Origin of the sequence: Sphingomonas glacialis, assembly GCF_006439055.1 — a bacterium.
GTDB lineage: Bacteria > Pseudomonadota > Alphaproteobacteria > Sphingomonadales > Sphingomonadaceae > Sphingomonas > Sphingomonas glacialis_A.
Window position 1 is genome coordinate 113,558 of sequence record NZ_RCZC01000008.1, and the last position, 55,703, is coordinate 169,260.

General features: G+C 66.8%; 56 protein-coding genes, 1 tRNA gene and 1 other RNA gene (2 of these 58 running past the window's edge). 33 read left to right on the forward strand and 25 right to left on the reverse strand.

All coding sequences use genetic code 11. The features are described from left to right. Positions 1–398 carry the start of an alanine dehydrogenase gene (gene ald / locus EAH76_RS19870; protein ID WP_140852014.1) on the reverse strand. Its footprint begins 709 nt before the window's first position, so only the first 398 of its 1,107 coding nucleotides appear in the window; the start codon lies at positions 396–398; its stop codon lies beyond the left edge, outside the window. Between the two features lie 130 nt (positions 399–528). Between ald and EAH76_RS19875 the strand changes: the two genes are divergently transcribed. The 4 genes from EAH76_RS19875 (at position 529) to EAH76_RS19890 (ending at position 3,749) form a co-directional block, all read left to right on the forward strand. Further along, positions 529–969, forward strand: coding sequence for an Lrp/AsnC family transcriptional regulator (locus tag EAH76_RS19875; RefSeq protein ID WP_140852015.1), 441 nt, complete (start codon positions 529–531; stop codon positions 967–969). 165 nt (positions 970–1,134) lie between these two features. Next, positions 1,135–3,051 carry a potassium transporter Kup gene (locus EAH76_RS19880; protein WP_140852121.1) on the forward strand — a complete coding sequence of 639 codons (1,917 nt, stop codon included), beginning with the start codon at positions 1,135–1,137 and terminating at the stop codon, positions 3,049–3,051. After that, a complete protein-coding gene (locus EAH76_RS19885) occupies positions 3,048–3,575 on the forward strand; it encodes a 2'-5' RNA ligase family protein (protein WP_140852016.1) in 528 nt (175 codons plus the stop codon). The genes EAH76_RS19880 and EAH76_RS19885 overlap by 4 nt, the downstream gene beginning before the upstream one ends. A gap of 97 nt (positions 3,576–3,672) precedes the next feature. Then, positions 3,673–3,749 (forward strand) — tRNA-Met (locus EAH76_RS19890). A 189-nt stretch (positions 3,750–3,938) separates the two neighbouring features. On the opposite strand, the gene EAH76_RS19895 is transcribed toward EAH76_RS19890, so the two are convergent. The 5 genes from EAH76_RS19895 to EAH76_RS19915 form a co-directional block, all read right to left on the reverse strand. Next, on the reverse strand, positions 3,939–4,979 hold the full coding sequence (locus tag EAH76_RS19895; protein ID WP_140852017.1) for an aldo/keto reductase: 1,041 nt from the start codon (positions 4,977–4,979) through the stop codon (positions 3,939–3,941). Between the two features lie 117 nt (positions 4,980–5,096). Next, positions 5,097–5,777 carry a L,D-transpeptidase gene (locus EAH76_RS19900; protein ID WP_206667914.1) on the reverse strand — a complete coding sequence of 227 codons (681 nt, stop codon included), beginning with the start codon at positions 5,775–5,777 and terminating at the stop codon, positions 5,097–5,099. 2 nt (positions 5,778–5,779) lie between these two features. Next, complete coding sequence (locus EAH76_RS19905; RefSeq protein WP_140852018.1) at positions 5,780–8,710, reverse strand: filamentous hemagglutinin N-terminal domain-containing protein; 2,931 nt, start codon at positions 8,708–8,710, stop codon at positions 5,780–5,782. Positions 8,711–8,763: 53 nt separating this feature from the next. Further along, entirely contained in the window at positions 8,764–10,425 is a 1,662-nt protein-coding gene (locus EAH76_RS19910; protein WP_140852019.1) for a ShlB/FhaC/HecB family hemolysin secretion/activation protein, read from the reverse strand. A gap of 500 nt (positions 10,426–10,925) precedes the next feature. Next, positions 10,926–11,375 carry a hypothetical protein gene (locus EAH76_RS19915; RefSeq protein ID WP_140852020.1) on the reverse strand — a complete coding sequence of 150 codons (450 nt, stop codon included), beginning with the start codon at positions 11,373–11,375 and terminating at the stop codon, positions 10,926–10,928. Between the two features lie 175 nt (positions 11,376–11,550). On the opposite strand from EAH76_RS19915, the gene EAH76_RS19920 reads away from it, so the two are divergent. Next, on the forward strand, positions 11,551–11,931 hold the full coding sequence (locus tag EAH76_RS19920) for a VOC family protein (protein ID WP_140852021.1): 381 nt from the start codon (positions 11,551–11,553) through the stop codon (positions 11,929–11,931). Between the two features lie 100 nt (positions 11,932–12,031). Next, on the forward strand, positions 12,032–12,997 hold the full coding sequence (trxB, locus tag EAH76_RS19925; protein WP_140852022.1) for a thioredoxin-disulfide reductase: 966 nt from the start codon (positions 12,032–12,034) through the stop codon (positions 12,995–12,997). A 109-nt stretch (positions 12,998–13,106) separates the two neighbouring features. On the opposite strand, the gene EAH76_RS19930 is transcribed toward trxB, so the two are convergent. Genes EAH76_RS19930 through EAH76_RS19940 form a run of 3 tightly spaced genes read right to left on the reverse strand, consistent with a single transcriptional unit; the run spans position 13,107 to position 14,855 of the window. After that, positions 13,107–13,874 carry a hydrolase 1, exosortase A system-associated gene (locus EAH76_RS19930; protein ID WP_140852023.1) on the reverse strand — a complete coding sequence of 256 codons (768 nt, stop codon included), beginning with the start codon at positions 13,872–13,874 and terminating at the stop codon, positions 13,107–13,109. Next, positions 13,862–14,533 carry a hypothetical protein gene (locus EAH76_RS19935; RefSeq protein ID WP_140852123.1) on the reverse strand — a complete coding sequence of 224 codons (672 nt, stop codon included), beginning with the start codon at positions 14,531–14,533 and terminating at the stop codon, positions 13,862–13,864. Before EAH76_RS19935 ends, EAH76_RS19930 begins: the two co-directional genes overlap by 13 nt. 49 nt (positions 14,534–14,582) lie before the next feature. Continuing rightward, on the reverse strand, positions 14,583–14,855 hold the full coding sequence (locus EAH76_RS19940) for an acyl carrier protein (RefSeq protein WP_140852024.1): 273 nt from the start codon (positions 14,853–14,855) through the stop codon (positions 14,583–14,585). A 127-nt stretch (positions 14,856–14,982) separates the two neighbouring features. Between EAH76_RS19940 and EAH76_RS19945 the strand changes: the two genes are divergently transcribed. The 12 genes from EAH76_RS19945 to EAH76_RS20000 all read left to right on the forward strand — a co-directional run bounded on the left by EAH76_RS19945 (position 14,983) and on the right by EAH76_RS20000 (position 30,578). Further along, positions 14,983–16,482 carry an AMP-binding protein gene (locus tag EAH76_RS19945; protein WP_140852025.1) on the forward strand — a complete coding sequence of 500 codons (1,500 nt, stop codon included), beginning with the start codon at positions 14,983–14,985 and terminating at the stop codon, positions 16,480–16,482. After that, complete coding sequence (locus EAH76_RS19950) at positions 16,479–17,705, forward strand: pyridoxal-dependent decarboxylase, exosortase A system-associated (protein ID WP_140852026.1); 1,227 nt, start codon at positions 16,479–16,481, stop codon at positions 17,703–17,705. The genes EAH76_RS19945 and EAH76_RS19950 overlap by 4 nt, the downstream gene beginning before the upstream one ends. 104 nt (positions 17,706–17,809) lie before the next feature. Beyond that, positions 17,810–18,454 (forward strand): XrtA/PEP-CTERM system exopolysaccharide export protein, encoded by a 645-nt coding sequence (locus EAH76_RS19955; protein ID WP_140852027.1) that lies wholly within the window; start codon positions 17,810–17,812, stop codon positions 18,452–18,454. A gap of 13 nt (positions 18,455–18,467) precedes the next feature. Further along, a complete protein-coding gene (locus EAH76_RS19960) occupies positions 18,468–19,991 on the forward strand; it encodes an XrtA system polysaccharide chain length determinant (protein WP_140852028.1) in 1,524 nt (507 codons plus the stop codon). Continuing rightward, positions 19,988–20,923: an AAA family ATPase gene (locus EAH76_RS19965; protein WP_140852029.1), complete on the forward strand. Its 936-nt coding sequence runs from the start codon at positions 19,988–19,990 to the stop codon at positions 20,921–20,923. Before EAH76_RS19960 ends, EAH76_RS19965 begins: the two co-directional genes overlap by 4 nt. Then, positions 20,920–22,548, forward strand: a complete 1,629-nt coding sequence (locus EAH76_RS19970; protein ID WP_140852030.1) for a hypothetical protein — start codon at positions 20,920–20,922, stop codon at positions 22,546–22,548. Before EAH76_RS19965 ends, EAH76_RS19970 begins: the two co-directional genes overlap by 4 nt. A 39-nt stretch (positions 22,549–22,587) precedes the next feature. Further along, the gene (locus EAH76_RS19975) at positions 22,588–24,000 is read left to right on the forward strand and encodes an XrtA/PEP-CTERM system-associated ATPase (protein ID WP_140852031.1); all 1,413 of its coding nucleotides are present in this window, start codon (positions 22,588–22,590) and stop codon (positions 23,998–24,000) included. A gap of 4 nt (positions 24,001–24,004) precedes the next feature. After that, positions 24,005–24,862 (forward strand): XrtA system polysaccharide deacetylase, encoded by an 858-nt coding sequence (locus EAH76_RS19980; RefSeq protein WP_140852124.1) that lies wholly within the window; start codon positions 24,005–24,007, stop codon positions 24,860–24,862. Beyond that, positions 24,859–25,932, forward strand: a complete 1,074-nt coding sequence (locus EAH76_RS19985) for a FemAB family XrtA/PEP-CTERM system-associated protein (protein WP_140852032.1) — start codon at positions 24,859–24,861, stop codon at positions 25,930–25,932. The genes EAH76_RS19980 and EAH76_RS19985 overlap by 4 nt, the downstream gene beginning before the upstream one ends. After that, positions 25,932–27,140, forward strand: a complete 1,209-nt coding sequence (locus tag EAH76_RS19990) for a TIGR03087 family PEP-CTERM/XrtA system glycosyltransferase (protein WP_140852033.1) — start codon at positions 25,932–25,934, stop codon at positions 27,138–27,140. The genes EAH76_RS19985 and EAH76_RS19990 overlap by 1 nt, the downstream gene beginning before the upstream one ends. Before the next feature lie 58 nt (positions 27,141–27,198). Next, on the forward strand, positions 27,199–28,686 hold the full coding sequence (xrtA, locus tag EAH76_RS19995; protein ID WP_241659809.1) for an exosortase A: 1,488 nt from the start codon (positions 27,199–27,201) through the stop codon (positions 28,684–28,686). Continuing rightward, positions 28,686–30,578 (forward strand): XrtA/PEP-CTERM system amidotransferase, encoded by a 1,893-nt coding sequence (locus EAH76_RS20000; protein ID WP_140852035.1) that lies wholly within the window; start codon positions 28,686–28,688, stop codon positions 30,576–30,578. The genes xrtA and EAH76_RS20000 overlap by 1 nt, the downstream gene beginning before the upstream one ends. Before the next feature lies 1 nt (position 30,579). On the opposite strand, the gene EAH76_RS20005 is transcribed toward EAH76_RS20000, so the two are convergent. From EAH76_RS20005 to EAH76_RS20020, 3 genes are all read right to left on the reverse strand, one after another. After that, complete coding sequence (locus tag EAH76_RS20005; protein WP_140852036.1) at positions 30,580–31,008, reverse strand: MAPEG family protein; 429 nt, start codon at positions 31,006–31,008, stop codon at positions 30,580–30,582. Between the two features lie 62 nt (positions 31,009–31,070). Further along, positions 31,071–32,114: a 1,9-bis(guanidino)-5-aza-nonane synthase gene (locus EAH76_RS20010; RefSeq protein WP_140852037.1), complete on the reverse strand. Its 1,044-nt coding sequence runs from the start codon at positions 32,112–32,114 to the stop codon at positions 31,071–31,073. A gap of 137 nt (positions 32,115–32,251) precedes the next feature. Beyond that, positions 32,252–33,487, reverse strand: coding sequence for a type III PLP-dependent enzyme (locus EAH76_RS20020; protein WP_140852039.1), 1,236 nt, complete (start codon positions 33,485–33,487; stop codon positions 32,252–32,254). A 138-nt stretch (positions 33,488–33,625) separates the two neighbouring features. On the opposite strand from EAH76_RS20020, the gene EAH76_RS20025 reads away from it, so the two are divergent. The 13 genes from EAH76_RS20025 to EAH76_RS20080 all read left to right on the forward strand — a co-directional run bounded on the left by EAH76_RS20025 (position 33,626) and on the right by EAH76_RS20080 (position 45,525). Continuing rightward, positions 33,626–34,594 carry a threonine ammonia-lyase gene (locus EAH76_RS20025; RefSeq protein ID WP_194151051.1) on the forward strand — a complete coding sequence of 323 codons (969 nt, stop codon included), beginning with the start codon at positions 33,626–33,628 and terminating at the stop codon, positions 34,592–34,594. 107 nt (positions 34,595–34,701) lie between these two features. Next, entirely contained in the window at positions 34,702–34,869 is a 168-nt protein-coding gene (locus EAH76_RS24195; protein WP_170208052.1) for a hypothetical protein, read from the forward strand. Between the two features lie 310 nt (positions 34,870–35,179). Continuing rightward, positions 35,180–37,063 (forward strand): putative bifunctional diguanylate cyclase/phosphodiesterase, encoded by a 1,884-nt coding sequence (locus EAH76_RS20030; protein ID WP_241659810.1) that lies wholly within the window; start codon positions 35,180–35,182, stop codon positions 37,061–37,063. A 444-nt stretch (positions 37,064–37,507) separates the two neighbouring features. Next, positions 37,508–38,152, forward strand: coding sequence for a histidine phosphotransferase family protein (locus EAH76_RS20035; RefSeq protein WP_140852040.1), 645 nt, complete (start codon positions 37,508–37,510; stop codon positions 38,150–38,152). Between the two features lie 106 nt (positions 38,153–38,258). Next, positions 38,259–40,553: a chemotaxis protein CheA gene (locus EAH76_RS20040; RefSeq protein ID WP_140852041.1), complete on the forward strand. Its 2,295-nt coding sequence runs from the start codon at positions 38,259–38,261 to the stop codon at positions 40,551–40,553. Further along, positions 40,553–40,981, forward strand: coding sequence for a chemotaxis protein CheW (locus tag EAH76_RS20045; protein WP_140852042.1), 429 nt, complete (start codon positions 40,553–40,555; stop codon positions 40,979–40,981). Before EAH76_RS20040 ends, EAH76_RS20045 begins: the two co-directional genes overlap by 1 nt. 65 nt (positions 40,982–41,046) lie before the next feature. Next, positions 41,047–41,412 carry a response regulator gene (locus tag EAH76_RS20050; RefSeq protein ID WP_140852043.1) on the forward strand — a complete coding sequence of 122 codons (366 nt, stop codon included), beginning with the start codon at positions 41,047–41,049 and terminating at the stop codon, positions 41,410–41,412. A gap of 10 nt (positions 41,413–41,422) precedes the next feature. After that, the gene (locus tag EAH76_RS20055; RefSeq protein ID WP_140852044.1) at positions 41,423–42,514 is read left to right on the forward strand and encodes a chemotaxis protein CheB; all 1,092 of its coding nucleotides are present in this window, start codon (positions 41,423–41,425) and stop codon (positions 42,512–42,514) included. Then, entirely contained in the window at positions 42,511–43,374 is an 864-nt protein-coding gene (locus EAH76_RS20060; RefSeq protein WP_140852045.1) for a CheR family methyltransferase, read from the forward strand. The genes EAH76_RS20055 and EAH76_RS20060 overlap by 4 nt, the downstream gene beginning before the upstream one ends. A 114-nt stretch (positions 43,375–43,488) precedes the next feature. Then, entirely contained in the window at positions 43,489–44,178 is a 690-nt protein-coding gene (locus EAH76_RS20065) for an N-acetylmuramoyl-L-alanine amidase (RefSeq protein ID WP_140852046.1), read from the forward strand. Between the two features lie 11 nt (positions 44,179–44,189). Continuing rightward, positions 44,190–44,582: RNase P RNA component class A (rnpB, locus tag EAH76_RS20070), an RNA gene on the forward strand. 80 nt (positions 44,583–44,662) lie between these two features. After that, positions 44,663–45,208, forward strand: coding sequence for a J domain-containing protein (locus EAH76_RS20075; protein WP_140852047.1), 546 nt, complete (start codon positions 44,663–44,665; stop codon positions 45,206–45,208). Next, positions 45,205–45,525, forward strand: coding sequence for a hypothetical protein (locus EAH76_RS20080; protein ID WP_140852048.1), 321 nt, complete (start codon positions 45,205–45,207; stop codon positions 45,523–45,525). The genes EAH76_RS20075 and EAH76_RS20080 overlap by 4 nt, the downstream gene beginning before the upstream one ends. Before the next feature lie 27 nt (positions 45,526–45,552). Here the strand turns inward: EAH76_RS20080 and EAH76_RS20085 are convergent, their stop codons facing one another. The 9 genes from EAH76_RS20085 to EAH76_RS24020 all read right to left on the reverse strand — a co-directional run bounded on the left by EAH76_RS20085 (position 45,553) and on the right by EAH76_RS24020 (position 49,000). Further along, entirely contained in the window at positions 45,553–45,963 is a 411-nt protein-coding gene (locus EAH76_RS20085; RefSeq protein ID WP_140852049.1) for a SufE family protein, read from the reverse strand. Between the two features lie 160 nt (positions 45,964–46,123). After that, complete coding sequence (locus EAH76_RS20090; RefSeq protein WP_140852050.1) at positions 46,124–46,366, reverse strand: hypothetical protein; 243 nt, start codon at positions 46,364–46,366, stop codon at positions 46,124–46,126. A 30-nt stretch (positions 46,367–46,396) separates the two neighbouring features. After that, on the reverse strand, positions 46,397–46,678 hold the full coding sequence (locus EAH76_RS20095; RefSeq protein WP_140852051.1) for a hypothetical protein: 282 nt from the start codon (positions 46,676–46,678) through the stop codon (positions 46,397–46,399). Between the two features lie 192 nt (positions 46,679–46,870). Then, the gene (locus tag EAH76_RS20100) at positions 46,871–47,143 is read right to left on the reverse strand and encodes a hypothetical protein (RefSeq protein WP_140852052.1); all 273 of its coding nucleotides are present in this window, start codon (positions 47,141–47,143) and stop codon (positions 46,871–46,873) included. Positions 47,144–47,165: 22 nt separating this feature from the next. Further along, a complete protein-coding gene (locus EAH76_RS20105) occupies positions 47,166–47,459 on the reverse strand; it encodes a hypothetical protein (RefSeq protein ID WP_140852053.1) in 294 nt (97 codons plus the stop codon). Between the two features lie 30 nt (positions 47,460–47,489). After that, entirely contained in the window at positions 47,490–47,867 is a 378-nt protein-coding gene (pspC, locus tag EAH76_RS20110; RefSeq protein ID WP_140852054.1) for an envelope stress response membrane protein PspC, read from the reverse strand. Position 47,868: 1 nt separating this feature from the next. Beyond that, on the reverse strand, positions 47,869–48,144 hold the full coding sequence (gene pspB, locus EAH76_RS20115; protein WP_140852055.1) for an envelope stress response membrane protein PspB: 276 nt from the start codon (positions 48,142–48,144) through the stop codon (positions 47,869–47,871). A 1-nt stretch (position 48,145) separates the two neighbouring features. Then, on the reverse strand, positions 48,146–48,814 hold the full coding sequence (gene pspA / locus EAH76_RS20120) for a phage shock protein PspA (RefSeq protein ID WP_140852056.1): 669 nt from the start codon (positions 48,812–48,814) through the stop codon (positions 48,146–48,148). Between the two features lie 42 nt (positions 48,815–48,856). Continuing rightward, positions 48,857–49,000 (reverse strand): hypothetical protein, encoded by a 144-nt coding sequence (locus tag EAH76_RS24020; RefSeq protein WP_161989102.1) that lies wholly within the window; start codon positions 48,998–49,000, stop codon positions 48,857–48,859. A gap of 159 nt (positions 49,001–49,159) precedes the next feature. On the opposite strand from EAH76_RS24020, the gene pspF reads away from it, so the two are divergent. Beyond that, the gene (pspF, locus tag EAH76_RS20125; RefSeq protein WP_140852057.1) at positions 49,160–50,206 is read left to right on the forward strand and encodes a phage shock protein operon transcriptional activator; all 1,047 of its coding nucleotides are present in this window, start codon (positions 49,160–49,162) and stop codon (positions 50,204–50,206) included. A 64-nt stretch (positions 50,207–50,270) separates the two neighbouring features. Then, positions 50,271–50,876, forward strand: coding sequence for a superoxide dismutase (locus tag EAH76_RS20130; RefSeq protein WP_140852058.1), 606 nt, complete (start codon positions 50,271–50,273; stop codon positions 50,874–50,876). A 484-nt stretch (positions 50,877–51,360) separates the two neighbouring features. Here EAH76_RS20130 and EAH76_RS20135 read toward each other — a convergent pair whose 3' ends face one another. The 4 genes from EAH76_RS20135 to EAH76_RS20150 all read right to left on the reverse strand — a co-directional run. Next, a complete protein-coding gene (locus tag EAH76_RS20135; RefSeq protein ID WP_140852059.1) occupies positions 51,361–51,981 on the reverse strand; it encodes an inner membrane-spanning protein YciB in 621 nt (206 codons plus the stop codon). Beyond that, positions 51,978–52,907 (reverse strand): signal recognition particle-docking protein FtsY, encoded by a 930-nt coding sequence (gene ftsY / locus EAH76_RS20140; RefSeq protein WP_133187457.1) that lies wholly within the window; start codon positions 52,905–52,907, stop codon positions 51,978–51,980. Before ftsY ends, EAH76_RS20135 begins: the two co-directional genes overlap by 4 nt. Next, the gene (gene mtaB, locus EAH76_RS20145; protein ID WP_140852060.1) at positions 52,904–54,268 is read right to left on the reverse strand and encodes a tRNA (N(6)-L-threonylcarbamoyladenosine(37)-C(2))-methylthiotransferase MtaB; all 1,365 of its coding nucleotides are present in this window, start codon (positions 54,266–54,268) and stop codon (positions 52,904–52,906) included. Before mtaB ends, ftsY begins: the two co-directional genes overlap by 4 nt. A gap of 156 nt (positions 54,269–54,424) precedes the next feature. Continuing rightward, positions 54,425–55,703: the 3' portion of a putative bifunctional diguanylate cyclase/phosphodiesterase gene (locus EAH76_RS20150; protein WP_140852061.1), read on the reverse strand. The gene runs 359 nt beyond the window's last position; 1,279 of the gene's 1,638 nt are visible here — the last part of the coding sequence; its start codon lies off the right edge, out of view; its stop codon occupies positions 54,425–54,427.

Consider the following 55,703-nt stretch of genomic DNA (forward strand, 5'->3'; position numbering starts at 1 on the left):
ATCGGCTTCAGCAGCGGGAGCGAGCGGTCGGCGGCGGTGACGGTCTCGTACGCGATGCAGGTCGCGCCCGACTTCATCAGCCCCTCGGCCTGCGGCTTGTCGGCGGCGAGGTGGAGATAGGTGAAGAGCAGGTGGCGCGGCTCGAGCAGCGCGATCTCGCTCGCCTGCGGCTCCTTGACCTTCACGATCATGTCGCTCTGGGCGAACACGCTCGCTGCGTCGGGCAGGATCGTCGCGCCCGCCGCGACATAATCCTGGTCCTCGAAGTCGATGCCGAGGCCAGCGCCCGTCTCGACCGCAACGCTGTGGCCCGCCGCGACGAGGTCGGAGACCGAGGGTGGGGTCAGGCCGACACGATATTCGTGATTCTTGATTTCCTTGGGAACACCGATGCGCATCGAAACTCTCCTATTGAGTGTGCGCCTTTTACAGCAGAGCGCGCGGGAAGTGCGTGCAAACTCGCCGACGAGGGTGTTCGGAACGGGATCGCATTGCAAATATGAGCACAAATGCGCAACAGCGTCCCGCATGGATACGATCGACAGCAAGATCATTGCGCAGCTCGGGCAGGAGTCGGGGCTGACCAGCGAGGCACTGGGCGAGCGGGTCGGGCTTTCCCCCTCGGCCGCGCATCGCCGCGTCAAGACGCTCGAACAACAGGGGCTGATCCTCGGCTACCGCGCCCGCCTGTCGCGCGCGGCACGCGGCAATCCCTCGACGGTGTTCGTCTCGGTGACGCTCACAGACCAGCGCCAGGCGACAATGCAGCAGTTCGAACAGGCGCTCGCGCGCACGCTGCAAGTGAGCGAGGCCCATCTGATGAGCGGCGAATCGGATTATCTGCTCAAAGTGCTGGTCCGCGAGGACGACAGCTACGAACGCATCCACCGCGAAGTGCTCTCCGCGCTTCCCGGCGTCCACCGGCTTGTGACCCAATTCACGATCCGCACGCTCGCGACCGAGGACTGAGCCTGTCTGAACCCTCGCTGTACGCGGCGTTGCGGGGGGCAATGCCGCGTGCTATTGCGCCGCACCATCGGGACCGAGGCCACCGCCGTCATCCATGACCTATCTGCATGAAATTCGGGCAAGAACACCCTTAGCGTGAGCAACACCCAGGCAAGTGCGGGCGGCCTGCCCGCCGATCGCGACTCGGCGCCCGATACGAGCGGCGACGACGCGCACCATCACGGCAAGGACGGCCTCGTAAAGCTCGCGCTCGGCGCGATCGGCATCGTCTTCGGCGATATCGGCACCAGCCCGATCTACGCGTTTCGCGAGACGTTCGCTGGGCATCACAAGCTCGCGCTCGATCCGATCCACATCATGGGCGTCGTCAGCCTGATGTTCTGGTCGATGATGATCGTCGTCAGCCTGAAATACGTCACGATCATCATGCGCGCCGACAATAAGGGCGAGGGCGGGAGCCTGGCGCTGCTCGCGCTCGTCAACGGGCGGACCAAGAACAAGCGCTGGTCGCGAGGGATTATCCTGCTTGGCGTGTTCGCGACCGCGCTGTTCTATGGTGATTCGATGATCACCCCGGCGGTGTCGGTGCTGTCGGCGGTCGAGGGCCTCGCGGTCGTCTCGCCCGGGCTCGGCAATCTCGTGATGCCGATCGCGATGACCATCATCATTGCCCTGTTCTGGATCCAGCGCAGCGGGACGGCACGCGTCGGGCTGTTCTTCGGCCCGATCATGCTCGTCTATTTCGCGGTGATCGCGACGCTCGGCGTGCTCAGCATCGTCAAGACGCCCGAGATCCTCTGGGCCTTCTCGCCGCATTATGCGGTCGAATTCTTCGCGCTCGATCCGCTGCGCGCGTTTCTCGCGCTCGGGTCGGTCGTGCTTGCCGTCACCGGCGCGGAGGCGCTCTACGCCGACATGGGGCATTTCGGACGCAACCCGATCCGCGTGTCGTGGCTGTTCGTCGTGCTGCCCGCACTGATGATGAACTACATGGGGCAGGGCGCATTGCTCTCGCGGATGGGGCAGCCGGCGCTCGAAAGCCCGTTCTACATGCTCGCCTCGGACAGCCTCCAGCTGCCGCTCGTCATCCTCGCGACGATGGCCGCGGTGATCGCGTCGCAGGCGGTGATCTCGGGCGCCTTCTCGGTGACGCAGCAGGCGATCCAATTGGGCTTCATGCCGCGGCTGCGGATCGAACATACCAGCGCGGCGACGGTCGGGCAGATCTACATCCCGCTGGTCAACTGGCTGCTGCTGACGATGGTCCTGCTGCTGGTGATCTTCTTCCGCACCTCGTCGAACCTGACCTCGGCCTACGGCATCGCGGTGACGGGGGCGATGTTCATCGACACCTGCCTGCTCAGCGTCGTGCTGTTCCGGTTGTGGAACTGGCCGGTCTATTACGCCGTGCCGCTGCTCGCGGTGTTCTTCCTTGTGGATGGCGCATACTTCTCGGCGAACCTGACCAAGGTGCCGGCGGGCGGCTGGTTCCCGCTGCTGGTCGGCTTCATCATCTTCACGATCCTGACGACCTGGTCGAAGGGGCGGCAGCTGATGATCGACCGGATGCGCGAGGGCGCGATGCCGATCAAGATCTTCATCCAGTCGGCCGCCACCTCGGCGACGCGCGTGCCCGGTACCGCGGTGTTCATGACCTCGTCGCCCGAGGGCGTGCCGCACGCGCTGCTGCACAACCTCAAGCACAACAAGGTGCTCCACGAGCGGATCATCCTGCTGACGATCAAGATCGCCGACGTGCCCTATGTGTCCGAGGGGCATCGCTGCATGATCGAGGATCTCGGCGCTGGCTTCCACCGCATGGTGCTGAAGTACGGCTTCATCGAGGAGCCCGACGTGCCGGTGGCGCTCGCCAACGTGCACCGCTGCGGCGCCGATTTCCGGATGATCGACACGAGCTTCTTCCTGTCGCGCCAGACGCTGCTGCCGTCGTCGCGGCCCGGGATGATGATCTGGCGCGAGAAGCTCTTCTCGTGGATGCTGCGCAACGCCGAGAGCGCGATGGAGTTCTTCCGCCTGCCGACCAACCGCGTGGTCGAACTCGGCAGCCAGCTCGAGATTTGAGCGACGTCGCGCCCGCGTCGGCCGCTGCGCCGATCATCGTCACCGCTCTGTTCGGCGCGGGCGATGCGGCGTGGTTCGATGAGTTGCGCGTCCGGCACTTTCCGCCCGAGCGCAACCAGCTCAAGGCGCATCTGACAATGTTCCACCACCTGGCGCCGAGCCTTGAGCGCGAGCTCAAGCAGCGGCTCGCGGCGGAGACGAGCCGCGTGCGCGCGCCCGAGGCGCGGATCGCCGGGCTGATGTCGCTCGGCCGCGGCGTGGCGTTCCGGATCGAATCGCCCGCGCTCGAGGATGTTCGCGATCGGCTCGCCGATGCGTTCGCCGCTGTGCTGACGCCGCAGGACCGCGCGGGCTGGCGCCCGCACGTCACCGTGCAGAACAAGGTCGAGCCCGCGGTCGCCAAGGCGCTGCAGGCCGAGCTAGCACGTGATTTCCAGGCCCGCACCGTCCGCCTCGCTGGGCTGGCGAGCTGGTGGTATCGCGGCGGTCCGTGGGAGCCGCTCTCGCGGCATATGTTCGCCTGAGACGAAACCGGTGCAAAGGTGGGTTGACCGCTCCGACCCGCCTACTTATAGCCCGCGCCTCGCACACAGCGGCACGCCCCGGTTTAGCCGGGGCCACGGCGAAGTAGCTCAGTTGGTTAGAGCACGGGAATCATAATCCTGGGGTCGGGGGTTCAAGTCCCTCCTTCGCTACCATTCCTTTTTATCTGTCAGTCGTTCGCTCGGCATCGAACGTCGTCACCCCGTGCTTGTCCCGGGGGGGGCTACCGTGATGCGCGTGATGGCCCTGGCAGCGTTCGCGGCACGGTGGGCCCCGGGACAAGCCCGGGGTGACGGCGGGGGGCAATGCCCGGTTCGCCCGCATGGGCGAACCGGGCGCATGCCTCAGCGCATCTTCTCGAGCAGCGTGCGGCGATATTCGCCCTGACGCTCGAACATCCAGCCAGGATATTCGGCAGGAAGCGCGCTCGTCTCTCCCAGCTTGGCGAGATCGTCCGCCGACAGCTCGACCTTGGTCGCGGCGAGATTGTCGGTCAGCTGGTCGGGCCGCTTGGCGCCGACGATCACGCTCGACACGGCCTTCTGGTGGAGCAGCCAGGCGAGCGCCACCTGCGCCACCGACACGCCGTGCGCCTCGGCGATCGGGCGCATCACGTCGATGATCGCATAGCCGCGGGCCTTGTCGATCGGCGGGAAGTCGAAGGTCGCGCGGCGGCCATCGGTCTTGCTCTCGTCGGCGCGGTCGTATTTGCCCGACAGGAAGCCGCCGGCGAGCGGGCTCCACACCATCAGTCCGACCTCTTCCGAGAGAAGCGCCGGCACGATCTCGCGCTCGAGATCGCGGCTGGCGATCGTGTAATAGGCCTGGAGCGAGGCGAAGCGGTGCAGCCCGAGCCGCGCCGATTCGCCGAGCGCCTTGACGATCTGCCACGCCGCCCAGTTCGACACGCCGATATACCGCACATGCCCGTGCTGGACGAGCGTATCGAGTGCGCGCAGCGTCTCCTCGATCGGTGTCGCGGGGTCGAAGCCGTGGATCTGGTAGAGATCGATATGGTCGAGCTGGAGCCGCTTGAGGCTCGCCTTGCACGCGTCGATCAGATGATAGCGCGAGGCGCCGCGGGCGTTCGGGCCACCGCCCATCTCGCCGAACGCCTTGGTCGCGACGACGATCTCCTCGCGCTTGAGGCCCAGATTGCGGATCGCCTGGCCGGTGATCTCTTCCGAGCGGCCGTTCGAATAGACGTTGGCGGTGTCGATGAAATTGATCCCGCCATCGATCGCGACGCGGACCAGCGCATCGGCTTCGTCCTGGCCGAGCTGGCCGATCTTGCCCCACATGTCGTCGCCGCCGCCGAAGGTCATCGTGCCGAGGCACAGTTCCGAGACGAACAGGCCGGTGCGGCCAAGCTTGTTGTAGCGCATGGAGATTCCTTCCGAAGCCGCCCGCGGGTCGTTGGGGGGAGGCGGTCAGCGCTTTAAAGCATGACGCGCCGAATGGCTCCAGCAGACCGCGCCGTAAGCGCTACGGCAGGGCACGGGTTACCGCGGGTGCGGGTGCGCCTCGATATGCGCGATCAGGCTGCCGAAGGCGGGCGTTTCGGGAAGGATATAGGCGATGCCGTTGGCGGGGCGGAACAGCGGCTGGATGACGCCTTCGTAAAAGCGCACCGGTACGTTGATGCAGCCGTAAGAGATGCGGTTGTCGGCGACGCTGGGGGTCGCCAGGCGCTGCAGACGATGCTCGGCGGCGTTGCTCGTGACGACGCGGTGGAGCGAGATCGCGGCGTCGTAGTCGATCCAAAGCACGTCGTGCGGCCCGAGGTCGGCGCCGAACCCAACTTCGAAACGCCCGGCAGGCGTGGTCCGCATCGCCGGGGTGATCTGCGCGAGCTTGAGCGTGCCGATACCGGGCGGCGAAAGATCGCCGCGCGCTGCACCGAGCAGCGCCGGTGTCGTCGCACGGACCGCGCCGTCGGCGGTAAAGGCGACGACCTGCGCATGGACCTTGTCGATGACGATGAACGGCAGGCCGTGCGCGTCGGCCTTGGCGACCACCCACGCGGCGAGAGCCAATGCCTCGGTCGAGGCGGGCAGCGCGGGTGCTTCGGCGGCGACGCGGGTCTCGGTCGCCGCAAGCGGTGCCGCCGCCGCAACGTGCGGCGGCAGGGCTGCGAGCGACAGCGCGATCAGCGCCGCGCGCGTGCGGCGCTGATCGAACATGCTCAGTTCCGATCCTGCTTGGCGGGATAGGTGCGCGGCTTGATGACATACGGGGCGGGTGCCGTCGGCGTGACCGTGACGGGGGCCCGCGGCGTCTCGAGTACCGGCTGCACCGGGGTCGGCTGCGGCGCAACCGGGGTGACCGACAGTTCCTCGGTCGGCACGAGGACGCCGGTCCCGACGACGACGAGATTGACCGGGATCAGCGGAACGTAATCCCGCGGCTTCTTGCCGAGGAACGTAACGCCTGCGGGGACGAGCGGCGTTGTGACGACGGGCGTTGTGACGACGGGCGTTGTGACGACGGGCGTTGTGACGACGGGCGTTGTGACGACGGGCGTTGTGACGACCGGTGTTGTGACGACTGGTGTCGTGACAACCGGCGTTGTGACGACTGGTATGGTGACGACGGGCGTTGTGACGACGGGCGTTGTGACGACCGGTGTTGTGACGACGGGCGTTGTGACGACCGGTGTTGTGACGACTGGTGTCGTGACGACGGGCGTTGTGACGACTGGTGTGGTGACGACCGGTGTGGTGACAACCGGCGTTGTGACGACTGGTGTGGTGACGACCGGTGTGGTGACAACCGGCGTTGTGACGACCGGTGTGGTGACAACCGGCGTTGTGACGACCGGTGTGGTGACAACCGGCGTCGTGACGACCGGCGTCGTGACGACCGGCGTTGTGACGACCGGTGTCGTGACGACTGGCGTTGTGACGACCGGCGTTGTGACGACCGGCGTTGTGACGACTGGCGTTGTGACGACCGGCGTTGTGACGACCGGCGTTGTGACGACCGGTGTCGTGACGACCGGTGTGGTGACGACCGGTGTGGTGACGACCGGTGTAGTGACGACTGGTGTCGTGACGACCGGCGTTGTGACCACCGGCGTCGTAACAACCGGCGTCGTCACCACCGCAGCGGGCGTGATCGTCCCGGTGGTCCGGAACCCGGTGACGCAGCACTGGCTCGCCAGCGCATATTGCCCGGCATTGGCACCCGCGAGCGAATAGCCGGTATAGCTGATGCCGATCCCCGTACCCGCCGTCGCGCTGTCGAAGGTCGCGCTGGCGCCCGCCCCGGCAACGAGCGTGACGCCGGTCGGCGTGCCCGAGACCGCCGTGGTATTGAAGCCCGTCAGCGTCGTTGCGGTGCTGCCATCGGCGACCTTGCTGCCATCGGGGAAGAGCAGCATGCGCTGGCTGATCGCCGCGCCCTCGGTCAGCACGAAGTTGGTCGAGAAGTCGGTCGGCGCGGCATAGGAGATCGGGTTGTAGGTGATCGACACCGGCGCGGCGGTGACGGTCGAGGGCGGTGCGGTCGCGCCGAACACGAGGGTTCCGCCGGTCACGCCGGGGCCGGTGCCGTCGAACCCTGCGATGATCGTCAGGCCCGGCGTCAAGCCGAGACTCTGCGCCGGAATCGTCGTGCCGCGCGTCAGTGTGACCTTCGACATGATCATCACGTCATGCCCCGCGCAGAAGGCGATGTTGCCGTCGGTCGTGGTGATCGAGAAGTTGACCGCGACGTTGCGCATCGCGTTGAGCAGGATGCTGCCGTTGGTCGTCGTCAGCGGTGCGTTGACCGTGATGTCGCGGCCGCAGCACGCGATGATGTTGCCGTTGGTCGCGGTGACCGCCGCGTTGAAGTTCATGTCGCGCACCGCGTCGAGTCGCAGCGTCGTGGCATTGCTGCTCGCGGTCCAGGCGATCGCGTCGTTGACGTTGATGTCGCCATTGCCCGGCGTCGTGGTGCCGAGCGTCGTCGTGGGCGGGGTGCCGGCGACCATCGCGTCGCCGGTCGGCAGCGTGCTGATCGTGACGTTGTTGGTGACGAGCAGCGCCGACAGCGTCGCGCCCGAGATGTTGCCGGCCGCGCCGATCGTGAAGTCCTGCGGATCGATCAGCCACGTGCCCGTCGTGCCCGTAGCGGCGACGGTGTTGATCTTCGACGTGTTGGCGATGTTCACCCGCGCCGCCGATGTTTCGATGAAACCGCCATTGCCGCCGTTGGGTGCGCTTGCATCGAGCGTGCCGTCCACATTGGCCGTGCCGGTCACCATGTCGCCGAGCAGCTTGATCGTGCCCGTGCTGGTGTCGAGCGTGCGCGCTTCGATCACGCCGGTGTTGTTGACGACGGTGTGGAGCAGCTGCCCTGCCGCCTGCGCGGTGAGCAGGACGTGCCCGCCATCGGCCTGGATCAGCCCGCCATTGGCGACCAGCGCGTTGACCGCGTCGGTGTCGACCGCGATGCTGAGCAGGCCGTCGCCCGCGACGTCGAGCGTGACGCCCTGGCCACCGACGAGCGCGACCGTGCCCATCCGCGCGCTGATCACGCCTTCATTGCCGACCTTCGCGCCGAGCAGCGCGACGAAGCCGCCATTGTTCGCGGTGATGCTGCCCTGGTTGAGCACCGCGGCTTCGCTCTTGCCCGCGAAGACGTAATGCCCCGCCATGAAATCGGCATCGGCGATGTTGAGCGTCGAGGCGACGAGCCCGCCGGTGCTGATTTGCGCGCCCTTGCCGAACAGCACGCCGTTGGGGTTGACGAGGAACACCTTGCCGTTCGCGGTGAGGTTGCCGAGGATCGTCGAGCCATCCGCGCCGGTCACGCGGTTGAGCGCGACTGCGGCGCTGTTGGGCTGGTTGAAGGTCACGCTGTTACCGGCGGCGATGTTGAAGCTCTCCCAGTTGAGCACGGTCGACTGGCTCGCCTGGGTCACCGTCACCGCATTGGCGCCGGTTGCGATCGTCGCGCTGCCCGCAGCGACGCTGCCGCCGGTCGGCAGGCTCTGCGCATAGGCCGAGGGCGTGAAGGCGAACGAGCCGACCACGCTGAACAGCACGAGCTGCGTAAAGCTGCCAAGCCCGGTCGAACTGAACAGGCGGCGGGTGGTGGTACTGGCGGATTTCGGACGGAAAGTGGTCATCGGGTTAATCCTCGAAGATGGGGAGCGCGCGCAGCCGGAATGGCGCGCGGCGTTCAGAATTGCTTGACGAGCTGGACCCAGGCGCGGCCGGGACGGTCTGGCGCCGAAGTGGCGCGCTGGCCGCCGAGCTTGTGCGCATAGCTGGCAGTGATGAAGATCCGTTCGGGGCCTGCCCATGTCAGCCCGCCCCCGATCCCGCTGCGGTGCGAGGTATTGGGTCCGGTGAACCACGGGTTCTTGGCGTATTGCACTTCGCCGACATCGACGAAGCCGATCGCCGTGAACTGGCCGGGCACCGAGCGCAGCCACTGGCTGAGTCCGAGCCGCGCCTCCGCAGTGGCGACATAGCCTTGGTCGCCGTACGACTCGCCCTCGGGATAGGCGCGCACGCCGTAGGCGCCACCCAATTCCATCTTTTCCGAGCTGTCGAGATTGTCGAACGCGAACTGGCCGCGGACCGTGCCATAGAGCGACAGCGGGCCAGCAATCGACTGCAGCCGCGCCGCGCTGAACGCGAGCTTGTTGAATTTGCCCTGCGTGCGCGCGGTCGTCGCGTCGAGCGCGCGGTCGAGCGGCGTCTCGATGTCGAGCGTGCCGTGGCTGTAGATCAACGACGCGCTGTTGCTGCCCCCGCCGCCGAAGCGATCGCGCGAGTCCATGGTGAAGCCGCCGGTCAGCACGCGGCTCTTGCGATCGGATTGCGAATTGGTGAGGCGCACGCGATCGCGGAACTTCTTCGCATCGAACCCGGCGAGCAGATACAGATTGGCGTCGCGCGAGCGGATCAGCGGGTAGCTGGCGTAGAGGCTCGCGATGTCGGCGGTGCCGTCGGCGTTGAGGCTCTTGAACTCCTTCCCGAGCTCGTAGCGGATATGCGAATAGGACGCGCCGAGCGTCAGATTGCCGAGCGGCACCTGATAGGCGGCGCGCCCGTAGGCGAGACCGCCGGTCGAGGCGAGCACGCGCAGGCTGACCATGTCGCCGAGCCCGGTCGGATTGTTGAGGTTGAGCGACCCGCCGAAGCGATACGCGCCGGTATAGCGGTTGCCGGCGTTGTCGGCCTCGACGCTGCCGGTGATCCGCGGGGCGGAGGTGAGATCGACGAGCAGGTCCGAGGTGCCGACCGCGGCGCCGGGCGAGAGCGTCGATTTGACGCGCACGCCAGGCACGTCGGACAGCAACAGCAGTCGGCGTTCGAGCCGGGCGCTGCGCACGATGTCGCCTTCGTCGAGCCCGTTCAGGATGCGATGCGCGACGCTGGGCGCTAGGTTGGTGTGATTCTCGAGCGCGATCTTGCCGTATTGGCCTTCGATGACCGCGAGCTGGACCTGACCGCCGGTGATATCCTGCGCGGGCAGATACGCCTTCGCGAGGAAGTAACCGTGGTCGTTGTAGAAGGCGGTGATCTTGCCTGCGATCGCGCGCAACTGCGCGAGCGTGAGCTGGCTGCCCGGGGTGAAGCCGGCGACCGCGATCAAGGCCTTTTCGCTATAGCGCGTCTGTCCGGTGATGCGCAGCGCGGCGACGGTGATGCTGGCCCCGACCGGGCCAGTGTCGGGCGCGACCGGTGGGGCGGCGAGCGTGATGGCGGGCTCGACCCGCGGTGCGACCGGAGCGGGCGGGATTTGCTGGAGCTGGCCCCCGGCTAGCGTGGATTGCGCAAGCGCACCTTGACTGGTGGCGACCAACAGGACGCCGACGAAACGTAATTTCACGTAAACCACCTCGAACAGCTGCGGAGGGGTCCACTTGCCGCCACTCGCAGCGAGCAGAGGGGGCAAATCAGCGCAAATATCGCCGTCGGCCGGTGCCCGTGATCGTCAAGTGAGCGATCTTAAATCGGGCAGGCTGATGTTACAAATGTAGGTGATCATCTCACTTATGATAGTAACAATTATGCATAACATATGTTAATTATAAATCGTAATATGCTTAATAATTTCGGACCGTGAAATTTACGAGCATTTTGAATGTGTTGCGGAACATGAGAAAGGCACCGAAACGGCACATATTTATTTGTCGTGTTTTCAAAGTGTTTGGTCGCGAAAACGGGAACCAATTTTATATTACGCGTTATTTTGTGGAATGCGATATTTACGCGCAAGGTCTCACGGAACTTCGGCTCATATGTCTTTTCATTCTATTGAGTGGGTTAGCCGCTGTTTCGTGATCGCGACCGAAGGGGCCTTGGGCCCCATCCCCCGCGCAGCGCTGGCTAATCACGCAAGTCGGGAAACAGCTTCTCGACTTCCGCCTGCAGATCGCTCGGTCCAGCGTTAAGGCCGAATTGGTCCAACACGGCCCGGATCAGCCCCATGCGAAACGGCCCGAGACCTGGCATCGACTCCAGTCCGGGCTGGTCCACATCGGCGACCCGGTCGGCGAGCGCCCCGAGTGTACGATAGCCTGCGGTCATGAGGATGCGGCGCAGTCCTGCTGGCAAGGCCGACCGGCCGACCGACAGGTCACGCGCCGTCGCTCCCGGCATCGTCGTCTGCAACCGGGTCTGCCCGGCTTTTTCGCGCTTCAGCGTACGGCGGATATGGCCGAGCTGGCTCGTCGTCAGCCCCAGGCGGCGCCCGATCTCGCGATACGCCACGCCCTCTGCGCGCAGCGCACGTGCGGCCGCCAAGTTCACGCTGACCTGTTCGAGCTGGCTGAGCATAAGCAATCGGCGATACGGCGGTCGCGGGCGGCGCGACAAGCGGCGTTTGCGCGGACGCGCGTTTTGCGGCGGCGCAGACGCTCTGGTCGAACGGGCATCTTTCGTGACCGAGGCAAATGCGCTAGCCGCGGCGTGATGCCGCTGCACAGGGCGCGGCCCAGTTATGGAGCATCCCATGTTCAGCCACATCATGGTCGGATCGAACGATCTCGAGGCGTCGCGTGCATTCTACGACGCAACGCTCGCCGTGCTCGGCGCCAAGCCCGCGGCCGACAGCCATGGCCGGCTCGTCTATGATCACGCCGGCGGGCGCTTTCTCGTCACCAAGCCGATCGACGGTGCGCCGGCCTGCCACGCCAATGGCGGCACGATCGGCTTTGCCGCATCGTCGCCCGAGCAGGTCGATGCGTGGCATGCCGCCGGTCTCGCTGCGGGCGGCACCGCGGTCGAGGACGATCCCGGCATTCGCGATGCCGGCTTCGCCAAGCTGTATCTCGCCTATCTGCGCGACCCCGCGGGCAACAAGCTGTGCGGCCTGTACCGCATGCCTGCCTGATGTCACCCGGCGCGCCCTTGCGCGCCGGGCGGGACCTCCCATCTCATTGGCCGGCCTGTCGCTCCCCTAGCGGCGACGGGCCGACAGGACGAAAGCCATCATGACCACCCATCACACGCGCATGTTGATCCTCGGCTCGGGGCCCGCCGGCCTCTCCGCCGCCATTTACGGCGCGCGCGCCGGGATGAAGCCGATCCTCGTCCAGGGCATCCAGCCCGGCGGGCAGCTGATGACGACGACCGATGTCGAGAATTATCCCGGCTTCGCCGACGTCATCCAGGGGCCGTGGCTGATGGAGCAGATGCAGAAGCAGGCCGAGCATGTCGGCACGACGCTGATGTACGACACGATCGTCGCGGTCGACCTGTCGCAGCGCCCGTTCCGGCTGACCGGCGACAGCGGCGACGTCTATGAAGGCGAGGTGCTGATCATCGCGACGGGCGCGCAGGCCAAATGGCTCGGGCTCGACAGCGAGGAAGCGTTGAAGGGCAAGGGCGTCAGCGCCTGCGCGACGTGCGACGGTTTCTTCTATCGCGGCAAGAAGGTCGCGGTGATCGGCGGCGGCAACACCGCGGTCGAGGAAGCGCTCTACCTCACCAACCATTCGCCCGACGTGACGCTGATCCACCGCCGCGGCACGCTGCGGGCCGAGCGGATCCTCCAGGAGCGGCTGTTCGCGCACAAGGGCGTGACCGTCCTGTGGAACAAGGAAGTCGACCAGTTCGTCGATGGTGGCGGGAATGCCGGGCTCGTGGCGATCGACCTGATCGATACCGTCACGGGCGAAAAGTCGCGGCTCGACACCGAGGGCGGCTTCGTCGCGATCGGGCATCATCCCGCGACCGAGCTGTTCCGCGGGCATTTGAAGCTCGACGAGGATCATTACCTTTGGGTCGAGACGGGCTCGACGCGGACCAGCGTGCCGGGCGTCTTCGCGTGCGGCGACGTGATGGACAAGATCTACCGCCAGGCGGTGACCGCGGCTGGGACGGGCTGCATGGCGGCGCTCGATGCCGAGAAGTTCCTGGCCGAGGCCGAGTTCGAACTGGCCGAGGCGGCGGAATAAGGTTCGTCCATTTTCGTCACCCCGGCCTCAGGATCTGAACGGGCAACATGCGCGGCCCGGTGGAACCTGGGACAAGCCCGGGGTGACGATGTCGGGGGGCGACCCGAATCTAGGCGCGCATCACTGCCGTGGCGATCTGCTCCTCCAGCCATGCTGCGTCGCTCTGATGCGCGAAACTGTGGCTGTCGGTGTCGCACATCGCGACCGGGCCATCCCAGCCTTCGCGAAACGCGATCGCGGTATTGTCGCGCGCCGCCAGCAGGATCGTCGTGTCGAGCCGGCTTGCCGACAAGGCCGCCGATAGCCGGTGCGCGAGGCTGTCGGGCTCCTCTGCCTGCGGCTGAGCAACCTTCGCCAACCCGCTGGCGAGCTTGCGTAAATCGACGCCGCCACGTGCCAGTCGCAGCCATTCGCGGGGTTCTTTCAGTTTCGCCGCATAGCGCGCGCGGATCGCGGCGGCGGGGGGCAGGTCGTCCTGCTGCTCGATCACCCAGGGGTTGGCGAGGATCAGCCGGTCGATCCCCGCGGTGGCGCCGAACAGCGCGAGTGCGGTCGCAGCGTCGCAATTGCCGAACGCGACGAGCCGCTCGATCCCCGCCTCGGCGCTGAAGGTCGCCGCCGCGCAGCCGATATCGGGGCCCGACGACAGGAAACCGCCGTTCGTGCCCGTCGAATCGCCGATCCCGCGCCGGTCGAAGCGCAGCACCGGGATCCCGCGCGCGGCGAGCGACTGCGCGAGCAACGCCATGCCGCGATGCGCACCGATGCGGATCTCATTGCCGCCCGAGACGATCAGCAGGCCAGTTTTGCCCGATGCCGCATCGAGCGTCCCGTACAGCGTATCGCCGGCGCAGGCGAAGCGGATCACCCTTCGCATCGCGCGATCCAGTCGGCGATGTCGTCCGCCAGCAGCGCGGCGAGCGCGGGGTCGGTGTCGGGTTCGGCCCGGCGCCAGAGCGGTGTGCCGGCGACGTGGCGGTCGGCGGGCAGGGTGTCGGTCTCGAGCCGCACCGTGCGGACCACCCCGCCATTCTCGCGGCCCCACGGCTTCGAAAGCGGGAGCGCGGTCAGCAGATCTGGCGCGATGCGGTTCCCCGCAATCTCCACTGGTGCGTCGCCGTCCTGATACCATCGGTCGCCAAGAGGCGTTCCAGGCCGAGCGGCTTGCCGGATCCGCTTGAGGTCGCGCAGCAGGCTCGCACCATCTTGCGGCGCCAGCTGCCAGCGACCGTGCACCGCGGCCGTCCTGTCGAGCAGCGCGCCGCTGCGGATCGCCACGCTGTAGCAGCGGCGGGAAGTATCCGAATTCTGCTTCACCGCATCCGCGATACCATCGCTGAAATCGGGGAGGCCGCACTGCTCGAGCGGCACGCGACTTTCGCCCTGGCCCGGCACGTCCGGAAGCAGGCTGCCAATGCCGCGGCGCGCAAGCGCGCGACAGATTGCCGCCGCAAGCGCGCGGACGCGATTAGCTTCCTCGAACAGTGGCAGGACGACCACCGCCACTGGCCCCATCGCCGGCCCGAAACGCAGCATGGCCTCGCGGCCGCGGCGCGTTTCGTACGAGCCGATCAAGCGGTTGCCGTCATCGCGGCGTCTTGGCCGCGGCGAAGCGGACGAGGCTGCCATAGGTTTCGAGCATCTCGCCATCGACCTCGTCATCCTCGATCAGGATGCCGAGCCGCTCCTCGATCTCGGTCAACAGCCCCGCGACCGCCATCGAATCGAGCTCGGGCAACGCACCGAACAGCGCGGTGTCGGCGGTGAGCGAAGCGGCGCGCGCCTCGCTCAGCCCCAGCACGTCGCGCAAGGTCGCGCGGACGGTCGAATCGATCTGGTCGTAATCATCTGGAAGCACAAGGAGCCCCGGTTCTAGCCGTTATGTTGCGCCGCGATAGAGACTGGGCCCGCTTATGCCAAGAGCGCGCCCCGTGCGGGCCCAGTGCCGGCTCTTCACAGGCAGGCCGCGTGCGCTATCAGGGGGCATGTCCGTGCTCGACCCAATCCCTCGGCCCATCGATACGCTGCCCGGATGTGGGCGCGGCGACGCGGTGGCTTTGATCGACCGCGCGGGCAAGCTCGATTTCGACGGGCTGGAGCGGCTGACCGGCGAAGTGGCGGCATGGCTGGCGGCGCAAGGCTATGCGCCGGGCGCGAGGGTCGCGAGCTGGTTGCCCAAGACGCGGCTGGCGTGCGTGTTGCCGCTGGCGGCACCGCGGGCTGGGTTGGTGCATGTCCCGATCAACCCGATGCTCAAGCGCGCGCAGGTCGGTCATATCCTGGCCGACAGCGGTGCGTCTGCGCTGCTGACGCAGGCGGGCAGGCTTGAGACGCTGGAAAAGGGCGATATTCCAGATGGCTGCGTGAGCTTTCTGGAAGCGGATGTAAGTGCGGGTGATGCGCTGCCGCCGTCGTCCGGCGATCCCGATACGCTCGCCGCGATCCTCTATACGTCCGGATCGACCGGGCGTCCCAAGGGCGTGATGCTCAGCCACGCCAATCTGTGGCTCGGCGCGATCAGCGTGGCGCACTATCTCGCGCTGACGCCCGACGACCGCGTGCTCGGCGTGTTGCCGCTCAGTTTCGATTATGGCCAGAACCAGCTCTTCTCGACCTGGGCGGCGGGCGCGAGTTATGCGCCGCTCGACTATCTGACGGCGCGCGATGTCGTGAAGGCGGTCGAGCGCGTCGGCGCGACGACGCTGGCGGGGGTGCCGCCGTTATGGGTCCAGCTGCTCGAGAGCGAATGGCCGGATGCCGTGGCAAGCCGTTTGAAACGACTCACCAATTCGGGCGGGGCGTTGACCGCGCCACTCATTGCCGGGTTGCGGACGCGTTTCCCGCAGGCGGATCTGTACCCGATGTACGGGCTCACCGAGGCGTTCCGCTCGACCTATCTCGCGCCGGAACTGGTCGCCGCGCATCCCGATTCGATCGGCCGCGCGATTCCCTTTGCCGAGGTGATGGTGGTCCGCCCCGATGGGACGCAGGCCGGGGCGGACGATTCGGGTGAGCTCGTCCATGCCGGGCCGCTGGTGGCGCAGGGCTATTGGCGCGATGCCGAGCGGACCGCGCAGCGCTTCCGCCTCGCGCCGGCCTGGTCGGTATCGGGCGGGATGGCGGTGTGGTCAGGCGATACCGTGGTGATGGACGGTGACGGGCTGCTCCGCTTCGTCGGGCGCGACGACGAGATGATCAAGAGCGCGGGCAACCGCATCAGCCCGACCGAAATCGAGGAGGCGGTGGTGGCCGGCGGCGAGACCGTCGAGGCGGTCGCGCTTGGCGTGCACGATCCGCGGCTTGGCCAGGCGATCGTCGTGGTGGCGCGCGGTGATGGCACGCGCGAGGCCGAGCTGCGGGCGCGCTTGCGGCGCGATCTGCCGAGCTTTCAGCAGCCGCTGCGCTACGAATGGCGGACGGAACTACCACGCAACGCCAATGGCAAGCTCGACCGGGCAGCGATCAAAGCGGATCTGACGTCATGAAACCGATGGGAACGATCCCTGCCGACTTTGCCGGGACTCCTTTGACCATAGCCGGGCGCAGCGCCGCGGATTGGGTCGCGACGGCGGGCGATACGCCGCTGTTCGTCTACGACATGGCGGCGGTCGAAGCGCGGATCGCGCGATTCCGCGCGGCCTTTGCCGGGATCGACCTGCACTATGCGATCAAGGCCAATCCGTTCGCGCCGTTGCTCGCGGCGATGGCGCCGCTGGTCGATGGCTTCGACATCGCCTCGGGCGGCGAACTGGCGATGGCGCTTGCGGCGGATAAACCGGCGCGCACGATCAGCTTCGCTGGCCCTGGCAAGCGCGACGACGAGCTCGCCGCGGCGATCGAGGCGGGCGTCACGATCAACCTCGAATCGGCGGGCGAGGCGACGCGCGCGCTCGGCATCGGCGATCGGCTCGGCGTCACGCCGCGGCTGGCGATTCGCGTCAATCCCGAGATCGAGTTGCGCGGATCGGGGATGCGGATGGGCGGCCGCGCCTCGCCGTTCGGGATCGACGCGGATCGTGCGGCGACAGTCGCGCGGGATGTGATCGCGGCCGGCGCGGACTGGCGCGGGCTGCACATCTTCGCAGGATCGCAGGCGCTCGACGCCAGGGCGATCATCGAGACGCAGGCGGCGACGATGGCGCTGGCCGGGCGACTCGCCGAGGAGATCGGCGTCATGCCGCCCTTGGTCAATCTCGGCGGCGGATTCGGGATCCCGTATTTTCCGGGCGAGGTTCCGCTCGACATCGCCGTGATCGGCGAGGCGCTTTCGGAAACGCGCGCCAATCGAAGCGCCGCCTTGCGCGACACGCGCTTCGCGATCGAGCTCGGGCGCTGGCTGGTCGGCGAGGCGGGCGTCTATCTCACCCGCGTCGTCGACCGAAAGGAGAGCCGTGGCGAGACTTTCCTCGTCGTCGATGGCGGGCTGCATCACCAGCTCGCGGCGACCGGCAATCTCGGAACCGTGGTCAAGCGCAACTATCCCGTCAGCGTCGCCACCGCCGCCGCGGAGGCGCCGACCGAGACCCTCAGCGTCGTGGGGCCGCTGTGCACCCCGCTCGATCGCCTCGCCGACCGCGTCACACTGCCGGTCGCGCAAGTTGGTGATCTGGTTGCGGTTTTCATGGCCGGCGCCTACGGGGTGAGCGCGAGCCCGACGGCGTTTCTTGGGCATCCTATGCCGCTGGAAATCCTCGCACGGCATTCCTAACGGTATATTCACCCCTTCCGCATCATAGCAGTGGAATAGCCGTAGCTTGCTCGCCGGGGTCAGACGTGACGCGGGTCGGCAACACGAAGCGGCGGGAGGTATGCATGCAGCGTTTTTCTAAGTCAGTTCGCGGGCTCTTGAGCGTCGGTACGAGTGCGCTCGCGCTCGCCGGCTGCACGACCGCGAGCCGTCCGGAACTGCCGCAGGCCGCTTTCGTCGCCGGGCAGGAACAGCCGGGCGAGGAATATATCATCGGCCCGCTCGACCAGCTCAACATCTTCGTGTGGCGCAACCCCGAGCTCTCGTCGAAGGTGCAGGTCCGCCCCGACGGCCGGATCACCACACCGCTGATCAGCGACATGCCCGCGGTCGGCAAGACGCCGCGGATGCTCGCCGACGACATGAAGATCGCGCTCGGCGAATATATCAAGGACCCGATCGTCTCGGTCATCGTCGAGAATTTCAGCGGAACCTTCAGCCAGCAGATCCGCATCGTCGGGGCGACGGCGAAGCCCGCCTCGATCCCGTACCGCGCCAATATGACGCTGCTCGACGCGATGATTTCGGTCGGGGGCCTCAGCCAATATGCCGCGGGCAACCGCGCCAAGCTCGTCCGCTACAATCGCGAGACCGGCAAGCAGGTCGAATACAATCTGAAGCTGTCGCGCCTGCTCAAGGATGGCGACAGCCGCGCGAACGTCCGGCTCGAACCCGGCGACGTGATCATCATCCCCGAGAGCATGTTCTAGGGGCCGTGGGGAGATGAGTGGTTTCCTAACCGAAGTGCAGATCATCCTGCACACCATGTGGATGCGGCGCTGGATCGCGCTCGGCGTCGCCTGGGGTGTCGCGGTGCTCGGCTGGGCGGTCGTCGCGCAACTGCACAACAGCTACGAATCGCGTGCGCGCGTGTTCGTCCAGCTCAACACGATCCTGCCGAGCGCGGTGGGGATCACCGCCGCCGACCAGCAGAAGGACGTCGATACGATCCGCCAGACGCTGACCTCGGCGGTCAACCTCGAAAAGGTCGTGCGTGGCACCGATCTCGCCAACACTGTGAAGACCGATCGCGACGTCGCCGATCGTGTCAGCACGCTGTCCAAGGCGATCAAGATCACCGCGCAGCAGGACAATCTGTTCGAGATCGTCGCGAGCGCATCGAGCCCCAAGGTCGCCGCGCAGATCGTCCAGAAGCTGATCGACCTGTTCGTCGAGCAGAATCTGTCGGGTGACCGCGACGAGACCAATTCGAGCCTCAAATTCCTCGATGCGCAGCTCGATCAGCGCCAGAAGCAGCTCGCCGATGCCGACGCCAAGCGCGCCGATTTCCAGAACCGCTATCTCGGCAGCCTGCCGGGGTCGGGTTCGTTGACCGACCGGATGGGCGCGGCGCGTTCGGCGATGGCGCAGGTCGACAGCGATCTTGCGGCGGCGCAATCGGCGCTGTCCGTCGTCAACGGCCAGATGGCGGGCACCCCGGCCAACATCCCTGGCATGGCGGGCAGTGCGGCAAGCGCCGGTCCCGCACGCGCACGGCTCAATGCGATCCAGGGCCAACTCGCCGATGCGCGCGCGCGCGGCTATACCGAGAACCACCCCGACGTAGTCGCGCTCCGCAGCCAGCTGGCTTCGGCACAGGCGGCGGCGCGGAGCGAACCGATGGTCGGCGGCGGTGGCGCCGCGGCGGCGTCGAACCCGGCCTATGTCGGGCTGCGCTCGATCCAGGCCGACAAGCAGGCGCAGGTCGCAGCGCTGAGCGCCCGCAAGGCGCAGCTGCAGCACGATCTCGATGCGATCAACGGCAAGCTTGCCGGCGACCCGGCGGTCGCCGCGCAGCAGTCGCAGATCGACAACGATTATCAGGTGATGAAGGACGGCTACGCCAAGCTGCTCGCCGATCGCGAGGCGATCAAGCTGCGCGGCCAGGCACAGAGCCAGACCGATTCGATCAAGTTCAGCGTCATCGATCCGCCGACCGCGCCGCGCGTCCCCGCATCGCCGAACCGGCCGCTGCTGCTGACCGGCGTGCTGATCGTCGCGCTGGGGGCGGGCGTGGCGGTCGCGTTCGGGCTGGCGCAGTTCAAGACGACCTTTGCGACCGCGGGTCGGCTCGAAAAGGCGACCGGGCTGCCGGTGCTGGGTTCGATCGGCGCGATCGTGACCAAGGCGGAGATTGCGCACCGGCGGCGGATGCTGGCCTATTTCGCCGGCGGGACAGGCGCGCTCGGCGCCGCTTATGTCGGGTTGCTCGGGGTCGAGATGCTTCAGCGGGGATTGGCGGCATGAGCGATCCGACACCGCGCAAGCGTCCTTCGCTGCTCGAACAGGCGGCGAGCCGCTACGATTTCAACGACCGCATCCGTCCGCTCGACGACGTGCCGGAAGAGGCAACGGCGGAGGCGCCAACCGCCGCGCCGGTGGCCTCGCCCAAGCCTGAGGCGCGACCGGTCGCCAAGCCGCGAACGGTTCCGCGGCCGGGCAGCGAGGTCAAGATCGATCGCGCCTTGCTCGCCGAGCGCGGGATGCTCGTGCCCGGCGCGCCGATCGGTGCGCTGGTCGAGGAATTCCGGCTGGTGAAGCGCCAGTTGCTGACGACCGCGCGCGGCGTGCGCGTCCGCGCGGGCGATCTGTCGCGGACGATCCTCGTCACCTCGGCGCAGCCCGATGACGGCAAGACCTATTGCGCGCTCAACCTCGCCATTTCGATGGCGGCCGAGCGTGACCTCGAGATCCTGCTGATCGACGCCGATTTCGCCAAGCCCGACGTGATGGCGCGGCTCGGGCTCAGCGAGGGGCGGGGGCTGCTCGATGCGCTCGCCGATCCGCAGGTCGAGCTCGAGAGCTGCATCGTGCGCACCGATATTCAGCATCTCAGCCTGTTGCCGTGCGGCACCAAGTCGAACGCCGATACCGAGCTCGTCGCGAGCGCGCGTACCGGCGAGCTGATCGCCGAACTGCTCGCCGCCGATCCGCGGCGCGTGCTGATCTTCGATTCGCCGCCGGTGCTCGCCGCATCGCCCGCCGCCGCGCTCGCGCATCATGCCGGGCAGGTGATGCTCGTCGTGCGCGCCGATCGCACCGGCGACGGCGAGCTGCGCGAAGCCGTCGATCTGCTCGACGGCTGCGAAGACATCCAACTTCTCCTCAACGCCGTATCGTTCGCTCCGGGGGGGCGACGGTTCGGCAGCTATTATGGACAACAGGAAGACGCGTCATGATGTGCCGCATCCGCTCCACCGCCTTATTGCTCGGGACCGCGCTGACCGCGTTGATCGCAGCCGCGCCCGCGCAGGCGCAGGACGAGCAACGCCGAACACGGATCTCGCCCTATATCGAGATCGGCCAGATCGTCACGGCGGACCTCACGAACGACGACGTCCTGACCTATACGACGGTCGCGGGCGGGGTCGAGGCGTCGGTCCAGACGCCGCGCACGCAGCTGCAGGTCAGCTATCGCTATGAGCGGCATTTCTCCTACGCCAAGCGCGTCGGCGACGATGATCTGCACAACGGCCTCGCGCGCGGCAGCATAAGCGTCGCGCCCAATCTCAGCGTCGAGGCGGGCCTGCTCGCGACGCAGACGCGCACCGACATCCGCGGTGCCGCGCCGATCGCGCAGGTCGGGCGGCGCGACAATATCAGCCAGGTGTTCTCGGGCTATGTCGGGCCGAGCTATGCCGCGCATGTCGGTCCGGTCGGCGTCGCGGCGAGCTATCGCTACGGCTATACCAAGGCGGGGTCACCGGGGAATACCGGGGTCGCCACGGGGAGCCCGCGGCTCGATGTGTTCGACAGTTCGCAAAGCCATACCGTCAACGTCAGCGCGGGCGTGAAGCCGGGCACGGTGCTGCCCGTCGGCGTCAACGTCTCGGCGGCGTATGACCGCGAGACCGCGAACCAGCTCGACCAGAAGTTCGAGGACAAGATCGTCCGCGCCGATTTCGTCGCGCCGGTCGCGCCGACGGTCGCGCTCACTGCGGGCGTGGGCTATGAGAATTTGCAGGTGAAGCAGCGCGACGCCCTGCTCGACGCCAATGGCGTGCCGGTGCTCGACAATAACGGGCGGTTCAAGACCGACCCCGCCTCGCCGCAGCGCATCGCGTATGAAACCGACGGCCTGATCTATGACGCAGGCGTGATCTGGCGTCCGTCGTCGCGCACGACGGTCCAGGGGCATGTCGGGCGGCGCTATGGCGGAATGACCTATTACGGCACGCTCAGCTACGCGGCGACACGCTCGATCTCGGTCAATGCCGATGTCTATGACGCGGTCGAGACCTTTGGCGGGCAGCTGCGCAACAGCCTGGCCGGATTGCCGACGTCGTTCCTGCAACAGCGCACCGCGTTCACCCAGCAATATGGCGGCTGCACCTTCGGCGCGGCAGGCGCAGGAGCGGGCGGGTGCCTCAACGGCGCGTTCCAGTCGATCTCGACCTCGGCGTACCGGGCACGCGGCATCGACGCAGTGATCTCGGCGACGCGCGGCAAGCTCAATCTCGGCGTGGGCGCGGGCTATTCGAACCGCCGCTTCCTCGCGCCCGACCAGACCAATGCGGCCTTCTCGATCAATGGCGTCAGCGACCAGAGCTATTATGCGCAGGCCTTCGCCAACGTGCCGCTGACGCGCGACTCGGGGATCAACGGCACGCTGATCTACAATTATTACGACAGCGGGATCCCCGACGCGTCGGGCGTAACCAGCGCCGCCGCGACCGCGCTCTATTACCACAATTTCGGACGGATCGGCACCAGCGCGTCGGCGGGCCTCTATTCGTTCAGCCAGAGCGGGCTTGCCGACCAGGTTTCGGCGACGGGGCAAGTGGGTGTACGGTATCAATTCTAAAACGCACGGGCGGACGACTGTCATTGCGGGGATAGCAGCATGTACGAAGACTATTACGGATTGCGCGGTCGCCCGTTCCAGCTGACGCCCGACCCACGCTTCTGGTTCGAGACCGCGACGCATCGCAAGGCGATGGCGTATCTCGGCTATGGCCTCGCGCAGGGCGAGGGCTTCATCGTCATCACCGGCGATGTCGGCGCGGGCAAGACGACGCTCGTCGGCCATCTGATGGACACGGTCGATGCGACGCGTCTCCACGTCATCAAGATCGTTTCGACGCAGATCGAGGCCGAGGATCTGCTGCGGATCGTCGCGGTCGGGCTCGAGATCGAGAGCGACGGGCTGACCAAGGCGCAATTGCTCGTCGCGATCGAGCGCGGGCTGCGCGCGACCGCGCGCGCCGGGCGACGCACGCTGCTGATCGTCGATGAGGCGCAGGCGCTGCCCGTGTCGAGCCTCGAAGAGCTGCGCATGCTCTCGAACTTCCAGACCGGCAGCCATGCGCTGCTGCAGATCTTCCTGCTTGGCCAGCCCGAGTTCCGCGAGCGGTTGCACGGGTCCGACCGGCTCGAACAGCTGCGCCAGCGCGTCATTGCGGTCCATCACCTAGACCCGATGGAGCGCGACGAGGTCGAGCCCTATATGCGCCATCGCCTCGGCGTTGCGGGGTGGGACGGGCGACCGGGCTTCACCGACGATGCCTATGAAGCGTTTTACGAGGGCACCGATGGCGTACCGCGCCGGCTCAACCAATTGGCCGGGCGGGTCCTGCTGTATGCCGCGATCGAGCAGCTCGAGACGATCGACGCGCATGCGGTGGCGACTGTGCTCGCCGATATCGCGGGCGACATGCCCGGCGTGAAGCCGATCGCGATCCCCGAGCGCGCGGCGCTGGTCGCCGAACCGGTGCCGAGCCTGGTGCCCGAACCCGACGCGCCGGCCGTGCCGCACTCGGATCCGGTTGCGCCGCCCGAGCCGGAAACAGAACTAGAGCCCGAGCCCGATCTGGAATCGGAGCCCGAGCCCGAGCCCGAGCCCGAGCCCGAGCCCGAGCCCGAGCTAGAGTCCGAGCCAGAACCAGCACCAGAACCAGAACCAGAACCAGAACCAGCACCAGAACCAGAACTAGAACCAGAGCCAGAGCTCGAAAAGCTGCACGCGCCCGATCCGGTCGTGCTTGCGGTCAGCGAGCCTGTTGCGGAGCCGGCCGAGGAAACGCCTGCGCCGCACGTCGCGGAGATCGAGGAAGCCGACTGGGCGCCCGCCGCTCACGACGTGCCAGCCCCCGCGACCGACCACGCTCCCGACTCGGCGCTCGCCGAGCAGATCGCCGATTTGACCGCGCGTGTCGACGAGCAGGATCTCGCCCTGCGGCGCGTGCTCAAGCTGCTCGTCGATTGGGCGGAATCGGGCCAGGCACCGGGCCTAGCCATGCCGCATGACGAGGACTGAGCCGATGCGCCACGCGCTGACGGTCGATATCGAGGACTGGTTCCAGGTCGGTGCGTTCGAGACGGTGATCGACAAGCGCGACTGGGATTCGCTGACGCCGCGCGTCGAGCGCAATACCGATGCGGTGCTAGCCCTGTTCGGCGAGACCGGCGTCAAGGCGACGTTCTTCACGCTCGGCTGGGTGGCTGAGCGCTATCCCGCCTTGATCCGCCGGATCGTCGAGCAGGGGCATGAAATCGCGAGCCACGGCTGGGACCATGACCGTGTCTTCACGCTCGACGCCGCGCGCTTCCGCGCCGACATCGGCCGCGCGCGCGCCGCGCTCGAGGATGCCGCCGGGGTCGCGGTGACCGGCTATCGCGCGCCGAGCTTCTCGATCGATGCGCGCACGCCCTGGGCCTACGACGTGCTGGCAGAAGAGGGCTATGCCTATTCGTCGAGCGTCGCGCCGCTTCGCCACGATCATTACGGCTGGCCCGAAGCCTCGCGCTACGCCTTCCGCCCGCTCGCCGATGCGCCGCTGATCGAAGTGCCGGTGACGGTCGCCGAATTCGGCCAGCGCCGGATGGCGACGGGCGGCGGCTTCTTCCGGCTTTTCCCGGCAGCGCTCACCGATCATGCGGTGCGCCAGGTCAGCCGTGCGGCGCAGCCGGCGGTCTTTTATTTCCATCCGTGGGAGATCGATCCCGGCCAGCCGCGCGTCGCCAATGCGCCCGCGAAATCGAAGCTGCGGCATTACAGCCGGCTCGGCGCGATGGCGGGCAAGCTGCGCGGGCTGATCGGCCGGCATGACTGGGGCCGGATGGACGCCGTCGTCGCAGCGCTCGACCTGCCGGTACGGGCGCGCGAGCCCGTCGCATGACGGTGCCGTTGCTCGCGATGCCGGTCGGCGTCGGGGCGATCGACCTCCGGGCTGGCGACGAGCGCGCGCGGCTCGATGCCTTCGTGCGGGCGCATGAGCAGGCGACGCCGTTCCATCTGCCGGCGTGGAGCCTCGGCGTCGCGCAAGGCTGTGGGCAGACCAGCCACACGCTCGTCGCCGAGCATGCCGATGGGGCGATCGTCGGCGTGCTGCCGTTGACCGAAGTGCGCTCGCCTTTGTTCGGCAAGGCGTTGGTGTCGAACGGTTTCGCGGTCGGCGGGGGTATCCTCGCGGCCGACGCGGCGGCGATCCCGGCGCTTGCCGACGCCGCCTGGGCGCTGGCCGAGCGGCTCGGCTGCCCGACGCTCGAGCTGCGCGGCGGGCCGATCCCGGCGGAGGGCTGGCAGACCGATACGACCACCTATCTCGGCTTCGCGCGCGACCTTGCGGCGAGCGATGCCGACGAGCTGCTCGCGATCCCGCGCAAGCAGCGCGCCGAGGTGCGCAAGGCGCTCGACGGCGATCTTGAGGTGTCGGTCGGCCGCGCGCCTGCCGACCGCGCGGCGCATTACGCGGTCTATGCCGAATCGGTGCGCAACCTCGGCACGCCGGTATTCCCGAAGCGACTGTTCCGCGCGGTGCTCGACAAATTCGGCGACGATGCCGACATCCTCACCGTCCGAGCGAACGGCCAGCCCGTCGCGGCGGTGCTCAGCCTGTATTTCAACGGCACCGTCTATCCCTATTGGGGTGGCGGCACGCACGCCGCGCGCGGGCTTCGCGCCAACGACCGGATGTATTTCGCGCTGATGGCACACGCCCGGTCGCGTGGCTGCACGCGCTTCGATTTCGGGCGCTCGAAGGCCGGGACTGGGCCTGCCGCGTTCAAGAAGAATTGGGGCTTCGAGGGAGTCCCGCTGCCCTATGGCAAGCGGGCCGCGGTCGGCACGGAGGCGCGCGAGATCAACCCGCTCGATCCGCGCTATTCGCGCAAGGTCGAGCTGTGGAAGAAGCTGCCGCTGTGGGTCGCGAACCAGCTTGGCCCGCACATTTCGCGCGGCCTTGGCTGATGGGGGATATCCTCTTTCTCGGACACCGCGTGCCGTACCCGCCCGATCGCGGCGACAAGATCCGCGGGTTCCACATCCTCAAATACCTGTCGGCGCGCAAACGCGTGCATCTGATCGCCTTTGCCGACGATCCGCGCGACCTCGCCGGCAAGGCGCCGACGGAGATGACGGGCCACGCCTCGGTCATCTGGCGCGCCAAGTCGCGGCTGCGCGCCTCGATCGAGGCACTGCTGACGCGCAAGCCGATCTCGCTCACCGCGTTCGACAGTAGTGCGGTGCGCGGCGCGGTCGCGGCGTTGCTCGCACGCGAGGCGATCGACACGATCTACGTCTTTTCGAGCCAGATGGCGCAATATCTGCCAGCGCGCCCGCGGCAGCAGGTCATCATGGATTTCGTCGACATGGATTCGGCCAAGTTCGCCGCCTATGCGAGCGAAGGCCGTGGCCCTATGGCCTGGGTCATGCGTCGCGAGGCCAACCTGCTGTTCCAGTATGAACGCGCGATCGCCGGGCGCGCGGACGCCAGCCTGTTCGTCAGCGAAGCCGAGGCCGAGCTGTTCCGGGAGCGTAGCGGGGCGGAGCGCGTGCAGGTCGTCGAAAACGGCATCGATACCGAGATGTTCGCGCCCGACGCCCCGTTCGAGCAGATCGACGCGATCGATGCGCTGATCGTCTTCACCGGCCAGATGGATTATCGCCCCAATATCGAAGCGGTGAGCTGGTTCGCCGAGACGATCTTCCCGCAGATCCGCGTTCGCTTTCCGCAGGCGCAGTTCGCGATCGTCGGGCGCGCGCCGAGCGAGGCGGTCAAGGCGCTCGCCCGGCAGCCCGGCGTGATCGTCACCGGTGAGGTCACCGATGTGCGCGGCTGGCTCGCCGCCGCCGCGGTGGTGGTCGCGCCGCTCAAGCTTGCGCGCGGGATCCAGAACAAGGTGCTCGAAGCGATGGCGATGGCGCGGCCGGTGGTCGCGTCGCGCGCCGCGGCCGAGGGGATCGATCATGCCGATACGCTGCGGGTGGGCGAGACGGCGGGCGAAATCACCGATGCGGTGATCGCCTTGCTCGACGATCCCGCAGCGGCGGCACACCTGGGCCGTGCCGGGCGCGCGCGGGTCCAGGCGCGATACAGCTGGAACGCGCGGCTCGCGCCACTCGATGCGATCCTCGGGATCGGCGTCGAGGCGCCGCCGCACCGCACCGCGGCCTGACGCGGTGACGCTCGCGATGCCCACGCCGGCGTCCGCTTCCTCGCGGGTGCCATTCGCCATGCTCTGGCGGCGGCAGACGGCGATCCTGGCGGTCGTCGCGGTCGTGTTGCTCGCCCTGTTCCGCAGCGATGTCGCCGCGCTGACGACGATCTGGTGGACGAGCACGACCTTCGGGCATTGCCTGTTCATCACCCCGGTGCTCGCCTGGCTGGTCTGGCAGCGGCGCGTCGAGCTCGCGCAGATCGCGCCGGTCGCCTGGGCGCCGGGGCTGGCGATCGTCGCGCTCGGCGGGTTCGGCTGGCTGCTCGGCGATGCCGGCGGCGTCGCGCTCGCGCGGCATCTCGGGATCGTCATGATGCTGCAGGGGGCGGTGGTGACGCTGCTCGGCCCCAATGTCGGGCGCGCATTGCTCTTTCCGCTGGCCTACGCCGTCTTCCTCGTGCCGTTCGGCGAGGGGCTCGAGGAGCCGCTGCAGCGCCTCACCGTTGGCATGACGATGCCGCTGCTCCACCTGTTCGGCGTTCCCGCGCAGGTCGATGGCGTGCTGATCACGATCCCCAACGGCTATTTCGAAGTGGCGGAGGCGTGTTCGGGGGCTAAGTTCGTGATCGCGATGATCGCGTACGGCACGCTCGTCGCCAATGTCTGCTTCGTGTCGTGGGGAAGGCGGGCGCTGTTTATGCTGGTGTCGATCGTCGTGCCGGTGCTCGCCAACGGCGTGCGCGCGTTCGCGACGATCTTTGCGGCCTATCATAGCTCGGTCGAGCAGGCGACGGGGTTCGATCATATCGTTTATGGCTGGGTGTTCTTCGGGCTGGTGATGGCGGCGACGCTGGCGATCGGCTGGCGCTGGTTCGATCGCGCGCCTGATGCGCCGGTGTTCGATCCGGCAAAGCTGCAAAGCGTTCCGCGGTTGCGGCTCGATGCCTTGGTCGCCGGAGTGCTGGTGTTGGCGATGGCGGCGGTGTTTCCGGCTTGGTCGAGCGTGATCGCCGGGCGGGCGCAGACCTTGCCGGCGGAAATCGCGCTTCCCGAGGTTGCCGGCTGGCACCGCATCCCGACGAGCACGCGCGCGGTCTGGTCGCCGCATTATCCGGGCGCGGACCATTTCCTGTTCGGGCGCTATGCCGACGCTGCGGGCGATGCGGTCGATCTCGCGATCGCGGTCTATGGCAGCCAGCAGGAGGGCAAGGAGCTCGTCGCGTTCGGGGTCGGGCCGATCCGGGAGGACGATGTCTGGCTGCGGGTCGAGGATCTGCCCGATCTTGCAGGCGGCTCGGTGGTTCGCGTCAGCGCCCCTGGCCCGGTCGAGCGGCAGATCGTAACGTGGTACCGTGTCGGCGATGCGCTGACGACCAAGGGACCGATCGTGAAACTGGAAACGGTGAAAGCCAAGCTGCTCGGTGGGCCGCAGCGTGCGGTGGCGGTGCACGTCTCGGCCGAGGTCGTGCCGGGGCATGATCCGCGCGCGGCGATGACGCGTTTCATCGCGGCGCTCGGCCCGATCGACCGCCTCGCCGATCGCGCTGCCGGGATGTCGCGCTGATGTGCGGCATCGCCGGTCTCTATTATCCCGCGACCCCCAAGCCGGTCGATCCCGCGCGGATCCAGGCGATGGCCGACGCGCAGGCGCATCGCGGGCCCGATGGTTCGGGCGTGTGGACCGCGCCGGGTGTGGGGCTCGGGCATCGGCGGCTGTCGATCATCGACGTCGCGGGCTCGCCGCAGCCGATGGCGAGCCAGGACGGCGCGCTGACCGTCACCTACAATGGCGAGATCTACAATTTCGCCGAACTGCGCGCCGAGTTGCAGGCGATGGGTGCGGTGTTCGTCACCGCGGGCGATACCGAAGTGCTGCTCCATGGCTGGGCGGCGTGGGGACCGGCGATGCTCGACCGGCTCAACGGTATGTTCGCTTTCGCGCTCCACGATGCGCGGCGGCAGAGCCTGTTTCTTGCGCGCGATCGCTTGGGGGTGAAGCCGCTCCATTATGTCGAGCTGGCCGATGGCGCGGTGGCGTTCGCGTCGGAGTTGAAGGGGCTACTCGCGCATCCGCTGGTGCGCCGCGTGCCCGACATTCGCGCGGTCGAGGATTATCTGGCGTTCGGCTATGTGCCTGATGATGCCTGTCTGGTCTCCGGGGTCCGTAAGCTGCCCGCCGGCCACTCGCTGCTGATCGAGCGCGGCAAGCCGGTGCCTGCGCCGTCGCGTTGGTGGGACGTCGATTTCTCGCGGCGCGCGACCGGGTCGGTCAAGGCGCTCGAGGAGGAACTGACCGCGTTGCTGCGCGAGGCGGTGACTTCGCGGATGGTGTCGGACGTGCCGCTCGGCGCGTTCCTGTCGGGCGGGGTCGACAGCTCGGCGGTGGTCGCGCTGATGGCTGAAGCCTCGCGCGGCGCGGTCAGGACGTGCACGATCGGCTTCGACGAAAGCAGCCTCGACGAGCGCAAATATGCCAACGAGATCGCGCAGCGTTTCGCCACGCAGCATCGCGAGCGGGTAGTGGCGGCGGACGATTTCTCGCTGATCGACACGTTGGTCCATGCTTTCGACGAGCCGTTCGCCGATGCCTCGGCGCTCGCCACGTATCGGGTGTGCGAGCTGGCGCGCGAGGACGTGACGGTCGCGCTGTCGGGCGATGGCGCCGATGAGGCGTTTGCCGGCTACCGTCGGTACAAGTTCCAGGCGGCCGAGGAGCGCGTACGGGGGTTGGTGCCAGCGTCGGTCCGCAGCAACGTGTTCGGCACGCTCGGCCGCTGGTATCCCAAGGCCGACTGGGCGCCGCGACCGCTACGCGCCAAGACGACGCTGCTCGCGCTCGCCGAGGATGGCGCCGAGGGCTATGCCCGCTCGGTCGGGGTGACGACGCCGGCTTTGCGCGCGGCGCTGTTCACCGATGCTGCCAGGGCGGCGCTTGGCGGGCACCGCGCCGAGGATCGCTATGTCCGATCGATGCGCGATGCGCCGGCGCGCGACGCGCTCGATCGCGCGCAATATGCCGATTTCCAGCATTGGCTGCCCGGCGACATCCTGACCAAGGCCGACCGCACCAGCATGGCGGTGAGCCTCGAGGCACGTGAGCCGCTGCTCGATTATCGCCTGATCGAGTTTGCCGCCAAGCTGCCGGTGGGGATGCGGCTGCGCGGCGGGCAGGGGAAGTGGCTGCTCAAAAAGGCGATGGAGCGCTATCTGCCCAAGGACATCCTGTATCGCCCGAAGATGGGGTTCGTGACACCGATCAGCGCCTGGTTCCGCGGCCCCCTTGCGGACGAGGCCGCTCGGCTGGTGTCGTCGCGCGTGCTCGCAGGAACGGGCTGGTTCAACGCCGCGACGATCGCGCGGCTCGCCGAAGATCATCGCAGCGGCCGCGCCGATCATGGGCGCACGCTGTGGCAGTTGGTGATGCTCGAGCGCTCGATGGCGCGGCTGTTCGGCTGATCTAGCGGAACACCGCGATCGCCGCGTGGAGCGTCAGCGCGACCAGCGCCAGCGAGGATCCGAGGAACAACGCAAAGCGCACCGACACCTTGTTGACCGTCGCCTGCCAGATGCTGTGCGCGACGCGGAAGCCGACATAGGCCCAGGCGATCCACGCGTTGAAACCGTCGCCGGTGCCGGTCAGCGCGATCACCCCGCACACCGCATAGAACAGCGTCGGCTGTTCGGTCAGATGGTTGTGATTGTGCGCGATCCATTGGATCTTGGGCGGCAGGCCGCGATCGGCATCGGCGGCCTTGGTGCCGACCAGCGTTGCCATATCGATCCCGGATGCCTTCATCGCTGGCAGGCGGGTGGCGAGCATCCACAGCAGCATCACCAGCGACCAGGCGATCAACGCCACGACCGGTTTCAGAATCTCGCTGTGCATGAAAAAGCCTCCCCCAATTGCTCGGGGGAGGCTGCCTCACTTCATTGCTGTATGCAACGCGATCAGTCGAAGCTGGCACCCCAGCGACGCTTGACGCGGTCCTTCCACAGGCCGCGGTGATAGGCGTCCGATGCCAGCAGCGGCATCACCGAACCGGCTTCGGCGAAGACCATCTGCTCGATGCCGGTGTTGACCTTGCCCCAGCTCGCCGCTTCCTGCAGCGTCGAGGACGAGCAGGCGCCGTCGCGGACGTCGGCGACGGTGATCTGCACCGCGTACTTGTGAACCTGGACGTCGTCATGACCGAGGATCTCGGCGCAGACGACGGTGTCCTGGATGAAGTTCTTCGGCACGCCGCCGCCGATCATCAGCAGACCGGTGGTGCCCGCCTTGATCTTGATGTCGGTCAGCTCGCGGAAGTCGGCGATCGCGTCGAGCACCATGTACGGCTTGCCCTCCTTGGCGCGGTCGACCTGATGCTTGACCAGACCGAAGCCCGCCGACGAATCGACGAACGCCGGGCAGAAGATCGGCACGTCATGCTCGTAGGCGAGCTTGACGAGGCTGTTCTCCTTCTTGCCGCTCTCGACGAGATACTTGCCCATCTCGCGGATGAACTCGCGGCTCGAATAGGGCCGCGGCTCGAGCGAGTTGGCGATCTCGAGGATCGTGTGGTCGCAATCCTGGAGCTGCTCTTCGTCGATATAGGTGTCGTAGATCCGGTCGATCAGCAGCGAGCGCAGCGTGTCGTCGTCGGGCACTTCGAGCGCCTGGTAATGCTTGTGGCCGAGGCCCTCGAAGAAATCCATGTCGACGATCGACGCGCCGGTCGCGACGACACCGTCGATCATGTTGTTGCGCAGCAGCTCGGCATAGAGGTCCATGCAGCCGCCAGCCGAGGTCGAACCTGCGATGACGAGGAAGATCGAGCAATCCTTGTCGGCGAGCATCTGGTTGTAGATGTCGGTCGCGCGGCCGAGGTCGCGGCTGGTGAAGCTCATCTTCTTCATCGCGTCGACGATCGGACGCGCGTCGAACTTGGTGATGTCGATATGCTCGACGGTGGTCGAGAGGAGCTCGGCCTTGCGGTTGGTCATGTCGTTCATAGTGCTTCCTTATTCCCCTCCCGCTTGCGGGAGGGGTTAGGGGAGGGGCGTGAGGCCGCGTCCCCGGTTCGTACAGGCCCTCCACCGACCCCTCCCGCAAGCGGGAGGGGAGGAGGTCCCGCAATACTCAACCGATGTTACAGCGTGACGACGTTCGAAGCGACCTCTGGCTGCTCTTCGCCATAAACCTCTTCGCCGTACAGCGACACCATCGGCTCGTCGCCGACGATCACCGTCTCGTCCGAACCGAAGCCGTTGAACGCGGTGCGCATCGCCGAACCATAGGCACCGAGCATCCCGATCTCGAGATAGTCGCCGGCCTTCACATCGGCGGGGAGGTAGAACGGCCCCACCATATGGTCCATGTCGTCGCAGGTCGGGCCGTAGAAGCTGAACGGCATGTCCTTCGAGCGGCTCTCGGGCTCGCGCAGCAACTCCACCGGGAAACGCCAGCCGATATGCGCTGCATCGAACAAAGCGCCATAGGCGCCGTCGTTGATGTAGAGCTCGTCGCCACGGCGCTTTTCGACGCGCACCACGATCGAGCTGTACTCGGCGCACAGCGCACGGCCGGGCTCGCACCACAGCTCGGACGAATAGCTGACCGGCAGGGACTCGAACACGCGGTGGATCGTCTCGAAATAGCGCTCGAGCGGAGGCGGCTCCATCCCCGGATAGGAGGAGGGGAACCCACCGCCGACATCGATCACGTCGACCGTCACCGCTGCGTCGACGATCGCCGCGCGGACACGCTCGAGCGCGTTCGAATAGGCTTCGGGCGTCATTGCCTGCGAACCGACATGGAAGCAGATGCCAAGCGCATCCGCCGCCTGGCGAGCGCGGAACAGCAGTTCCTTGGTCTCGCCCGGTGCTGCGCCGAACTTCGAGGCGAGGCTCAGCTTGCTATGCTCCGACGAGACGCGAAGGCGGACGCACAGCGTCAGGTCCTCGGCGCCATCGGTCGCGTCGACGATCTTCTCCAGCTCTTCCACGCTGTCGAGCGAGAACGTCTTCACGCCATAGTCGAAATAGGCCGCACGGATCGCCTCGGGTGCCTTGACCGGGTGCATGAAGCACAGGGTCGCGTCCGGCAGCGTGGACGCCACCAGCCGCACTTCGGCAATCGAGGCCACGTCGTAATGCGTGATTCCGCTGTCCCACAGGATCTTCAACAGATCCGGCGAGGGGTTCGCCTTGACCGCATACATCGAGCGACCCGGGAACTTCTCCGCGAAGAACCGGGCCGCACGCGCAGCAGCGTGCGGACGAACGAGCGTAACCGGCTGAACCGGCTTCTGCTTAGCGATGTCGATGCCGGTGACGGCAGTCGAAGGGGTGGTCGCTAACCCCAGCGCGCGATGTAGGTTGTGCAATTCAAGGGACCTCCAATGTCCGCAGACAAGTTCACGAAAACACTGCCTTGCGGTTGGAAGTCCCATGGGGCAGCGGATGGGCGAAATAGGGTCGTGCTTTTTCAATGTAAAGCGGTTTTGGACCCCCGGAGGTGACACGTGACGATTTTAAGACAGCCGACGCGCGCAGGGGTGCGCGATGCCGCCGCCAAGGTCGCTTTGATCCTTCCCCCAAGTCCACTGTTCGTCGTGGAAATTCAGGGCGTTAAGGTCGCTTTCAAGGCGGAGTGTCTGCAGCCGGTCGGCGCGTTCAAAATCCGCGGCGCATGGCACCGTTTGACAGCGCTCGACGAGGCGAATCGGGCGAGGGGCGTGGTCGCCTTCTCCTCGGGCAATCATGCGCAGGGCGTCGCCTGGGCGGCCAAGCGGCTGGGCATCGCCGCGACGATCGTGATGCCCGCCGATGCGCCCGAGGTGAAGCGCCGCAATACGCTGTCGCTGGGGGCGGAAGTCGTCAGCTACGACCGCGCGACCGAGCGGCGCGAAGTGATCGCCGCCGCGCTCGCCGAATCGCGCGGGGCGACGCTGGTGCCGAGCTTCGACGATGCCTGGGTGATCGAAGGGCAGGGCAGCGCCGGGATCGAGGCCGAGGCGCAGATGGTGGCGCTCGGCCTGCCGCGCCCGGCGCGTATCGTGGTGCCGTGCAGCGGGGGCGGGCTCGCCGCGGGACTCGCGTTGTCGCTGCCCGAGGCGGAGGTGACGATCGTGGAGCCCGAGGGGTGGGACGATATGACGCTCAGTCTCGCGGCGGGGTGGATCGAGCCGGTCGGCGCCAACCCGCCGGCGACGACGTGCGATTCGTTGATGACGCGCGAGGTGTCGCCGTTGACCTTCGACGTGCTCTCGCGGCGTGGCGCGACCGGGGTGGCGGTGAGCGAGCGTGAGGTGCGCGTCGCGCAGCGCTGGGCGGCGGAGAAATTGCGGCTGGTGGTTGAGCCGGGCGGGGCGGTCGCGCTGGCGGCCTTGCTGGCGGGCAAGGTGCCGGTCGAGCCGGGGTTGCTCGTCCTGCTGTCGGGGGGGAATGTCGATATGGTGGCGTATGGCGCGGTGCTGGCGGGGGCGGACTAGCCCGATCGGTTCGCCCAGAGCTTTGCTAAGGGGCCTAGCCACGATCGCCGCGCTCGTGGAGAGGGACCTGTCGACAGGTTCCGCACGAACGGGAAGAAGAGTGCGCCATGAATAACCTCGAAGGCCTAGCGCCCGCTATCGCGATGCTCGCCGCGTTCGCCTGCCTGATCGGCGGCGGCGTGTTGATCGCCAAGCGCCAGAACGTCCGCAAGGGCGTGCTGATGCTGGTGATGGCGGCGGTGCTGGTCGGCAACGTCGTCATCTGGACGCTGTAGACCCCAGTCGCTTCGCGCGGGCGTCCGGGACGGGAGCGATGCGCGCGGCGCGCGCCGTGGATCGGGTGCTTGGTTCGCCGTTCCTCGATGAGGCGGATCGCGCGGCCGCCGTTGGACGCCAGGCGATGTCGGGAAGGTCGTTCACCTCACACGGCCGAGACCCGAATACAGGACATTTTTCGACAAAGAGCGAGCATGGCGGGCCTGTGTCTGCGGCCAGCGGAGGTCCTTGCTGAGGAACCATCGCGGTCGCCAAGCAGCCGAATCGTAATTTTACGTAGTATGCTCTCAGCGAAGTCTTGAGTCTTTATTGGCCATTGGTTGTCGTTCGCCCAGTGACCCCTCCCTTTGCCAAAGTTGTATACTGATGCTGCGCACGGTCGGACTTCTGTTCAAGCTCGACACACCCGACCATGAAATCGCGCGCGCGCAGTTCCGCTCCCTCGCCAAGCAGGTTCCGCTGCTGTATCTCATTTTGATCTGCAATACCGCGGCGATAACGTCGGAGTTCTTTCGCGCGGAAATGCCTTTTCGCACCTTGGTAATACCGACAATCCTCTGCGTTATCGCGTCGGTGCGGGCGATCTGGTGGCTGCGGCAGAACGCAGAAAGGGCTATTTCGGACGAGGATCTCGTGCGTCTGATCAGACGAACCTGCAACCTGGCCTTCATACTGACGATGGCGTTCGAGATCTGGAGCGCGTCGATTTATGGCCTTGGCAGATCGAAGTCGCGTGGACAGCTGATCTTCTTTCTATCGTTGACCGAGGTCAGTACGATTTTCTGCCTGATGAGCATTCGCGCGGCTGCCATGAGGGTGGCCGCCGTCTCTATGGCCTGGTCGATCGGATACTTCGCCTGGATCGGCGCTGGGCAGAACATGGTCGAATCGATCGTCATGTTCTTCGTCAGCGGCGGGCTGATGGTCATCGCCTTTCGGTACAATTCCGAGTTCACCCAGATGATCCACTCGCGACGCGATCTGCGGCTTCGCCAGATCGAATCGGAAACGCTTAGCCGGGAGAATGCGCGCATTGCCGTGACGGACGCGCTTAGCGGACTTCCGAACCGCCGGCATCTGCTCGCGCGCCTCGATACCCTCGAAAGCGAGCTCGACCGGCCGCTCGACAGCGTGGCTATCGTGTTCGTCGATCTCGACGGATTCAAGGAGATCAACGATGCGCACGGGCATCATGCCGGGGATCTGCTGATCGGCAGCCTGAGCGAGCGGCTGCGCGAAACCTGTCCGCCATATGCGACCCTTGCCCGAATAGGGGGCGATGAGTTCGCCGTTCTGGTCGAGACGCATGGAGCAACCGCGAAGGCGGTCGCCATCGCGAAGCGCTACCGCGCGGAGATCAATCTCCCGGTGCTCGTCGATCAGCACGTCCTGCAAGTCGGTTCCAGCATCGGGATCGCCGGCAATACGTCTGCCCCGCTGAAGGCGAGCGAGCTGCTGCGCCGCGCCGATACCGCGATGTATCATGTCAAGACGCACGCCAAGGGCGAGATCGCGGTTTATCAGGAGACGTTCGACGAAGGTCGGCTCCACCGCATCGCCGTACAGGCCCAGATCGGCGCGGGCCTCGCAAGGAATGAGTTCGATGTCGTCTATCAACCGATCGTAAACGCCAAAAGCGGTGCGATCGTAGCGGCGGAGGCGCTGATCCGGTGGCCAGGCCGGTCCGAAGGGCCGCTCAGTCCCGATCACTTCATCGGGATCGCCGAGGCGACAGGACAGATCCTCTCGATCGGCCTGTTCGTGCTGGAACGCGCGTGCCGCGATTTCCAGCGGCTCACCTCGATCAAGCTCAGCGTGAACGTGTCGCCGGCGCAGTTCCGCGATCCGACCTTCCATCGGCAGGTCGCGCATATCCTCGAGCAGACCCGTTTCCCGGCGCGGCGGCTCCAGTTCGAGATCACCGAGGGTTATCTGCTCGCCGACGCCTACCGCGCGATTGACGGGGTCAGGGCGTTCAGAGCGATGGGAATATCCGTCGCGCTCGATGATTTCGGGACCGGGTTCACCAGCATCCACTATCTGCAATCCTATGGCTTCAGCCACATCAAGATCGACAAGTCCCTGCTCGAGGATTTGCACCGGGAGAGCAAAGCCTCGATGCTGATCGAGGCGGCGGTGCTGCTGGCGAAAGGGCTCGACATGCGAGTCGTCGCAGAAGGCGTCGAGACCTAGGAGCAGGCGGAACTGCTGCGCGCCGCGGGCTGCCATGAGCTCCAGGGGTATCTGTTCGGGAGACCGATGTCGCTGGATACCTTTCGGAAACTGCGCGGCGCTCAAATCGCAGGGGGCGGAAAGCCGGGGACGGCTGCGGCGCGGTTCGCTTTAGATGGTCAGTGCGCAAAGACGGGATAGCGCAGAGGGCGCGTGGACCCCACTGTCGGATGGGTCGTCGCTGCCGATCCCCCGGTGTTGCGGAAAGCGCGGCGTATCGCCTCCGGTCGCCCAGCAGCGGCGTGACGGCTTTCGACCGATTGCTGAGATCACCCCGTCGCGCAGCATACGCACGCCAACGCGCTATAGCGCGGATCCGATACGCTAAACCCCCACGCGGCTTGCGCCAAACGCCGCGCACCGTAAGAAGAACCGACACCGCGTGACCCGAAAGCCGCTTATCCCATGACGATGACCTCCGTCGATTTCGCCAGCCTGCTCTGCTCGCGGCTCTGCCACGATCTGCTGAGCCCGGTCGGTGCGCTCAATAACGGGCTCGAACTGCTCGCCGACGAGCATGATCCCGAGATGCGCGCGCGCTGTCTCGAGCTGCTGAGCGAAAGCGCCAAGGCGTCGGCCAACAAGCTCAAATTCTTCCGGTTGGCGTTCGGTGCGGCGGGTGGCTTCGGCGAGACGATCGATGCGCGCGAGGCGCGCGCCGCGATCGAGGGGCTGTTCGGCGACGGGCACCGCGTCAAGCTCGGCTGGCTGGTCGAGGATGCGACGCTCCCCAAGACCGCGATCAAGGTGCTGCTCAACCTCGCGCTGATCGCCGGCGATGCGCTGGTGCGCGGTGGGCAGCTCGATGTCGGCGCCGAGACGATCGACGGCCAGATCGAGATCGTCGTGCGCGCCTCGGGCCCCCGGATCGTGCTCGATGCCGAGATGCGCGCCGCGCTGACCGGGACGCAGGGCGACGCGGTGATCACGCCGCGCGCGGCTGCGGCCTATCTCGTCCATGCGCTCGTCGACGAGGGCGGTGGCCTCGTCCAGGTCTCGGATCCGGGCGATGCGGTGCTGCTGTTCGGGGCGGCGTTCAAGGCGAGCTGAGCCGCGCGGCCGGACAAGACCCGGCGCGGACAGCGCTATTTCGGACGCTACACCCGCCCTTAACCATTTTTCGACCATGGTCCCCCGTACCGTTTCGCGGGGACTCATGGACGATCTATTACAGGAATTTATCGCGGAAACGCGCGAGACGCTCGAGGCGCTCTCGGGCGAGATCGTCGCGTGGGAATCGGCGCCGGGCGACCGCGACCGGCTCGATGCGATCTTTCGCTTCGTCCACACCGTCAAAGGCAGCTGCGGCTTTCTCGACCTGCCGCGGCTCGCGCGGCTGAGCCATGCCGCCGAGGACGTGCTCGCCGCGGTCCGCGCGGGCGAGCGCACCCCCGATACCGCTCTGGTCAACGCCGTGCTCGCGATCGTCGACCGGATCGGCGAACTGGTCGAGGCGATCGATGCGGGGCATGCGGTCGATGATTCGGGCGAGGACTTGCTCGTCGCCGCGCTCGATACCGGCGCGCAAGCTGCCGCCCCGGTGAACGTCGTGACCCCGAACCGCGCGGCGAGCCGTAGCGTGCGGCTCAACGTCGACCTGCTCGACCGGATGATGAGCGGCATGTCCGACATGGTGCTCGCGCGCAACGAACTCGCGCGCCGGCTGCGCGACGATGGCGCCGACCCGAGCGTCGAGGCCGCGCTCGAACGATTGTCGCTGACCGTCGCCGAGATGCGCGACACCGTCACGCGGACGCGGATGCAGAAGATCGACGCGCTGTTCTCGGCATTGCCACGGATGGTCCGCGATACTGCCGCCGAGCTCGGCAAGTCGGTGACGCTGCATATCGAGGGCAGCGACGTCGAACTCGACCGCGAGATGATCGAGATGATGCGCGATCCGCTCGTCCACATCATCCGCAATTCGATCGACCATGGGATCGAACCGCCCGCGCTCCGCCGGCTGGCGAAGAAGCGCGAGAATGGCTGGCTCAACGTTTCCGCCCGGCAGTCGGGCAACCAGATCATCATCGAGATTTGCGACGACGGCCGCGGGATCGACGTCGATGCGCTGATCGCCAAGATCGCGCAGGAGGGACGTCGCAGCGAGGCCGAGTTGCGTGCGCTGAGCATGCAGGCGAAGCTCGACCTGATCTTCGAGCCCGGCCTGTCGACCAAGGAGGTCGTCACCGCGATTTCGGGGCGCGGCGTCGGGATGGATGTGGTGCGCGCCAATGTCGAGCAGATCGGCGGGCGGATCGAATTGTTCAACACGCCGGGCCTCGGCTTACGGATCGCCATTCATGTGCCGCTGACGCTGTCGATCATGTCGACGATCGGCGTCGGCGTCCGCGACCAGCGCTTCGCCATCTCGCGCCAGGCGATCGAGGAGATCGTCCGTGTCGGCGGGCAGACGATCCGCATCGACCGGATCGGCGATACGCTGACCGCAACGGTACGCGACCGGCGGATGCCGCTGATCGATCTGGGCGGGCTGCTCGGCTTCGCCCCACACGATCCGGCGATGCTCGTCATCGTCAGCGTGTCGGGTGGCAGCTATGCGCTCGCGGTCGATGGCGTGCTCGACCATGAGGAATTGGTGATCAAGCCGGCCGCGCCCGCGATCATGGCGACGGGGATCTATGCCGGCCAGACCTTGCCCGACAGCGGGTTGCCGATGCTGATGCTCGATTGCGCCGGGATCGCACAGGTCGCGGGGCTGGTGTTCACACGCGCGAGCGCGGCCGAAGAGGAAGCCGTGGTCGAGGTGGTTCCGGGGGTCCAGGCCTTGCTGTTCGAGGATCTCGACGGCTGCCGCCGGATCGTGCCGCTGTCGGTGATCGACCGCGTCGAGCCGGTCGCCGCGGGCGCGATCCGCCTGTCGGCGGGGCGGTTGCGGCTGTCGGTCGAAGGCGCGATCATCCCACTCGTCGCGCTCGGCGAATGGGCGGCGCTGCCGACCGTGTCGGTGCTGCGACTGCGGGATGGCGCGACCGAGATCGCCTATGCGATCAAGGACGCGCTCGACATCGTCGAACTGCCCAGCGCGATCGTGCCGGCGCAGGAGGTCGGGCCGATCGCCGGCGTCGTCGCGCTCGACGGCGAGCAGATCGAAGTGCTCGATCTCTTCTGGATCTTCTCGACGCACGGGGCGAGCCCGCTCGAGGCCGAAGCACCGCTCTGCCTGCTCGACGGCGCCGAATCGGCGTGGATGACGACCTTCCTCAAGCCTGTGCTCGAAGCGTCGGGCTACCGCGTCACCGCGACGCTCAGGCCGGGCGAGGTACCGCAGGTGTTGGTGCGCATGGAGGGCGACGTAGCGCCATCCGCCAGCGCGATCCCGGTCGTCCGGCTGCGGCGCGATGCCGAAGGTGGCGGCGAAGATACGATTTTCCGCTACGATCGCCCCGCCGTATTGGCGGCGGTCGCGCGGTCGGCAGGAGGCCGCTGATGCCCTTGTTCCTGATCGCGCAGATCGCCGGTCGTACCGTCGCGATCGAATCGGACCAGGTCGAGTCGGTGATCGACATCGGGACGATCATCCCGGTGCCGCGCGCCGACCGGCATGTCCGCGGACTTGCTGCGCTTCGCAGCCGCGTCGTCACCGTGCTCGACACGCGCGCCGCGCTCGGGCTCGAGCCGGGGACGGGCGAGGCGACGCGCGCGGTGATCACGATCGTCGACGGGCATCATTATGCCGTGCTGGTCGATGCGCTCGATGACGTCGCGCCGTTCGATCTCGCGCCGCTCGCCGCCGGGATCGTGCTCGACAAGGGTTGGCTGACCGTTGGGCGCGGGATCATCGAACGCGAGGGTGAACCGATCCTCGCGATCGGGCTTGCCGCGCTCATTCCACGCGGGCTTGCGCTCGCGGCCTGAGATTAACGCGACGCTTACGCATTTCGGGCAAGGTTTGCCACAGCTTGCTCAAACAGGGTGAATTCATGAAGACCTGCCTCGTCGTCGACGATTCGAAGGTGATCCGCAAGGTCGCCCGCCACATCCTGGAGACGCTCAACTTTCGTGTGACCGAAGCCGGCGATGGCCGCGAAGCGCTCGATTCATGCCTTGCCTCGGCGCCCGATGTCGTGCTGCTCGACTGGAACATGCCGGTGATGAGCGGGATGGATTTCCTGCGTGCTTTACGCGACAGCGCGATCGAGAGCCGCCCCAAGGTGGTGTTCTGCACCACCGAGAACGGCATGGCGCACATCCGCGCCGCGATCGAAGCGGGGGCCGACGAATATGTCATGAAGCCGTTCGACCGCGAAACGCTAGAGAGCAAACTTCAGATCGTCGGCATGGCCTGAGGGCGCACCGATGCCCCCGATCGTTCCCACCCTCGTCGGACTTATCGCCGACGACCCGCCACGGGTGCTGATCGTCGATGATTCGGCGGTCGCGCGCGCGGTGATCGCGCGCGCTTTGGAGGGCGGAGGGTTCACTGTCGCTGGCGCGGTGTCGAATGCCGATGCCGCACTGGCCTTCCTGCGCGACACGCAGGTCGACGCGGTCGTGCTCGACATCGAGATGCCGGGGGTTTCGGGGCTGGTGGCGTTGCCCGATCTGATCGTGGCGGGGCAGGGCGCCAAGGTGCTGATCGTCTCTTCTGCCGCGGCGGAGGGCGCCTCGGCGACGATCGAGGCGCTCGCGCTCGGTGCCGCCGACACTTTGCTCAAGCCGGGTGTCGGTGATTTCGCGGGGCGGTTCTCGGTCGCGATCGTCGACAAACTGCGCCGCCTGCTCGCGCTCGAAACGCCGATCGAGGCGCCGCTGCCGCTGATGCCGCGGCGCGGTGCGCCCGATCTCGTCAGCGCGGCGCTGGCGACGGCGCAGGGCTTCGATATCGTCGCGATCGGTGCCTCGACCGGGGGAATCCATGCGCTGGCGACCCTGCTGCGCGAGTTGCCGGCGTCGTTCCCGCTGCCGATCCTCATCACGCAGCATCTGCCGGGCTCGTTCATGCCGTTCTTTGCCGCGCAGGTGGCGGTCATGGCGGACCGGCCGTGCGACGTCGCACACGATTCGATGCGAATCCGCCCGGGCCGGACGATCGTTGCGCCAGGCGATGCGCATATGCGCGTCGTCAGCACCGGCGACGGCGCAGCGATCCGCCTCACCAGCGAGGCGAGCAAGAGCGGCTGCATGCCCTCGGTCGATCCGATGTTCGACAGTCTCGCCGATGTCTATGGCGCGCGCGCGCTCGGCATCGTGCTCAGCGGCATGGGGCGCGACGGGAGCGAAGGCGCCCGCCGGCTCGCCGATCGCGGCGGTGTGATCGTCGCGCAGGACCGCGCCAGTTCGGTGGTGTGGGGCATGCCCGGCGCGATCGCGGCGGCCGGCCTCGCCACCGCGTTGCTCCCCCCGGCCGAACTCGGCCGCCTCGTCGCGGCGCGTCGGCGTCCGGCATGAGCGAGCGGTACGACGGTCTGAAGGTCCATCTGCCGAGCGAACGCGCTTCCACCAGCGGGGCGATCGGCGTGCTCACCGCGATCCTCGAGGCGCGGACCGGCCAGCAGCTTGCGGCGAACCGCGAATGGCGGATCGAGACCGAACTCACCGCCTTGATGCGCGAACACGGCCTCGCCACGCTCGACGCGCTGGCGCTGGCGGCGCAGCGCGCGCCCGCGCTCGCCGAGCAGGTCGCCGATGCGCTGCTCAACCATGAAAGCTCGTTCTTCCGCGACGCACCCGTGCTCGATCTCGTCGCCAAGGCCGCCGTCGCGATGCAGGGCGAGCATCCGGCGCGACGCTTGCGGGTCTGGTCCGCCGGCTGTTCGTTCGGGCAGGAGCCGCTGTCGCTCGCGATGCTGTTCGCCGAGCAAGCGGCGTTTCGCGGTGCGACGATGCCCGAGATCGTCGCCACCGACGTTTCCGAAGCGGCGCTCGCGCGTGCGCGCAGCGGGCGCTATTCGCAGTTCGAGATCCAGCGCGGGCTCCCGATCCGCCGCATGGTCGAATGGTTCGACAGCGACGGCGGGGACTGGGTCGCCAAGCCCGATCTTGTCCGCCGCATCGCCTTCCGTCGCATGAACCTAGTCGCTCACCCGATGCCGTCGGGGCGCTTCGACGTGATCCTGTGCCGCAACGTCCTGCTGTATCTGACCGCCGAGGATCGCCGACAGATCCTCGACCGCTTCGCGACCGTCTTGCAGCCCGGCGGCGTGCTCGTGCTCGGCGCGGGCGAGACCGTCATCGGCCAGACCGAGGCATTCCGCCCGAGCGCCGCTTATCGCGGCCTCTACGAACGCGACGTGCCGGGCGAGGGCTGACGGGTACGATCGTCAGCGACGGGCGACGGGCGCGTTGTCAGCCTTCGCTGACGGGGTTCCTTGTGGCGCGCGTCCGTGCTTAAGCTCTGGTTTGGCTTGCGTAGGGACCTCCCCATGACGATCATCGAAACCCCTTCGCCCAATTTCGACGACCGCGCGTTGCCGGTGTCGATCATCGTATTGCACTATACCGGCATGCAGACCGCCCAGGCGGCAATCGACCGGTTGCGCGACCCCGAAGCGAAGGTCTCGGCGCATTATCTCATCGCCGAGGACGGGCAGGTGCTGCGCATGGTGCCCGAGGACAAGCGCGCCTGGCACGCGGGCAAATCGTGCTGGCGCGGGATCGAGGACGTCAATTCGGCGAGCATCGGGATCGAGATCGTCAATCCGGGCCACGAATTCGGCTATCGCCCGTTCTTCGAGGAGCAGATCGACGCGCTGATCCCGTTGGTCGCCGGGATCACCGAACGGCACGGCATCACGCGCGGCAATGTCGTCGGTCATTCGGACATCGCCCCGACGCGCAAGCAGGATCCGGGTGAGCTGTTCCCGTGGAGCCGGCTCGCCAAGGTCCGGCTCGCTTTGCCACGGCCGACCAAGAAACTGCTCGACCCGATGTGGGCCGATGCCGGCTTCCTCGTCGCGCTCGAGCGCTTCGGCTATGACGTGCGCGACAAGCTCGCCGCGGTCGTTGCCTTCCAGCGGCGCTTCCGTCCCGAACTGATCGACGGCGTGATCGACGGCGAATGCCGCAGCATCCTGCTCGCACTGCTGTTGCCAAAGCCACAAGGGGACGACTAAGGAACTCGCAGCCAGAGGGTCGGGCGGCCGCGGGTATCTTTTGATACGCGAGGAAAGTCCGGGCTCCGCGGAACGACGGTGCCGGGTAACGCCCGGCGGGGGTGACCCCAGGGACAGTGCCACAGAGAGCAGACCGCCGATGTCCGACCTTCCCGCAAGGGGGGCGAGGAACAGGCAAGGGTGAAAGGGTGCGGCAAGAGCGCACCGCGCGACGGGTAACCGAAGCGGCATGGTAAACCCCACCGGGAGCAAGATCGAATAGGGGTGGCACATGGGCTTCGTTTCAGCTCGTCACCCGGGTTGATTGCTTGAGGCGGCGTGCAAACGTCGTCCTAGAGGAATGGTCGCCTATCCCCGTCACATGGCGGGGGGGACAGAACCCGGCTTACAGACCCTCTGGCGCTTTTTCGTTTTCGACGCTTTTCATGGGCGTTTCACAAAAGCGTCATGGCGCTATCGCACCGCGATGCTTAGATGGCCCGCTATGGCGCGTACATCATCACGATCGGTCGACTGGGGTTTTCCGCGCTGGCGCGCTTATGGCGAGGCTGGCAGCGAGGCCGCGACCGTGCGCTTGTGCGATCGCCACGGCTGCAATGAGAAGGGCGATTGCCCCGCGCCGAAATCGCCCAACAGCCCGGAACGCTGGTATTTCTGCCAGGTCCATGCCGGCGAATACAATCGCGGCTGGAATTATTTCGAAGGCCTCACCGCCGAGGAAGCCGCCGAGCGCGAGCGTGCCGAAACGCAGACTGCCGAGGGCTATACCGAATCGCGCACCAATCAGTGGGCGGGGCCGGGCGACGGCAGCCGCTCGCGCGACGAGATGCGCGCGCTCGAAGTGCTCGAGCTCGAAGTCGATGCCGATTTCGAGGCGGTGCGGCTCGCGTGGCGGCGGCTCGCCAAGTCGAACCATCCCGACGTCCGCCCCGGCGACAAGGAGGCCGCGGCGCGCTTCCTCGCGATCCAGGCGGCGTATGACGTGCTCAAGACCGCCGAGGACCTGCGCCAGTGGAAACCCACGGTTTGAAAACGGTCCGGTCGGGCTGGTCGAACACGCTGCTGGTCTGCAAGAAATGCTCGAAGAAGCTGGATGGCGGGTTCGGCGCGAAGGGTAAGACCGGGCTCGCCAGGGCGCTGCGCGCCGAGCTCGGCGTCGCCAAGGGTCGCAAGGGTGCGCTCGGCATCGTCGAGGTGAAGTGCCTCGGCGTCTGTCCGAAGGGCGCTGTCACGGTTGTGAACGGTGCGGCGCCGGGTGAATGGATGCTAGTGCGCGAGGGGCTGCCGATCGCCGCTGTGGCGGCTGCGCTAGGCTTGGGCGAGACGCCGGACGACCCTCAACCCTGAGTTTGACGATCGCCCGCCGGACGCGCGCTATGCGTTGGCGTAGCGCGCGGCGGTCTCGCGGATCAGCGCGATCATGTTGGGGATGCCCTGCGTACGGTTCGAGCTGAGCTGGTTCTTGAGATCGAACGGCGCGAGTTCGGTCGGGATGTCGGTGGCGAGGATCGTCGCGGCGGGCTGATCCTGCACCGCCAGCAACACCAGCGCGATGATCCCCTTGGTGATCGCAGCGTTCGAATCGGCGAGGAAGTGCAGCATGCCGTCGTCCTTCGCCATCGGATAGACCCAGACCGAGGCGGAGCAGCCGCGCACCAGCGTCGCATCGGTTTTCAGCGCGTCGGGCATCGGTTCGAGCTCGCGCCCGAGATCGATGAGGAGACGGTAGCGGTCGTCCGCATCGAGGAAGCTGTAGTCGGATTCGAGATCGGCGAGGGTCTGCATGGGGGGCGTATAGCCGCCCGGCGCGGACTTCGTCACCTTTTTCGCCCCTCCCCTTTAGGGGAGGGGATGGGGGTGGGGGAGGTCTCACCGAGACGGCCAGTGCCTGACTCGCGGCACGGCCCCACCCCAACCCCTCCCCTGAAGGGGAGGGGCTAGAGGATTACAGATCCACGCCGGCCGCGATCGCCTCGAGCTTGCGGATGCGCTCCTTGAGATCGGCGATCTCGATCCTGGCGCTCGCATTGGGGAGCGATTGCGTCGGCGTCGGGTCGCCGAACGCGTGCAGCTCCTGCTGCTTGAAGGCGAGCCAGCCGCGCCAGCCGGTCAGCGCGGCGCCGGTCAGCATTGCCAGCCCGGCGAGGCCAGCGGTGGCCATGGTGATGTAGAAGGTCGGGTCGGTCATCATCCCTGCTCCTGCGAAAAGGGTCATCGGTTAAGCCCGTGGGTCTTGGCGGTCGCGGAGCTTCTCGATCTCGCGATCGAGGCGGGCGCCGCTGTCGTTGCTGTCGGTGGCGAGGCGTTCGAGGACGGCGAGCCGGTCCTTCATCGCCTTGAGCTCGTCGCGCAGCCGGTCGTTCTCGGCGGCGGCGGCGGGATCGTCGCGGAAGCGGATGTCCTCGCCGTGCTTGGTGTGAACCACGCCGTAGCGCGCCATCAGGACACGCCCGAGGGTGACGACGACGATGATCGCGACGACCATTTCAAACGGGTTCATTTCGGTCACTCCTTCAGAAGAGGGGCGTAAAGGCTGGGCTCAGCGTGCCGCGGCGGCAGCTTCGCGAAGTTTGCGGCGGCGTGGGCGGTCGACGCTTTCGGTCGCCCAGACACCCCCCGCCGTGACGACGGCGAGCACGATAAAGAATGCGATCATGATATCCTCGGGGAGAAAGAGTGGCTTTGTATAGGGTTAGTTGAGCGGCGTGTCGCGCAGGCGATCGATGTCGTGGGCGAGATCGACCCCGCGGTCGGTGATGATCCGTTCCAGCACGCGAACGCGCTGTTCGAGCCGTTCGGTCTGCGCGGCGTATTGCGCGGCCTTCTCGGCGGTCTGCGCGCTCAGCGCATTGGCCATCTTTTCCTTGTGCTTGAGGCCGACCTTGTAGGTCTCGTGCCACAGCCCGCCGATGACGGGGATGCCGACGACCACGAAGGCGATCATGAAAATCGTGAAACCGTTCATGGCGCGTCTCCTGGCTTGTGGTTCAGCGCAGCGCGTCGATTTCGCGCGAGACACGCTCGGCGGGATCGGTGGCGATGCGTTCGAGCACCGCGAGGCGCTCCTCGAGCCGGCTGACCTGGCCGTGCAGCTTTTCGTTCTCGGCCTTGAGCAGGTCGGTCTGGCGGGTCAGGCTGAGGTCGCCGCCGCGGTGAATCAGTTCGCCCTTCTTCGTCTCGATCGGATAGCCGTGCTTGGCACGGACCCAGGTGTTCACGACCCAGGCGACGGGTCCGACGGTGATCGCCGCGATCGGGATCAAAAGTGCCAAGTTGCTCATGTGTCTTCCCCTGTTATGCCCCGGATCCGCTCAGCGCAGGCTGTCGATCTCATCGGCAAGGCGCGTGTTGCGGCTGGTGTACATCGTCTCGATATCGGCAAGGCGACGATCGATGTCGCGGAACTTGCTGCGGACTTCGGCGGTCGAGCGCGTCGGGTTGGCGCGCACGCCCTGCCAGAACTTGGCATCCTCGGCGCTGTCGTAGAGGCCGAGCGGCTTCTTGTCGGCGACGAAAGCGATGACGAGGTAGCCGAGGAGGACCCACCCGCTGGTGACCAGCGTCAGCATCGCGGTGCCGACGCGGACCAGGGTGACGTCCATGCCGGTGTAATCGGCGATCCCCGAGCAGACGCCCAGCCATTTGCTGTTCTGTTTGTCGAGGTAGAATTTGGTGCGGCTGGCGGACATTTCAGTTCCTCCGTGTGATGTCATATTGCGTTGGGTTCGGCTCGGCGAGCGGCATGCTCGCGCGCCATTCGGGGTGATCGGCGGCGACGATGCGTTCGACCGTGCCGAGGCGATCCTCGAGCCGGCGGGCGAGGGTATAGAGCTCGTCGAGCAGCTTTTCGTCTTCGTTGGTGATCTTGGGCGCCTGCTTCCACTTGGTGACGTAGTGCAGGATCACCCAGGGCAATCCGACGAAGAGGATTGCGACGATCGGGATGGCGAGAAAGGAGTCATCCATCTCAGCCGTCCTTACCGACGCGGGCCTTCATCGCGGCGAGTTCGGCGTCGACCTTCTCGGCCGCCTTGAGCTCTGCGATTTCCTCGTCGAGCGTCTTGGGCGGTGCGCCGAAGCCGGCAACGTCGGCGCGGCCCTCGGCCATGTCGACGCGGCGCTCCATGATCTCGAAGCGGCTGAAGGCGTCCTGCATCTTGGGGCCAGCGTAGAGATCGCGCAGCTTGAAGCGGTTCTGCGCGCTCTCGAGGCGCGTCGCGATCGAGTTCTGGCGGGTGCGGGCCTCACGCAGCTTGCCGGTGAGCTTGGCGATATCCTCTTCCGAGCTGCGCAGCGCCTCGTCGAGCACCGCGATCTCGCTGCCGAGCTGGTCGGCCATGTCGGCGGCCTTGCGCTTCTCGACCAAGGCGGCCTTGGCGAGGTCCTCGCGGCCCTTCGACAGCGCGAGCTCGGCCTTTTCGGTCCAGCTTTCCTGCAAGCTGCCGAGCTTGCCGATGTGGCGGCGCATTTCCTTCTGGTCGGCGATCGTGCGCGCAGCGGAGGCGCGGACCTCGACCAGCGTTTCCTCCATCTCGAGGATGATCATGCGGATCATCTTCGCGGGGTCTTCGGCCTTGTCGAGCAGGTCGGTGAAGTTGGCGGCGATGATATCGCGGGTGCGGCTGAAGATGCCCATTGTGTTACTCCTTCGGGGGTACGCAGATACTGGCGGAAAAACTCAGGCGATCGTGCTGATCGCGGCAGGGGCGGCAGTCGCCGGGCCGACGGTGCCGACGATGGCGACCGACCCGATCAGGACGGTGGCGACGAGAGCGACGGCGATCTGGGCGAGCGAGCTGCGCGACTTGTATTCGGTGGTCATGGCGGGTCTCCTTGGCGGAAAAACAGTGCCCGGTGGGGCGATGTCAGAAGCTTTGCAGGGACCGTGCCAGTTTTCGAAATGGCGGATTTGCGTGCTTTTGAGTGTGGTATAGGAAAAACACACTTGCCAAGGCTTGGGATTTTACGCCAAGCGTTGGGAATGGAACGAACGACCCAGGTGATCGGACAATCGGGCGCGTTTCTCGACGCGCTCGAACTCGCCAGCCGCGCGGCGGCGCTCGACCGCCCGGTGCTCGTGATCGGCGAGCGCGGCACAGGCAAGGAGCTCATCGCCGAGCGCCTGCATCGCCTGAGCCCACGCTGGGACCAGCCGCTCGTCATCATGAATTGCGCTGCGCTCCCCGAGACGCTGATCGAGGCCGAACTGTTCGGGCACGAAGCGGGAGCCTTTACCGGCGCGACCAAGGCGCGGGCGGGGCGCTTCGAGGAGGCGCATCGCGGGACCTTGTTCCTCGACGAGCTCGGCACGCTGTCGATGGCGGCGCAGGACCGGCTGTTGCGCGCGGTCGAATATGGCGAGGTGACGCGGATCGGATCGTCGCGGCCGATGCGCGTCGATGTCCGCATCGTGGCTGCGACCAACGAGCATCTGCCCGACAAGGTCGCGCGGCATCAGTTCCGCGCCGATCTGCTCGACCGGCTGAGCTTCGAGGTGGTGACGCTGCCGCCGCTGCGCGCGCGCGTCGACGACGTGCTCGTGCTCGCCGAGCATTTCGGGCGGCGGATGGCGTCGGAGCTGGGGCGCGACAGCTGGCCGGGGTTCAGCAAGACCGCCGAGGCGGCGCTGAAGGCGTATCCCTGGCCGGGCAACGTCCGCGAATTGCGCAACGTCGCCGAACGCGCAGTGTATCGCTGGGATCTCGACGGGCCGATCGATGCGATCCAGTTCGATCCATTCGCATCTCCGCATCGGCCCGCGACGGTCGCGCCCTTGGCTGAGCCGAGCGCGGTCGCAGCAGCGGCACCGCCCGTCGCAGCGCCGCCTTCGAGCGAGGCGTCAGCGCCGATGGATTACAAGGCGCGGCTCGCGCGTTTCGAGTGCGAGATGCTGCAGGCGGCGATGGCCGAGAACCGCTTCAACCAGCGCGCCACCGCCGAAGCGCTGGGCCTGAGCTACGACCAGTTGCGCCACGCGCTCAGGCGCCACGGCCTGATTTCGGGTGCGTCGACAGAATCGGTTGCGTAACGAGCGGGCCGGACCCATTTGCCGGGCCTGACGTTTGCGTATCGAGCTTTCAAGGAGAAGACCCATGGCTTTCGAACTTCCCCCGCTGCCTTATGCCTATGACGCGCTGGAGCCGACGATCTCGAAAGAGACGATGACCTTCCATCACGACAAGCATCATGCGGCCTACACCGCCAAGCTCAACGAAGGCGTCGCGGCCGACCCCAAGCTCGAAGGCAAGACGATCGAGGAAATCCTCGGCATGATCTCGAGCCTGCCGCCGCTGGTGCGCAACAATGGCGGCGGTTTCTGGAACCACGATTTTTTCTGGAAGATCATGGGCCCGGCCGGCACGACGCAGCCCTCGGGCGCGCTTGCCGAGGCGATCACCGCCTATGGCGGCCTCGACAAGCTAAAGGACGATTTCAACACCAAGGGTGCGGGCCAGTTCGGTTCGGGCTGGGCGTGGGTGATCAAGGACGAGAGCGGCGCGCTCAAGGTCGTCTCGACGCCGAACCAGGACAATCCGCTGATGGACGATGCCAAGGACAAGGGCACGCCGATCCTCGCCAACGACGTGTGGGAGCATGCCTACTACCTGACCTACATGAACGACCGTCCGGGCTATCTGAAGGCGTGGTGGAACGTCGTGAACTGGGACGAAGCCGGCAAGCGCTTCGACGCGGCCTGACACGCGGCGGCAGGGTCTCGGCGGTTACAGTTGCATGAAACGCATTTGGTAGCGCAAACAACGCAATTGCTAAAGATCCTGCTGCACTGCACAAAGAGTGTGCCTTTCAGGCATCCTCTCCTAAAACTTTCACGGCCGGTCGAAAGACCGGCCTTTTTTTTGTTTTGGCGCCTGATATAGTCGAGTCGCTGTCGTAGCGCCGGATCATAACAAAAACGACGGAAGAGGTAGGCCGCCGGTAAGACCGGCAACGGCGACACGATCGTGCGGGGGATGGAGCAGGGGGCTCTCCCCCGCGATTTGCAGACCAAGCGAAGGAACACCCGCCCTCTCCCGCACGCGGGAGAGGCTACGCAGACTTGGTCCGCCTTCTTCGGGCCGGCCTAGTCGCAGTCGGTGAGGGCCCTGGTCGGGGCGGGCGTGGACAAGAAGAAGACCCTCACCCAACCCTCTCCCATGAAGGATGGGAGAGGGCTGACGGGACTCACTCCTGCGGGGGGATCGGTGGCTCGTCCTGCGTGCTGAAACCGTGCTTCATCAGCATCGGCACATTGGCGAAGGCGAAGATCAGCGTCAGCGGGATCACGCCCCACAGCTTGAAACCGAGCCAGAAGGCGTAGCTGAATTCGTGGCGGACGATTTCGTTGATCACCGCCAGGAAGGCGAAGAACACCGCCCAATTGATCGTCAGCTTGCGCCACCCGGTCTCGTTGAGGCCGGGATAGGCGGCTTCGAGGAACAGGCTGAGCAGCGGCCGCCCCGTCGCCAGGCCGAACACCAGGATCGCCGAGAGCATCGCGTAGATGACCGTCGGCTTGATCTGGATGAATTCCTTATTGTGGAAATAGAGCGTCAGCCCGCCGAACACGAGCACGAGCGTCCCCGTCAGCCAGAGCATCGGCGAGATCCGTCCCGAGCGCACCAGCGAATAGACCATCGCCGCGATGCTCGCGATCATGAACGCGGTCGTCCCCGCGATCAGTTTGACCATGTCGAGGCCGGGGGTAAGGAAATTGACGAGAAAGAAGATCGCGATCGGGCCGATGTCGATCGCCAGGCGTTGCCCGGCGCCGAGCGGCGCCTTTTTGGTGGGGGTGGAGGTCATTTGCGGACCCCTTCCACGCCGGCGATGATCCGCGCAACCTCGTTCGCGTCGAACGGGCGCAGATCGCCCATCCCCTCGCCGACGCCGATCGCGTGGATCGGCAGGCCATATTGCTCGGCCGCGGCGACGAGCACGCCGCCGCGTGCGGTGCCGTCGAGCTTGGTCATGACGAGGCCGGTGACGCCGGCGTCCTTCTTGAACACTTCGATCTGGCTGAGCGCGTTCTGCCCCGTGGTCGCATCGAGCACGAGCAGGACGTCGTGCGGCGAATCGACGTTGAGTCGGCCGAGCACGCGGCGGATCTTCGAGAGCTCGTCCATCAGCTCGCGCTTGTTCTGGAGGCGCCCGGCGGTGTCGACGATCAGCACGTCGATGCCGGTCGCGGTCGCCTGCTTGACCGCCTCGTAGACGATCCCCGCGGCGTCGCCGCCTTCCTTGCCCGAAATGATCGGCACGCCGGCGCGCTCGGCCCAGGTGGCGAGCTGGCCGATCGCGGCGGCGCGGAAGGTGTCGCCGGCCGCGAGCATCACGCCGTAATCCTGTTCTTTCAGCAGATGCGCGAGCTTGGCGATCGTCGTCGTCTTGCCCGAGCCGTTGACGCCGATCACCAGAATGACGTGCGGGCGCGGGAAGCCGGTGATCTCGAGCGGCTTGGCGACGGTGTCGAGCACCTTCTCGATCTCCTCGGCGACGACGAGGCGGATGCCGAGATCCTCCATGTCGCGCTCGAATACGCCGGTCGACAAACGGTGGCGGATGCGGGCGGCGGTCTGCGGGCCGAGATCGGAGGCGATCAGCGCCTCCTCGATCTCATCGAGCGTCGCGCGGTCGAGCGGTCCGGTGCCGAGCCCGGCGAGATTGCCGAGCAGCCGGTCGGAGGTGCGCTTGAACCCGCCGAGGAGTTTGTCGTGCCAGGTGGGGGTCATGCGATGGTCTCTTGCAACATTTTTTCGGTCCCCGGCGAAGGCCGCGGCCCAGGAGAAATGGCGATGGTCGGCGGGCGCTGCGCATCGCTACGAGTGTCCCGCGACCGGGCCCCGGCCTTCGCCGGGGAAGCGGGAAGGGGAGTGGCGCTGAGCGTGCTGCCGTCGGTGGCGGCGATGCGGACCGACTGGACGGTCCCGACCGTCTGCATGTCGAAGCGCACCTCGGCAAAGTTCGCGGCGTGCCCGCGATCCCCCGGCCGCTCGACCAGCACGTCTTGCGTCGTGCCGACCAGCCCGCGCAGCCACGCCGCCTTGCGCCGCGCGCCAGCCTCGCGCAGCAGCGCCGCTCGGGCCTTGCGTACGGGAACGGGCAAAGCCGGCATCAGCGCGGCAGGGGTGCCGTCGCGCTCCGAATAGGGGAAGATGTGGGCGTGGACCACGTTGCAATCGTCGATCAGCGCGAGCGTGTCGGCGAACATCGCATCGTCCTCGGTCGGGAAACCCGCGATCAGATCGGCCCCGATCGCAATGTCCGCGCGCGCCGCCTTGAGCCGTTCGACCAAAGCGACGCTCTCGCCCCGCGAATGGCGGCGCTTCATCCGCTTTAGGATCATGTCGTTGCCCGCCTGGAGCGAGAGATGGACGTGCGGCATCACCCGCGCTTCCTGCGTAAGGAGCGCGAAGAGCCGGTCGTCGATTTCGATCCCGTCGAGCGACGACAGCCGCAGCCGCTCGAGCGCGGGCACATGGCGCAGGATCCGCTCGACCAGCAGGCCGAGGCTCGGCGCGCCGGGCAGATCGGGGCCGTAGCTGGTGAGATCTACCCCGGTCAGCACGATCTCGCGGTGGCCGGCATCGACGAGGCCAGCGATCCGATCGATCACCGCGCCTGCCGGGACCGAGCGGCTGTTGCCGCGTCCGTACGGGATCACGCAGAAGGTGCAGCGATGGTCGCAGCCATTCTGCACCTCGACGAACGCGCGCGCGTGCGCCGCGAAAGCGGGGGCGAGATGCGGGGCGGTTTCGCGAACGCGCAGGATGTCGCCGACGATGACGGGATCGGAAGCGTCCCAAGCGTGCGACGTCAGTTTCTCGCTATTGCCGAGCACGCGGTCGACCTCGGGCATCGCGGCGAAGCTCGCCGGGTCGATCTGCGCGGCGCATCCCGTCACGACCAATTGCGCCGATGGCCGCTCGGCGCGCGCGCGGCGGATCGCCTTGCGCGTCTCGGCGACGGCGCCGTTGGTGACCGCGCAGCTGTTGACCACCACCAGATCACGCCCGCCGACAAGCGCGCGGATCGCCTCGCTTTCGGCGATGTTGAGGCGGCAGCCGAGGGAGATGATCTGCGGATCGGGCATTGCGTCGCGATCTAGGGGGCGTGGGGCGGTAAGTCCATGCTCCTCCCCTCCCTGGAAGGGGGGGGCTGGGGGGTGGGTTGGCCCGTGGAGAGGTCGACGCTTGCATTAGGCCGACCCACCCCCGACCCCTCCCTTCCAGGGAGGGGAGGAGGAGGTTCAGCCCGCGCGGCGCGTGTCCGTACTGTCCGACTCGACCGTCTCGCTCGCTGCCACCTGCAGCAAGCGCCGCTCGGCGAGCATCCGCCGCGTGTTGGCGATGCTGGTCGGCCGCCCATAGAGATAGCCTTGCCCCTTGCCGCAGCCGAGCCCGCGCAGACGTTCCTCGACGGCGAGCTCCTCGATCCCCTCGGCGGTGATCGGCAGGTTGAGGCTGTCGCCGAGCCGCGTGATCGCGGTGACGATCGCGGCGCTTTCGGTATTGTCGTTCATCGACATGATGAAGCTCTTGTCGATCTTGATCCGGTCGAACGGCAGCGCGCGCAGATGCGCGAGCGACGAATAGCCCGTGCCGAAATCGTCGAGCGCCAGCCGGATGCCCTGGTTCTTGAGACTGCCGACGATCGATTGCGCGAGCGGGAGATTGTCGAACAACGCGGTCTCGGTGATCTCGATCTCGAGTCGGCTCGGCGGGAAGCCCGTCTCGGTCAGCACCTTGATGATCTTCTGCGCGAGCCACGCATCGCGCAGCTGGCTCGGCGAGATGTTGACCGACAGCGACAGCCCGGCGTCCCAATCCTTCGCGGCGAGGAACGCCTGGCGCATCAGCGACAGCGAGAGATCGGCGATCATGCCCGTCTCCTCGGCGATCGGGATGAAGGCGTCGGGCACGATCAGCCCGCGCGTCGGGTGATCCCAGCGCGCCAGCACCTCGAACCCGCTCAGCCGTCCGGTCGTCAGATCGATCTGCTGCTCGAAATAGGGGACGATCTCCTGGCGCGGGATCGCGTTGCGCAAGCCCACTTCGAGTTCGTTGCGCGCCTGCAGCTCGCGCTCCATTGACAGGTCGAACCAGGCGAAGCGGTTGCGCCCCGAATTCTTGGCGGCGTACATTGCGATGTCGGCCGAGCGCATCAGCGCATCGATGCTCGCGCAATCGAAGTCCGATCGCGCGATGCCGACCGAGACTGAAATATGCAGCTGCAGACCCTCTATATAGAAGGGCTGGGCGAGCTGGCTGACGAGTTTCTCGGCGATCCGCTCGACGGTCGCGGGGTGGCCTGCGTCGAACAGGAAGGCGCAGGCGAATTCGTCGCCGCCGAAGCGCGCGGTGAGCGCGATACCCGGCATCGCGCCCGCGATCTGCAGCGCGACCTGCTGGAGCAGGGCATCGCCGATCGCGTGGCCGTGCATGTCATTGACCATCTTGAAATGGTCGAGATCGAGCATCAGCAGCGCCATCGCCTTGTTGCGCGCCTGCGCACGCACGAACATTGCG

What these genes read in the sequence shown, in the direction of transcription:
- EAH76_RS19875 (WP_140852015.1), top strand. Translation starts at nt 529, where the DNA reads ATGGATACGATCGACAGCAAGATCATTGCGCAGCTCGGGCAGGAGTCG.
- EAH76_RS19895 (WP_140852017.1), bottom strand. Translation starts at nt 4,979, where the DNA reads ATGCGCTACAACAAGCTTGGCCGCACCGGCCTGTTCGTCTCGGAACTG.
- EAH76_RS19900 (WP_206667914.1), bottom strand. Translation starts at nt 5,777, where the DNA reads ATGTTCGATCAGCGCCGCACGCGCGCGGCGCTGATCGCGCTGTCGCTC.
- EAH76_RS19905 (WP_140852018.1), bottom strand. Translation starts at nt 8,710, where the DNA reads ATGACCACTTTCCGTCCGAAATCCGCCAGTACCACCACCCGCCGCCTG.
- EAH76_RS19915 (WP_140852020.1), bottom strand. Translation starts at nt 11,375, where the DNA reads ATGCTCAGCCAGCTCGAACAGGTCAGCGTGAACTTGGCGGCCGCACGT.
- EAH76_RS19920 (WP_140852021.1), top strand. Translation starts at nt 11,551, where the DNA reads ATGTTCAGCCACATCATGGTCGGATCGAACGATCTCGAGGCGTCGCGT.
- trxB (WP_140852022.1), top strand. Translation starts at nt 12,032, where the DNA reads ATGACCACCCATCACACGCGCATGTTGATCCTCGGCTCGGGGCCCGCC.
- EAH76_RS19930 (WP_140852023.1), bottom strand. Translation starts at nt 13,874, where the DNA reads ATGCGAAGGGTGATCCGCTTCGCCTGCGCCGGCGATACGCTGTACGGG.
- EAH76_RS19935 (WP_140852123.1), bottom strand. Translation starts at nt 14,533, where the DNA reads ATGCTGCGTTTCGGGCCGGCGATGGGGCCAGTGGCGGTGGTCGTCCTG.
- EAH76_RS19945 (WP_140852025.1), top strand. Translation starts at nt 14,983, where the DNA reads ATGTCCGTGCTCGACCCAATCCCTCGGCCCATCGATACGCTGCCCGGA.
- EAH76_RS19950 (WP_140852026.1), top strand. Translation starts at nt 16,479, where the DNA reads ATGAAACCGATGGGAACGATCCCTGCCGACTTTGCCGGGACTCCTTTG.
- EAH76_RS19955 (WP_140852027.1), top strand. Translation starts at nt 17,810, where the DNA reads ATGCAGCGTTTTTCTAAGTCAGTTCGCGGGCTCTTGAGCGTCGGTACG.
- EAH76_RS19960 (WP_140852028.1), top strand. Translation starts at nt 18,468, where the DNA reads ATGAGTGGTTTCCTAACCGAAGTGCAGATCATCCTGCACACCATGTGG.
- EAH76_RS19965 (WP_140852029.1), top strand. Translation starts at nt 19,988, where the DNA reads ATGAGCGATCCGACACCGCGCAAGCGTCCTTCGCTGCTCGAACAGGCG.
- EAH76_RS19970 (WP_140852030.1), top strand. Translation starts at nt 20,920, where the DNA reads ATGATGTGCCGCATCCGCTCCACCGCCTTATTGCTCGGGACCGCGCTG.
- EAH76_RS19975 (WP_140852031.1), top strand. Translation starts at nt 22,588, where the DNA reads ATGTACGAAGACTATTACGGATTGCGCGGTCGCCCGTTCCAGCTGACG.
- EAH76_RS19980 (WP_140852124.1), top strand. Translation starts at nt 24,005, where the DNA reads ATGCGCCACGCGCTGACGGTCGATATCGAGGACTGGTTCCAGGTCGGT.
- EAH76_RS19985 (WP_140852032.1), top strand. Translation starts at nt 24,859, where the DNA reads ATGACGGTGCCGTTGCTCGCGATGCCGGTCGGCGTCGGGGCGATCGAC.
- EAH76_RS19990 (WP_140852033.1), top strand. Translation starts at nt 25,932, where the DNA reads ATGGGGGATATCCTCTTTCTCGGACACCGCGTGCCGTACCCGCCCGAT.
- xrtA (WP_241659809.1), top strand. Translation starts at nt 27,199, where the DNA reads ATGCTCTGGCGGCGGCAGACGGCGATCCTGGCGGTCGTCGCGGTCGTG.
- EAH76_RS20000 (WP_140852035.1), top strand. Translation starts at nt 28,686, where the DNA reads ATGTGCGGCATCGCCGGTCTCTATTATCCCGCGACCCCCAAGCCGGTC.
- EAH76_RS20005 (WP_140852036.1), bottom strand. Translation starts at nt 31,008, where the DNA reads ATGCACAGCGAGATTCTGAAACCGGTCGTGGCGTTGATCGCCTGGTCG.
- EAH76_RS20010 (WP_140852037.1), bottom strand. Translation starts at nt 32,114, where the DNA reads ATGAACGACATGACCAACCGCAAGGCCGAGCTCCTCTCGACCACCGTC.
- EAH76_RS24195 (WP_170208052.1), top strand. Translation starts at nt 34,702, where the DNA reads ATGAATAACCTCGAAGGCCTAGCGCCCGCTATCGCGATGCTCGCCGCG.
- EAH76_RS20035 (WP_140852040.1), top strand. Translation starts at nt 37,508, where the DNA reads ATGACGATGACCTCCGTCGATTTCGCCAGCCTGCTCTGCTCGCGGCTC.
- EAH76_RS20040 (WP_140852041.1), top strand. Translation starts at nt 38,259, where the DNA reads ATGGACGATCTATTACAGGAATTTATCGCGGAAACGCGCGAGACGCTC.
- EAH76_RS20045 (WP_140852042.1), top strand. Translation starts at nt 40,553, where the DNA reads ATGCCCTTGTTCCTGATCGCGCAGATCGCCGGTCGTACCGTCGCGATC.
- EAH76_RS20050 (WP_140852043.1), top strand. Translation starts at nt 41,047, where the DNA reads ATGAAGACCTGCCTCGTCGTCGACGATTCGAAGGTGATCCGCAAGGTC.
- EAH76_RS20055 (WP_140852044.1), top strand. Translation starts at nt 41,423, where the DNA reads ATGCCCCCGATCGTTCCCACCCTCGTCGGACTTATCGCCGACGACCCG.
- EAH76_RS20060 (WP_140852045.1), top strand. Translation starts at nt 42,511, where the DNA reads ATGAGCGAGCGGTACGACGGTCTGAAGGTCCATCTGCCGAGCGAACGC.
- EAH76_RS20065 (WP_140852046.1), top strand. Translation starts at nt 43,489, where the DNA reads ATGACGATCATCGAAACCCCTTCGCCCAATTTCGACGACCGCGCGTTG.
- EAH76_RS20075 (WP_140852047.1), top strand. Translation starts at nt 44,663, where the DNA reads ATGGCGCGTACATCATCACGATCGGTCGACTGGGGTTTTCCGCGCTGG.
- EAH76_RS20085 (WP_140852049.1), bottom strand. Translation starts at nt 45,963, where the DNA reads ATGCAGACCCTCGCCGATCTCGAATCCGACTACAGCTTCCTCGATGCG.
- EAH76_RS20090 (WP_140852050.1), bottom strand. Translation starts at nt 46,366, where the DNA reads ATGACCGACCCGACCTTCTACATCACCATGGCCACCGCTGGCCTCGCC.
- EAH76_RS20095 (WP_140852051.1), bottom strand. Translation starts at nt 46,678, where the DNA reads ATGAACCCGTTTGAAATGGTCGTCGCGATCATCGTCGTCGTCACCCTC.
- EAH76_RS20100 (WP_140852052.1), bottom strand. Translation starts at nt 47,143, where the DNA reads ATGAACGGTTTCACGATTTTCATGATCGCCTTCGTGGTCGTCGGCATC.
- EAH76_RS20105 (WP_140852053.1), bottom strand. Translation starts at nt 47,459, where the DNA reads ATGAGCAACTTGGCACTTTTGATCCCGATCGCGGCGATCACCGTCGGA.
- pspC (WP_140852054.1), bottom strand. Translation starts at nt 47,867, where the DNA reads ATGTCCGCCAGCCGCACCAAATTCTACCTCGACAAACAGAACAGCAAA.
- pspB (WP_140852055.1), bottom strand. Translation starts at nt 48,144, where the DNA reads ATGGATGACTCCTTTCTCGCCATCCCGATCGTCGCAATCCTCTTCGTC.
- pspA (WP_140852056.1), bottom strand. Translation starts at nt 48,814, where the DNA reads ATGGGCATCTTCAGCCGCACCCGCGATATCATCGCCGCCAACTTCACC.
- EAH76_RS24020 (WP_161989102.1), bottom strand. Translation starts at nt 49,000, where the DNA reads ATGACCACCGAATACAAGTCGCGCAGCTCGCTCGCCCAGATCGCCGTC.
- pspF (WP_140852057.1), top strand. Translation starts at nt 49,160, where the DNA reads ATGGAACGAACGACCCAGGTGATCGGACAATCGGGCGCGTTTCTCGAC.
- EAH76_RS20130 (WP_140852058.1), top strand. Translation starts at nt 50,271, where the DNA reads ATGGCTTTCGAACTTCCCCCGCTGCCTTATGCCTATGACGCGCTGGAG.
- EAH76_RS20135 (WP_140852059.1), bottom strand. Translation starts at nt 51,981, where the DNA reads ATGACCTCCACCCCCACCAAAAAGGCGCCGCTCGGCGCCGGGCAACGC.
- ftsY (WP_133187457.1), bottom strand. Translation starts at nt 52,907, where the DNA reads ATGACCCCCACCTGGCACGACAAACTCCTCGGCGGGTTCAAGCGCACC.
- mtaB (WP_140852060.1), bottom strand. Translation starts at nt 54,268, where the DNA reads ATGCCCGATCCGCAGATCATCTCCCTCGGCTGCCGCCTCAACATCGCC.